Below are 50,920 nucleotides of genomic sequence, written 5' to 3'. Positions count from 1 at the left end.
ACACCCACCACCGGGACCCGCACCGCCGACCCACCCCCAACCCCCCCGGGCCCCCCGGGGCCCCGCCCCCCCCCCCCCCACGGCCGACATCGGTCCGCGCCGGACGAGCCGGGCGGGGATTCTCCGTGGCACTCACACGCACCCGGACGGGTGCGGTCCGCCGTACGTGCTCAGGCGGACGCGAGGACGGGCAGGAGACGCAGGGCGTTCCCGCGGTTGATCTCACCGCGCTCCCGGTCGCCGAGGGCGGGATCCGCGTCCAGGGCGGGAGTTGTCACATCGGCGACCACCTGGGCGGCGGTCGGCGGCCAGTCGGTGCCGTAGAGGATGCGGGAGGAGCCCGCGGCGGCCAGCAGCGTGGGGGTGGCCGACGGGGACATGGGCGCGGCGGTGTCGTAGTAGAAGCGGTGGAGGTAGTCGCGGACGCGGCCGGGATCGACGGCGGGCACGAGCTGGCGCCCGAAGACCTCGATCCGGCTCGCGATGTAGGGGAGGTACCCGCCGCCGTGCGGGAGGATGAACGTGAGCCGGGGGAAACGGTCCAGAGTGCCGTTCATGATCAGGCTCAGTGCGGCGTAGGTCGTGTCCATCAGGAAGTCGCACACGAACGGCGGTACACCCTCGGGGGCGCCGGACGTGTTCACCTGCATGGGGTGCGTGCTGATCACAGCGGCGCGTTCGTCGAGCTCCGCCATGATCGGGTCGAGCTTGGGATCGCCCAGGAACGTGCCGCCCGTGCTGGTGCGCGCGCTGACGCCCACCGCGCCGAGCTGGTCCATCCCATGGGAGACGGACCAGCGGGAGAGTTCGGCGTCGTCGAGGAAGACGGGCGTGAAGAAGGCGAAGCGGCCGGAGTGCCGGACCGTCAGGTCGCCCACGGCATCGAGGGCGACACGCGTGCTCTCCTTGCGCGTCGCCGCGTCCTGGAAGCGTCCCAGCATGGCGACGGTGAGGATGCTGGTGCGCGTGCCGGTCAGGTCCATCAGGTCCAGGGCGGCGGCCTCGTCCCAACGGCTCCACGGCGGCAGGCTGGCGCGGTCCGCGAACCCGTTCTTCTCGGCCCACCGCACCCATTCGGGGGCGGTGTAGTGGTGGTGGACGTCCACCCGTTCGTGCCGGGCGTCGTCGGCGCTCAGCGCGGTGCGCAGGCCTATGTCGCCCGGAGCCTGCGGGTCGGTGGTGTCGGCGGATTGAGGCATGGAAGGGCTCCCTGTGGTGGAACGGTGCGAGGGCCTCGCGGAGCGGGATCAGTGGCTGAGGAGGTCTTGCAGAACGTGCGTCAGCTCGTCCTCGGGGTTCGCGGGAAGGCCGCCGGAGCGCCAGGCGACCATGCCGTCGGGGCGCACGAGCACCGCGCCCTGCGGGGTGACGCCGTGCGTGGCGGCCCAGTCCTCGACACCGGCGGCCAGGGCGGGCGAGGTGTCGAGGTCGAAGTCCGGGCCGGCGCCGGCCCGGTAGGACACCAGGGGCACGCCGATCCTGGCCGCCGCGGCGTGGGCGGCCGACGGCCACGGGCCGTCCGTGACGCCGCAGAGCAGGACGAAGGACTGCTCGTACAGGTCGACGGTCGACTTGGTCTGACCGTTGTGGACGACGGCCATGTGCGGGGCCCGGGTGCCGGGGTCCGCCTGCAGGCGAAGCTCCTGCGGAATGGTCGGCGCGTCGGTGTCGGCGCCGGACACCGCCGTGGAGACGTAGCGGTAGCCGAGGGACACGGTCATCAGGTCCGTGCTCTGGCCCCCGCCCTGCGCGGCGGCGTAGCCGGGGTGCTGCTCGCGTGCCGCCTGCTCGATGGCCCGGGCACTGGTGGCCAGGGCGACCGGGCGCCGTTCCTTCTCGTAGGTGTCCAGCAGCCCCTCACCCGCCCAGCCGCGCAGTACGGCCGTGATCTTCCAGGCGAGGTTGTGCGCGTCCTGGATGCCCGTGTTGGATCCGAAGGCGCCGGTGGGGGGCATCTCGTGGGCCGAGTCCCCGATGAGGAAGACGCGTCCCTGCCGGTAGCGGTCGGCGACCCGGTCCGCCGCGTGCCACGGAGCGCGTCCGGTGACCTCGACGTCCAGGTCCCGTACGCCGGCGGCGGCCCGGATGTGGTCGGCGATGCGCGTGTCGGTGAAGGACTCGAGCGTCTGGCCGCGCTCGGGGAACCACGGGACGTGGAAGACCCACTTCTCCTCGTTGTCGACGGGCAGCAGGACCCCTTCGCCCTCGGTTCCGTTCAGATAGCACACGAGGAACCGCTGGTCCCCCACCACCTGACGCAGGAGCTTGCTGCGGAAGGTGACGCTCACGTTGTGGAACAGGTCGCCGCCACCGCTCTGCCCGATACCCAGCCGCTCGCGCACGGGGCTGCGCGGCCCGTCGGCCGCCAGGAGGTAGGCGGTACGCATCGAGTAGGTCCGGCCGCTCTCCCGCTCGCGCAGTTCGCACGTCACGCCGTCCTGGTCCTCGGTGAAGGAGATCAGCTCCGTACCGAAGCGAACGTCCCCGCCCAGTGCGCGGGCGTGGGTCAGCAGGACCGGCTCCAGGTCGTTCTGGCTGCACGCGCACCGCCGGGTGGAGCACACGTTCGTCTCGGGGGCCTGGCCGGTCAGACGGGCCGAGAGCCATCTGCTGTCACCGCCCGACAGCTTGTCCGTCTGCATGATGCCGTGGTTGCCGGACAGGACGGCCGCGGCCTTCCTGATGTCCGGTTCCAGCCCGGCGGTGCGGAACACCTCCATCGTCCGCATGTTGTTCCCCCGGCCCCGGGGATGTTCGGAAGTGGCGGCCCGGCGCTCGGCGACCATGTGGCTGACGCCCAGCCTCCCCAGGAACACCGACGCGGACAGTCCGACCAGCGAACCGCCCACGATCAATACCGGCACCATTTCGTTGTCGCGCGTTTCCACAGCCCGTTCTCCTCCAGTGGCCCAGCGGTAGTTCGGGCAGCGATACGCATTCATGGCGGCCCTGGATCCGAACCTGACACAGGTGCCCGGGGTCGGCAATCGAGCATTCCCCCGGACGGCACACTCCGCTTTTCCGATTCCCTGCCGTTCCGACGTCACAGGTCCGCGTCAGGGTGAATCGAGTTTTCTCTGTCCGGTAGGCGTCAATGGATTCCACGCTTGAGCCGACCTGTGCCACCGTGGGAAGAGAAGAGGGCCGTCGATGACTCAGATGCAGGAACAGGAGACCGCGGACGAGACAGCCCGGGCGGTGGACGCGGCCTCCCGTGGCTGCCCGGAGTACCGGGCCAACCCGCACCCCCTCTACCGGCACCTGCGGGAGAACGCGCCGGTCTGCCGCATCACCCCGCCCCACGGTGTGCACTCGTACCTGATCACCCGGTTCGAGGACGCGAAGGCCGCCCTTGCCGATCCCCGGATCAGCAAGGACATGTACGCCGCGATCGACGCCTACCGGTCCATCTTCGGCGACTCCTCCATCGCCCTCGACGACAACATGCTGTTCGCCGACCCGCCGAAGCACACGCGGCTGCGCCGGATCGTCAGCCGCGCCTTCGTGCCCCGCCGAATCGAGGCGCTGCGCCCACGGGTCCAGGAGATCACCGACACGCTGCTCGACAACTGCTCCACCCTGCAGCCCGTCGATCTGCTGTCGGCCTTCGCCTTCCCGCTGCCCCTGCAGGTGATCTGCGAGCTCATCGGCGTTCCCGAGGAGGAGCGGCCGGAGGTCCAGCAGTGGTGCAGTGTCGTGGCGCGGACCGGTTTCAGCAAGAAGGACAAGGATCGCCTCGCCGAGGCGGAGAACACCCTCCGGGAGTACTTCGAGGTCCTGATCGCCCGTAAGCGCAAGGACCCCGAGGACGACCTGCTCAGCGTCCTCATCCAGACGAAGGACGAGCAGGAGTCGCTGACCGACGGCGAGTTGCTGTCCACGCTGTGGGTGCTGCTGTTCGCGGGCCACAAGACGACCGCCTACCTCATCGGCAACGCCGTCTACACGCTGCTCACCCACCCCGAGCAGCTCAGGCAGGTGATCGCCTCACCCGACCTCCTCCCGAACGCGATCGAGGAGATCATCCGCTTCGAAGGCTCGGTCGAGAACGCGACCTTCCGCCACGCCCTCGAGGACATCACCATCGCGGGGACGCTCATTCCCAAGGGTTCGCTGGTACAGATCGCGGTCACCTCGGCCAACCGGGACCCCGCCGTGTTCGAGAACCCCGACACCTTCGACATCACCCGGCCGGGCGTACAGAGCAAACACCTGGCCTTCGGTACGGGACCGCACTTCTGCCTCGGTGCACCGCTGGCGAGGATGGAGATGCAGATCGCCCTGACCTCGCTCTTCCGCCGCTTCCCGGATCTCTCCCTGGCGCTGCCGGCGGAGGAGGCCAAGTGGCTCACCGTGCCCTTCCCCGCCTTCCGCGGCCTGACCGAACTCTCCGTCGTCCTGGACCCCTCCAAGATCCTGGACGACTGGGCCTCCGGGATGGTCGACATCGCGTGACCTCACGGGCGCAGCCCGCGGCCCCGGCGAAGTGCGCTGCCGTACGACCGGTGCGCCTCACCGGGGTCCAGACCACCCCCAGCCGGAGCATCCGGGCACCGCGCCCACGGCCGTCCTGCACTCCGCCCCATGGGGATCGTGACCGCGAACGTCGCTGAGGACGTGGCTTCGCAGGGCACTTCAGCGGAGCCTGCGGGCGTCACGGTGGACATCGCCCGCGAGATCTGCCGCCGTCCGGGAGCACCGGTGGAGCTCGTCTGCTTCGATGCCGCGCGAAAGCCGTCCGCCCCATGGCATCGAACCGGGCGGATCTGTGTTTCCTCCCGGTCGAACCGGCACGGGAGGCGGAGGTCGCCTTCACCGCGCCCCACGTGGTGATCTCTGTCTGAGCCGAACTCTTCGGCACGCGGCCGTGGTACGTGGTGAGGAGGGCGTGGATGTCTTCCGGGCGCGGGGCCTGGAGGCCGCGGCAGGGATCCGCCAGCCGATGACGGCGTTCGTCGCGGAACATGCGGACCGGGTCCGGCTGATCGTGGACCGGTTCAAGGAGACCAGGCAGGCCGTCGGGGCTCCGCGGAAGTGCGCACCCGAGACCGTACGTTTCCTGCGCGCAGTGCTCGAGGAACTGAAGCCGGAGGGCTTTGTGGCCGACGCCCTTCGGCGTTCACACCAGTCTTCGACGCGCGTCGCGCCGCCCGCGTAGCGCCGTCGGACAGGTCCGGCCCGGTCGGAGGCGGCGGCCGGCCGCTGGCGGACACGCCTGTGGAACGAGGCGGAACGGAATGGAACGCCCAGGAGGAGACGGGGTCGGACCTCTCCTGGGAGACATGGCGTGGGTATCTCGCGAAGAACGCTACTGACGACGACCGGAGTGGCCGTGGTGGCGGCGGCCATCGACGCGGGCGGTTTTGGTGCGGCCGCCGAGGCCGCGAGTGCGGTCGGCACCGGCAAGGCGGCGGCCGCCTCCGCGGCGGACGTACGGGTGGTGACCACGTGGGACCAGACGGTGCAGCGGGCGAGTTACGCCCAGGGCGCCGGCTACCAGCGGATCGTCGCGGGGCCGGGGGAGCCGCACACCATCCGCACCGACCTCTGGAACCGTTTCGGCCCGCCGACGCTGGCGCTGGCGGCGTTTGCGCAGATGACCGACCTGCACATCGTGGACGACCAGTCGCCGGCCCGCCTGGAGTTCATGGACCGCTACGCCGACGCCGGTGCCCCGCACTACGGCTCGTACCCCACCGATTCGGCCTACCGCGGCCATGAGTTCCTCTCGACCCAGGTCGTCGACGCGATGTGCCAGGCCATCGCCGGGATCGGCAAGGGCCCGCGGAGCAGGAAGCCCCTGCAGTTCACCATCGTCACCGGCGACGCGATCGACAACTGCCAGCACAACGAGAACCGCTGGTACATCGACCTGCTGGACGGCGGCCAGACCATCGTCCCGGACTCCGGACAGATCGGCCTGGACCAGAGCTTCGCCGGCGGCGCCCTGACCGGCGGCGGCACCGCGGACAACCACTACTACTACCCGTCGGTGCCCCCGCAGCAGGTGCCGGGCAACCAGTACACCGGCACGTCAGGGCTCGGATTCCCTTACGTTCCGGGCCTGCTGGACGCGAGCGGAGTGGTGGGCGCGGCCCGTCGTCCGTTCGTCTCCCACGGCCTGGGCATGCCCTGGTACGCGGCGTACGGCAACCACGACGGCCTGTGGCAGGGCAACGAACCCATCGACAACAACCTCGTCGACGTGCGGGGCATGACGGTCGGATCGTCCAAGACCACGGGCACCTCCGCCGACCTGCCCGACAACTACAGCGACCTCGGCACCTTCGGCAAGCTGATGGTCGCCTGGGACCTGGAGGGGACCCGGGTCGCCGCGGACCCCAACCGGCGGCTGCTCACCCGCAAGGCGTTCATCCAGGACCACTTCAACACCGCCGGACTGCCGGTCGGCCACGGCTTCCAGGGCGTCGGGGTCGACAAGGCCTACTACGCCATTCCGTCCGGCTCCGGCGACCTCGTCCGCTACATCACCCTGGACTCCACCAACACCAACACCGACGGGTTCGGCTCCGGTGCCGCGGGCGGGTCGATCGACACCGATCAGCTCAACTGGCTGGAACAGCAGCTCAGGGCCAACAGCTCCCGGTACGTGGACACCGACAACCACATCGTCACGCAGAGCGGTGTGCAGGACAAGATGTACGTCCTGTTCTGCCACCACACGCTCAACACCATGGACAACCTCGACGACGGCATCTTCGGGGGCATCTTCGGGGACCGGCACACCGGCGACGAACTCAAGTCGCTGCTGCTGCGCTACCCGAACGTGATCGCCATGGTCAACGGTCACACCCACGCCAACAAGATCGTCCCCCATCCGGCACCCGCCTCCAGCCCGATATCCGGCGGCTTCTGGGAGATCTCCACCGCATCCCACATCGACTGGCCGATCCAGAGCCGCATCATCGAGATCATGGCGAGCCCGGACGCGCAGAACGCGGGTGAGTTCGGCTCCTCCGCCGGTCCCGCCACCCTCTCGATCTTCACCACCATGGTCGATCCCGCCGCACCCCTCTCCTTCGGCGGCGACACCAGCACCCCCGCGCAACTCGCCTCCCTGGCACGGGAGCTGGCCACCAACGACCCCCAGGAGGTGAGCCACGGCATCACCAACCGCATGGGCGTCGACCAGGACCGCAACACCCAACTCCTGCTGCCGGCCCCCTTCCCGCTGCACGCGCCGCTCCCGTTCGGCTCCCCGATCGCCACGGCCCGCAACAAGGACGGGCGGCTGGAGCTGTTCGGCACGGACGCACAGGGCGATCTGTGGACCACCAGCCAGCAGACCGTCGGCGGCACCCTCCAGCCCTGGACGAAGCTCGCGACCGGTCCGGGGTGGCGCTGCGTCACTGCCGGCACCCACCAGGACGGCCGGGTCGAGGTGTTCGCCATCGACCAGAACGGCTTCGTGAACCGTCGCGCGCAGACCGGCGTGGGCAGCGCCACCTACACGGCGGCCCAGTCGTTCGACTCCGCCTTCACCTCGGTGAGCGCCGCCCAGGACCAGTGGGGCGGCATGCAGGTCTACGCGACCCGCAACGACAACACCATCCGCCACCGCTGGCAGGACTTCCTCAACGACGACACCCCCTCCAACGGCTGGTTCACGCCCTGGACCCAGCTCGGCGGCACCGCGATCCAGCTCGCCGTCGAGACCGGCTCCGACGGACGCGCCGTGCTGGTCGCGATCAAGGAGGACGGCCTCCTCATCCAGCGCAGGATGAACGTCGCCAACGCGCAGACGGAGAGCGAATGGGGCGGGGTGTTCCCGGTCGACGGCATCCTCGACTCCATCGACATGGCCCGCAACCTCGACGGTCGCCTGGCGATCTTCGGCACCAATCCCGACGGGATGCTCTGGCGCCGCTTCGAGACCGCCCCCGCCGCCGGCACCTGGCAGTCCTGGGCCCGGATCTCCACCCAGTACGGCGGCACCACGCTGCGGATGCGTCACGTCGCCGCCGAGCGCAACGGGGCCGGGAAGATCGAGCTGTTCGCCGTCGACGACACGGGCACGCTCTACCACTGCGCGCAGACCGACCCCAGCAGCACCGGCTGGTCGGCCTGGGAGTCCTGCCAGTTCCAGCTGCGTGCCACGCACAGCATCATCGGCCTGTGACCGGCCCGGCGACACCTGAACCGTCCCGCTCGTCCGCCTGAACGCGGGTGGCGGCGCCGCCCAGCGGCAGGGCCGCCACCCGCGCGGGTTACCGCGAAGGAATCGACATGGCAATCTCCCGACGCAGGATCCTGACCGCCGCCGGTGTGGCCGTGGTGGCCGCGGCCATCGACGTCGGCGGTCTGCGCGCCGTCGCCCGTGCCGTATCGCCGCCCCTGGGCACCGGCACCGCGTTCGGCCTCACCACCCTGGACCAGACCGTGCAGGTCGGCCCCGATCTGGGCCTGGGATACCACGGCGTGGTCAGCGGGCCCGGCGAACCGCACATCGTCCGGAACGACTTCACCCTCACCACCTCGCCGCAGGTCACCCGGTCCCTGATCGCCTTCGCCCAGATGTCCGACCTGCACATCGTCGACGACCAGTCGCCGCTGCGGGTCGAGTGCCTGGACCGGCTCGCGGACTACGGACCTCCGCACTACAACTCGTACCCGACCGAATCGGCCTACCGAGCACATGAGTTCCTCTCGACGCAGACGACCGACGCGATGTGCCGCGCCGTCCGGCAGGTCCTGCGCGGCCCGCGAACGAGCGCGCCGCTGGCCTTCACCGTGGTCACGGGCGACGCAGTCGACAACTGCCAGTACAACGAGTCGCGTTGGTACATCGATCTGCTCGACGGCAATACGGTGCGCCCGGACTCCGGTGACCTCACCAAGGACGAGAGCATGTCCGGCGGCCAGTTCGGGACGGAGACCCACTACTGGCATCCCGAAGCACGGCAGACTCCGCCCGACAACAACGCCCAGCACGGCTTTCCCGTCGTGAGCGGCCTGCTGAACGCCGCCCGCAGACCGTTCACGGCGACCGGGCTGGGCATGCCCTGGTACGCCGCCTACGGCAACCACGACGCGCTCGTCCAGGGCAACGTCCCGATCGACTTCCTCCCCTTCGACCCGCTCAAGAGCGTCGCCACCGGCTCCACCAAACTCACGGAGGTCGAAGGCGTCCCGGACGTGTTCGACAACACCGCGACGTACTATCTGGACCTGCTGGAGGATGTACTGACGGGCGAGTTCACCCTCCGGACCGCGCACGTGACGCCGGACCCGTCCCGGCGGCTGCTCGCCCGGAGCGATTTCATCGCGGAGCACTTCAACACCACCGGTGTCCCGCGCGGTCACGGCTTCACCTCCGGCAGCGACAGGGGCTACTACGCGATTCCCTCGGGGACCGGCGACGTACTCCAGTTCCTGGTGCTGGACACGACCAACACCAGCGGCGGTGCCGACGGCGCCATCGACACGGACCAGTGGAACTGGCTGAACGCCCAGCTCAAGGCGAACAGTTCACGCTACGAACTCGACGACTCCGACGGCACCAGGGCCAGGACGGTGGTCACCCAGCCCGGCGTGACCGACAAACTCATCGTCATCTGCTGCCATCACACGCTCGACTCCATGGACAACACGGACAGCGGTTCTCCCTACGGCGGCACGGAACTCCGCGAGCTGCTGCTGCGCTTCCCGAACGTGATCCTCATGGTCGACGGCCACACCCACACCAACAACATCTCGGCCCACAAGACCTCCTGGCCGTCCGCCCTCGGCAACGGCTTCTGGGAGGTGAACACGGCGTCGCACATCGACTGGCCCATCCAGAGCCGGATCTTCGAGATCGCCGAGGGCGGCGGCCTCCTGTCGATCTTCACGACCATGGTGGACTCCGACGCACCGCTGTCGTGCAACGGGGACACCAGCACCCCCGCCGCGCTGGCCTCGCTGGGACGCGAGCTGGCGGCCAACGACCTCCAGGCGGTGGCGGCCGGCATCGGCAAGCGCCGTGGAACGGCCGACGCCCGCAACACACAGCTGCTCCTTCCCGCTCCCTTCTCCCTGCCCGCCGGCCGCGGTACCCCGCTTCCGAGCGCGGGCTGGCCGGTGGTTCAGCAGGGGGCGGGCGGTGAGCGGGTCAGGACCGCGCAGCACCTGCTCAACGCCCGGGGAGCCGCGCTGAGCGTGGACGGCGCATTCGGACCCTCCACCGGCAGCGCGGTGCGGTCCTTCCAGTCCAGCCGCGGTCTGCCCGCCGACGGGATCATCGGCGCCGCGACCTGGCGGGCCCTGGCCGTCGCCGTGCAGCAGGGCGGCAGCGGGCCCGCGGTGACCGCGTTGCAGCGCCAGCTCAACGCCCACGGGGCCGCGCTGAGCGTGGACGGCGCCTTCGGTCCGTCCACGGGGAGCGCGGTGCAGGCCTTCCAGTCCGCCCACGGCCTGCCGGCGGACGGGGTCGTCGCGTCCACGACCTGGCAGACGCTGACCGCACTGTGACGCGGACCGCCCGCGGACTGCCGGCCGGCCGGGTACGTGCGCCACCACCGTCGGGCCCGAGGGATTCTCCATCCGGTCCTGGACGTACGTCACGTCGGCCAGTAGGAGCACCGTGAGCCGGTGTGCACGGTATGGCCGAGGTGCTCGCCGATCAACGGATCAGCATCCGTGATCCGTTGCAGCGCGCGGCGGATCGCCTTGCCCACGGCGATCCGCGCACGTTCGTCGCTCCGCGGCTGCAGGCCGGCCACCTCGGAACGCGGCCCTGTCAGGCGACGCCGGTACTCGTCCACCGCCACCCGGTCCGGCGCCGGCTGCTGCGCCAGGGCACTTCTCCCGGCGGCACCGTCGAGCAGGGACAGCCCCGCCACCAGGTCGACGGCCCGGATCTCCTGACGCGGGTTGGCGACGAGCACCGCGAGATGGAACATGCCGATGCTGTGCTCGACGAGCAGACTCCTCCGGCCCAGACCGATGCGCCACTTCCGGCCCTGGCGGACACATGTCGCCTCCGCCTGCGGCGGCTCTTTGTCCGGATCGCCGGGCCGCCCGGCGTCCCGCAGCGCCGCGTCCTCCTCCGCGGCGGCGGCCAGCTCGCGCCGGGCGGCGGTGTCGTCGTCCGGCAGGGCCCGGCGGGTGAGGGCCTGCGCGAGCATCTGCCGGGAGGCCGTGACCGCGGGCCAGTGCGCCAGCGCGAGGTTGTGCCGCACGGCCGCCCGGAAGTGCTCGACGGCCCTGTCCGGATCTCCCGTGGTCAACGAAGCGACCCCGAGAGCGTGCTGCACCGAGCCGAGACAGGTGACGGCGAGGCTGCCCATCATGGGCAGGTGACCGAACGGGCTCAGCAGGTCGTACGCGCGCGCCGCCGCCTCCCCGTCGTCGAGCAGGTACGCGGCCTGCACGATGCCGTTCATGGTGACCAGCCAGGTGCTCGAACGCGGCAGACCGGCAAGGTCGCGGCCGCACAGCGTGGCCAGCGCGCCGACCGCCGTGCGCCGGTCCCCGGCCACCGCCGCCACCACCGCGAGTGCGGCCAGGGCATGGTTGTCCACCGGGCTGAGCTCGGGGGAGTGCACCAGACCCCCGAGGAGCGGCAGCAGTTCGTGGACGCGCCCCTGATACCACCGGATGGTGAGCAGTTGCCCCTCCAGCCAGACCGTGGCGTCGACGTCACCTGCGGCCGCCCCGCGCTCGGCACACGCACGTGCCAGTGTCTCGGCCTGGTCGAGGCGGCCCGCCCGGATGGCGAGCATCACCTCGATCGCGCTCACCACGAAACCGACCGCGAGGTGATCCCGCTCGGCCAGCAGGTCCCGCAATTCGGCCAGGCGGCGCTCGGCGTGCGGATCGCCGTCGAGGAACAGGTCCACCGTCTGCCAGAGGAGGCCCATCAGCAGGTCGCTGCGGCGTGCGGTGCGGAAGCTCTCCGCGACGAGATCGACCGACAGCCTTCGGCGTAAGACCCCGTGGTCCGGGCCCAGCACGCAGTGATGAGCGAGGCTGAGGGCCTCGGCCCGCGCCACCGGGTCGGCCGACAGTCTGACCTCGTCGAGCAGGGCGAGTACCGCTGCGTGCTCACCGGCCCGGTAGTCGGTCTCCCCGGCGAGCCTGACCCGCAGCCGCAGGGCGAGCGGGGAGTCCGGGGCGAGGAGCGACAACGCGTGACGCAGCCGTGACCGCAGCAGCGCGGAACCCGCGACAGTGCGGTGTTCGTGGACCCAGAGACCGCCGAAGCCGACCGCCGCGACGGCCATCGCCTCGGCGTCACCGGTGGATTCGGCGATCCGGTAGGCCGTGTCGAACCGCTGCCGGCCGGTCCGCAGGTCACCCTCGACGACGAGGGCGCGGGTGGCTGCCGCGAGCAGCCTCTCAGGGCTGCTCGCCGGTTCGGGGCCGAGTCCCGTCGCGCCCGGACCGTCCTTGGCCGGTGCGTCCATCCCCGTCATGGCTCCACTTCGCTCCCCGCCCGGCCGCGCCGCGCCGCGCCGCGCCAGATTCTGCCTCATCAGCCACCGCACGTTCCTGAGCGGGAGGGTAAATCGTCGGGACGGAGGTGGGGGCGACGGGAACCGGCCCCATCACCCGCACCCGCAGCAGCTCAATACACTCCCACGATGGACAACATACGGTGCACCCAGTGCGGTGCGGTGGGGCTGGAGCCGGGCTTCGTCGAGGACTCCGGACAGGGGTCTCCCGGATTCGCGCGGTGGATCGCGGGCCCCCTTCGGCGAGGCCCGCTCGGCGGCGCCAGAAGGATGGGCCGACCACGCCGGCAGATCGATGCCTGTCGTTGCCCCACCTGCGCACACCTGGAGCTGTTCGCCGCCCAGCGGGACTGACGGCCCCTGCGGAGAGCGTGGGTCGCAACTCCTCGTCCAGCGACCGCTGTTGACGGGCCACCCCGTCCGACACCCGCACCGGTGGGGTGTGCCGCCGGGCAACCGGCACCTCTGGGCTCTTCGCCACGCCCGCATCCACCACTGAGAAACACCGGCGTTGCCCCGTCAGAAGCACGTGGCCCTCGGAGCGGATCCGCTCCGAGCACGCCCATGCCGAGCAAGCGCGGTGGCGGCCCCTCCAGCGATGCATCGGACGGTCGGGGACCGGGCCGGCGATCGCTCGGTCGTGCACCACGCCGTGGTCGTCATTCGGGCCAGTACGAGCACCGCACCCCGGTGTGCACCGCGTGCCGCAGGTGTTCACCGATGACCGGATCGGCCGCCGAGATCCGGTCCAGCGCCCGGCGGACGGCCTTGCTCACCGCGACCCGGGAGCGCTCCTCGCCCTCGGTGAAGCGGCGGGCGCGTCCCCCCAGGCCCGTGGCACCCGCCAACTGGTTCATCAGCCAGTCGTGTTCGGCCTGGGCCGCGGCGGCGCGCTCCTGGTCGTCGGCCGCCTTGAGTTCATCCAGTTCGGTACGCAGCCGAGCCAGACGGTTGCGGTACTCCTGCGTCGCCACCCGGTCCAGTACCGGCTGCCCGGACAGGGCCGTGTGCTCGGCGGTCCCGTTGAGCGCGGCCGGCCCCGCCACGAGGTCGACGGCCCGGATCTCCTGGCGCGGGTTGGCCATCAGGACCACCAGATGGAGCATCCCCACGCTGTGCTGCACCAGGACGCTGCGCCCGCCGAAGTCGATCCGCCATTTGCGGCCCACCCGGGTACAGAACGCCTCGGGCCGCCGGCGCCCGTCCTCGCCTCGCGGACCCGCGCCCTCACGCCCGTCGATCCCCGACGGTGCCGGCGCGGCCTCCTCGGCGGTCACCGCGAACTCCTCGCGGACGGCGTCGGCCTCGGCCTGCCGGCCGGCCCGGTCGAGCGTCTTTGCGAGCCGGTCCCGGGAGGCCGTCGCCGCGGGCCAGTGCGCGAGGGCGAGATTCTGCCGTACGGCGTCCCGCAGATGGGTCACGGCCCGGTCGACGTCTCCCATGGTCAACGCGGCGACGCCGAGCGCGTGGTGGGCCGATCCGAAGCAGGCGATGGCGAGACTGCCCACCATCGGCAGGTGCCCGTACGGACTCAGCAACTCGTAGACCCGCGCCGCCGTGTGGGCGTCGTCGAGGAGGTAGGCGGCCTCCGCGACACCGTGCATCGTCACCATCCAACTGCTCGACCTCGGCAGGTCGCCGAGGTCACGGCCGCACAGCGTGGCCAGCGCGCTGACCGCCTTCCGCCGGTCCCCGGCCGTCACCGCGGCCACCGCCAGTGCCGCCTGGGCGTGATCGTCCACGGCGCTCAACGTGGGGGAGTTGACCACCTCGCTGAGCAGCGGCACCAGTTCGACCACCCGGCCCTGGTACCAGCGGATGGTCACCAGCTGCGCGGCATGCCACACCGTGGTGTTGACATCTCCGGAGGCCGCCCCGCGCTCGGCACACGCACGTGCCAGTGTCTCGGCGTGGTCGAGGCGGCCGGCGCGGACCGCGAGCATGACCTCCATCGCGCTCACGACGAAGCCCACCGCGAGATGGTCCCGCTCGGCGAGCAGGCCGCGCAGTTCCGCGAGGCAGCGTTCCGCGTGCGGGTCACCCTCCAGGAACATGTCGACGGTCTGCCACAGCAGGCCCATCAGCAGATCGCTGCGGCGGGAGGTACGGAAGCTCTCCGCGACCAGTTCGGCGGCCAGTTCCCGGCGAAGCGCGCCGTGCTCCGGCCCGAGCAGACAGTGATGGGTCAGGCTCAGGGCCTCCGCACGCGCCATCGGGTTCGGCCGCGACCTCGCCTGCTTGAGCAGTGTCAGTACCGCCGTGTTGTCGCTGCTGCGGTAGTCGCCCTCCCCGGCCAGCCGGATCCGCAGCCGCAGCGCCAGGGAGGACCGCGGATCCAGCAGCTCCAGGGCCCGGCGTAGCTGCGATTCCAGGAGTACCGAGCCGGCGACCGTGCGGTGCTCGTGCACCCACAGGCCGCCGAAGCCGAGTGCGGCCACCGCCATGGCCCGTTCATCGCCCATCGACTCGGCGATCCGGTAGGCGCGTTCGAAGCGGTCACGGCCGGTGCGCAGATCACCGTCGTCGACGACGGCGACGGTGCCCTCGGCGAGCAGGGTCTGAAGTTCACTGGAGCGCGGGACGTCCGGCCCGGCCGGACCGCGCGCGTCCCGCACGGGCGCATCCACGTTGTTCACGGCTGTGCTTCTCTCCCGGGTGCACTCGACAACGCCAGGTGGAAGCCGGCCGGACCGCCGTGTCGGTCGTGATCGGTGGCCTTGCCACAGGCGGAGGACGACGGCGAGTGAGCCTAGCGCAGGGAGCCTGGTGGGGAACAGTCACAAGTTGTACGGGATGTGGACATCATGTGGGACCTGGGCTGGGGCGTTCAGGATCCCGGTGAGGCAGCCACTTCACTCCCTCCTGCTCCGTACTCCCTGCTCCTGCGCACACGCCCCGCCGCATCCCGTCCCACCGCCTGACGTCCAGTGGTCAGAGCGGCCCCCACGTGGTGGCGTGTTCGAGGAGCCGACGTCGGACGAGTCCGACGGCGGGCTCGGCGGGCTCGGAGCGGGTCACGAGGTAGAGGGTGTTGAGCGGCGGCACCTCGGTGCGGTGCAGCTGCTCCAAGGAGCCCGAGTTGAGCGCCGGTTCGGCCAGATAACGGGGAAGGACCGAGATCCCCGCGTCGGCGATCACGGCCGTGAGGACGGCCCGCAGATCGGGCACCAGGACGGACACGGGGTTGGGCGGCCGGCGGCGGAACTCGCTTCGCCAGTACCGGCGGATGATGGGCAGTTCCGCCGCGTAGGCCACCAGCGGCAGATGCGCGAGGGCTGCGACGGGATCCCCGGCGAGCCGCCGCGGGTCGACGGAGCGGGCCGCGGTCGGCGTGCCCACGAGGAGGAACTCCTCGTCCACATAGGGCGCCGCGGTCAGACCGCGCAGCTTCGCCGACGGCCGGACGGAGGACATCACCAGGTCAAGGCCGCCCTCGGCGAGGGAGACGAGCAGCGGCTCGGAGAGGCCGAGGGTGAAGTGCAGGACCAGGCCGTGGCGGCTGAGCGGGGCGAGCGCGGGCAGCAGGCGGGCCTGCGTGAACTCGCCCGGCGCGCCGAGTCGTACGGTGCCTTGGAAGGCCTGTTCGCCGGCGTCCTCGGCCAGTGCCTGGCGCAGGCCGTCCAGGTGGGGTCCGATCCGGCGGGCGAGCTCGTGCGCCCGGGTGGTGGGACGGGCGCCGTGACGTGACCGGGTGAACAGGCTGTCGTCCAGTTGCTCTTCGAGCCGGGCGAGTTGTCCGCTGACGGCGGGCTGCGAGACGCCCAGTGCACCGGCGGCGGCGGTCAGCGAGCCGCGGCGGTAGATCTCCAGGAAGGTCGTCAGCAGATCGAGGTCGGTCACGCAACCCACGATACATAAGCAATCTTATGGGCAGGGCGTGATCGCAGAGCGGATCTGATGGAGGCTGGACGGCGTCACCGACCGAGGGGCGTACAGCGAGCCACGTCCCCCTTTGAGAAGAGGTCTGTTTCCCATGGCGAAGATCCTGATGGTCATCTCGGCTTCCGACACCCTGATCCTGGCCGACGGCACCGCCCACTCCACGGGCTACTGGGCCGAGGAGGTCGCCGCCTCGCACCGCGTACTGGTCGAGGCCGGTCACCAGGTCGACATCGCCACGCCCGGCGGTGTCCGGCCGACGGTCGACCCGATCTCCCTGGACGAGCGCGGTGGCGTGGATCCGGCCGCCGGCGAAGCCTTCCGGGCGTATCTGGAGTCCATCGACGCTGAACTGGCAGCTCCGCTCGACCTGGCGGCCGTCCACGGCATCGACTACGACGCCCTCTTCCTGCCCGGCGGTCACGCCCCGATGGCCGACCTCGCCGCCAGCGCCGAGCTCGGCGCCCTGCTCACCGAGGCCGACGGCCGTGGCGGAACCATTGCCGCCCTGTGCCACGGTGTGGCCGCCCTGCTCAGCGCGGAGCGCGCGGACGGCACCTTCGTCTTCGCGGGCCGCACCCTCACCGGTTTCACCGACCAGGAGGAGCGCCAGGGCGGCCTCGGCGACGCGGTGCCGTGGCTGGTGGAGAGCCGGCTCGCGGAGCGTGGCGCGCTCGTGGAGACCGGCTCCCCCTGGTCGGACACCGTGGTCGTCGACGGCAACCTGATCACGGGCCAGAACCCGCAGTCCAGCGTCAGCGCGGCCAGGCAGGTCCTCACCGCCCTCAAGGACGCCCGACGGACGACGGCCTGACGGCCCGTCGGGCGGCGGGCCGCCGGTCCGGGGACGGTGCGGGCCTCGGCCGGCAAGGTTCAGTGCCTGGGGGCCGAGCGGGGCAGGCGGATCGCCGAGACGAGGAAGAAGATCCCGCCGAGCGTGGCGTAACCGGCGAGGGCGGTCAGCGAGGGGTCGTCCTGGCCGGCGCTTCGGATGAAGCTCGCGCCGGCGAGGACGGAGATGCCGCCGCTGAGGATCATGGCCCACTGGCCGCCCATGGGGCGGCGTGCGACGCCCACGAGCAGCTGGATGAGGCCGGAGACGACCGCCCACGCGCCCCAGACGCGGAGCACGTCGGCGACGCCCGAGGTGCCGGCGACCGTCACGCCGATGGCGGCGAGCACGCTGACGGCCATGTTCGCGTACAGACCCTTGACCGGTGCGGAGGCGCGAGCCGACCTGGCATCGACGACGGCCGCGGCCACGTCGAAGGCGGGGTAGAGGAACAGCAGCACCTTGGCCCCGGTGGTGAGCTCGGAGCCGGCCACCAGCAGGAGCGCGGCCCAGGCGGCGGCGAAGGCGAAGCGGACGACGTACAGCCGACGCAGGGCGGGTGCGGCACCGATGCGCTCGGCGGGGGTGGTGGATGCCATGGGGTACTCCAATGACCGTGAGGTAGAGAGAACGTTCTCTCTTAGTCGCAGCCTGGCACGCCTCGCCCAGGAAAGCAAGAGAGAGCGTTCTACCCCGTACACTGGTGACATGACACAGACGGAAGCCGGGACAGGTACCGGCCGGCGGGTTTCCGAGGCCCGGGAACGGCTCTTGAAGACCGCCGGGCAGCTCTTCTACGCGGAGGGCATCCACACCGTGGGCGTCGACCGCCTGGTCGCCGAGTCGAAGGTCACCAACGCCACCTTCTACCGCCACTTCCGCAGCAAGGAAGACCTGGCCGTCGCCTACATCGAAGGCGTCGACCAGGCGATCCGCTCCCAGATCGACTCCCTGATGGCGGCGGACGTGCCCACCGAAGGCATCCTCCGGGGCATCGGCGCGTCCCTGGTCGAGCAGATCCGCTCGCCCGGTTACCGCGGCTGCGCCTTCCTCAACGCGGCAGCGGAATTCCCCGATCCCGGCCACCCGGTCCACCGTGCCGTCGTGCAGCACCGCGCCTGGTTCCTGCGGACGATCACCGGACTGTTCGCCGAGATCGCCACTGCGGAGGCCGAGCACGCCGGCCGGCACTTCGTCATGCTCCGGGACGGTGCGATGAGCGCGGGTTACCTCGGCGACCCCGTCCTTGCCGGCGAGACCTTGCTGCGTGGCATCGAGGGACTGCTGCGGATCCACGCCGCCCGTGGCCTCGACGAGCGCACCGGCTCCGCACCCGGCCCGGCCTCCTCGGCGGCCACGACGGTCTCCGACATCGACTGCTCGCCGCCCGGCGCGTAACCGCGACCGGGGCGACGCCAGGCGGTCACCGCGCGTCGCAGGTCAACCTGCGGTGGGCCGCGGGCTGTTGGTGAGGGCGCGGAGGGTGAACTCGAAGCGGTCGTGTCCGGTGCCGGAGATCGGCTCGACCGCGTGACGTCGAGTCTGCGGGAACTTCTCGGCAGGCGGTGCCGTGAAGCGTTCCAGTAGTTCCTCGTGGCTGAGCACCCCTTCCTGATCCTGGCTCGGGCGCCGTTGCTGCGAGCAGGATCGCCAGGATCCGGGGGTACTTCAGGTACAGGTCGCGGATCTGTGTGTACACCCCGAACAGTGATCCGCTCGACGGTGACCGGCTTCTTGCGCGGTGCCGGCGCGGTGACCCCGCTCCGGGTTGGCCTGCGGCACCGTTCCGGCGCGCCCGCATGATCGGCTTCGCCCTGTCCTGATCAGTGGCCTCTGGGGAGGGGCCGGGGGAAAAGGGGGAGCGTGCACATGCGCACCGCTTCACAGCAGCCGGCTCAAGCATGCCCGCAGTGCGGGGCCGGGACGCGCGGGAAGGGTCCGGCGCGCCCTGGCCCGACGGCATGGTGGGAGGCTGCTCGCCGAGGTGAAGGACGGGCGGATCCTGCAGGGCGTCGAGGAGCGGTGACGTGTTCTGGCGCCGCGGTACGGGCCTGATGGGGATCACGTCACGATATGCGGTGGTCCGGGCATACCACGCGGCCGCCACGGGGGACCGTTGACCTCGTCCGTCGGCCGTCTCAGTGGGCGAGACGGGTGTTTGACATTAGGCGATCTTATGGCGGATAAAGTACTTGCTTTGGCCACGTGATGACGTTCCGTGGTGATCCAGCCCTGCTAGCCGAATGAGTACCGCCGTGTCCGACTCCTCCGCCTCCCCGGCTCCCGTCGATCCGCAGGAGGACTGGGACGCCTGGTGTGCCGGGCGCCGGCGCGCGCTCACCTCGCCGACCGGCAATCTCGCCCTCGTCGAGACCCGCTGGCTCCCGGCCGGCGAACAGGCCGACGCCGACGCGGCCCGTGCCGGACAGGCCGCCACTGTGACGGTCACCACGCTGAGCCGCAGCGATCTCGTCACCGGCGAGCCCGAGCACGGCCTGCGCTTCTGGGACGCGGAGGCACCCGCGATCCGCCACTTCGAGGGCGTCGACACCTTCCCGTACGACCCCGCCTGGGTCCTGGAGGCCGCCTACACGCCCGTCGCGGGCGCCCGCCGGATCGCCTTCGAGCACATCCGCGACAACGGTGGCAGCCGCGACCTCGTCGTCCCCGGCGACATCACGCTCACCGTGGACGGCCGCGCGTACACCCTCAGCGCCTTCGACGACGACGGCACCCTGCTGCTCGTCTTCGGCGACCCGACCAACGGGGACACCACCTACGGCGCCGGCCGCTTCCTGTTCGTCGAGCGCACCGCCGACGACGGCCGGGTCGTCCTCGACTTCAACCGGGCCTTCGTGCCGCCCTGCGGCTTCTCCGATCAGTACAACTGTCCGATGCCGCCGCGGCAGAACCGTTTCCACCTGCCCGTAGAGGCCGGTGAGAAGCGCCCCGTCTTCCGCGAGGGCTTCCCCGCACAGCACTGATCGCCCGACGCCCCCCTCCCCGTACCGCAGCACGAAAGCGCACGCACGCCATGAGACTGAACAAGCCCGCCCTGTACGCCGCCGCGACCACCGCCGGCCTCGCCCTCGTCCTCACCGCCTGCGGCGGTTCCGCGACCAGCGCCTCCGGTGGCACCTGGGACAAGAACGCCACCGTCAACATCGGCTCCCTGTACGAGCCGCAGAACCTCGACAACACCGCGGGCGGCGGCCAGGGCGTCACCGAGGCGCTCAACGGCAACGTGTACGAAGGACTCTTCCGCCTCACCGACGACGGCAAGGTCGACAAGCTCCTCGCGAAGGACTACAAGGCCAGCGCCGACGGCCTCACCTACACCTTCACCCTGCGCAGCGGCGTGAAGTTCCACAGCGGGAAGGAACTCACCAGCGCCGACGTCAAGTACAGCCTGGAGAAGGTCCTCGCGGACGACTCGCAGTCCGCCCGCAAGAGCAACCTCGAGGTCGTCAAGGACATCGCCACCCCCGACGCGCACACCGTCAAGGTCACGCTGTCCCAGCGGTCGATCTCCTTCGTCTACAACCTCTCCTACGTCTGGATCATCAACTCCCAGGCGAAGGACCTGAAGACCACCGAGGACGGCACCGGCCCGTACAAGCTGGGCAAGTGGACGCGCGGCTCGGCGCTGAGCCTGAACCGGTTCGCCGGCTACTGGGGCGGCGCGGCGGCCAACAAGCAGGTCGTCTTCCACTACTTCAAGGACGCCACCGCCCTCAACAACGCCCTGCTGACCAACGCCGTCGACGTGGTCACCAGTGAGCAGTCGCCGGACGCCCTGGACCAGTTCAAGAGCAACCAGAACTACAAGGTCAACGACGGCAACTCCACCACCAAGCTGCTGCTGGCCTTCAACGACAAGGCCAAGCCGTTCACCGACGTCAAGGTGCGCCAGGCCGTCTCCGCCGCCATCGACGACAAGAAGCTCCTGGAGTCGGTCTGGGGCGGCTACGGCAAGCTCATCGGCTCGATGGTGCCGCCCACCGACCCCTGGTACGAGGACCTCACCAAGGTCAACGCCTACGACGTCACCAAGGCCAGGAAGCTGCTCGCCGAGGCCGGTTACGCCAAGGGCTTCTCCTTCACCCTCGACACCCCCAACTACGACCCGCACCCCACGGCCGCGACCTTCATCAAGGCGCAGCTGGCCAAGGTCGGCGTCACCGTCAAGATCAACACGATCACGCCCGACGAGTGGTACACCAAGGTCTACAAGAACCACGACTTCACGGCGACACTCCAGGAGCACGTCAACGACCGTGACCTGGTCTGGTACGGCAACCCCGACTTCTACTGGGGCTACGACAACAAGCAGGTCACCCAGTGGGTCGCGCAGGCCGAGGAGGCCACCACGACCGCGCAGCAGACCGAACTGCTGAAGAAGGTCAACCGGCAGACCGCCGAGGACGCGGCCAGTGACTGGCTCTACCTCTACCCGCAGATCGTGGTCGCGAACACGAGTCTGTCGGGCTACCCGCTCAACGGCCTGAACTCGCAGTTCTACGCCTTCGACATCAAGAAGAAGGACTGATGGGGCGCTACCTCCTCAGACGCCTCGCCTTCCTGGCGGTGTCGCTGGTGCTGGCGAGCGTGGTCCTGTTCGTACTGCTGCGCCTGCTGCCCGGCGACCCCGCCAACGCGCTCACCTCGGTGGGCGCCAGCCCGGAGCAGATCGCCGCGGCCCGCCACTCCATCGGCTCCGACCGGCCGCTGCCCGCGCAGTTCACCCACTGGCTCGGGCAGCTGGCGAGCGGCGACCTCGGCACCTCCTTCGTCAGCTCGCTGCCGGTCGGTCCCGAGGTGACCGCCCGCCTGAACGTCACCGTCCCGCTCACCCTGGCCGCGTTCGCGCTGGCCGTCCTCGTCGCCGTACCCGTCGGCTTCGTCGCCGCCCACAAGCGGCACACCTGGTACGGCGCCCTGCTCAGCGGGATCTCCCAGCTGGGCATGGCGGTCCCGGTGTTCTGGCTCGGCATGATCCTCATCGCGGTGTTCGCACTGAACGCGGGCTGGCTGCCGTCGGGAGGCTTCCCGCAGGACGGCTGGGCGGCGCCCGCCGACGCCGTCCGCTCACTCGTCCTGCCGGTGGTCACCATCGCCCTGGTGATGAGCGCCTCGCTGATCCGCTACGTCCGCTCGGCCACCCTCGACGTCCTCGGCAGCGACCACCTGCGCACGGCCCGTGCCCTCGGCGCGTCCTTCCCGGCCGCCATGTGGCGGCACGGGCTGCGCAACGCCTCCGTGCCGGTGATCTCCGTTCTCGGCATCGAACTCGCCTCGACCCTGCTCGGCGCCGTCGTCGTGGAGTCCGTCTACGCTCTGCCCGGACTCGGCTCCCTGCTCGCCACCGGCATCGCCCAGCACGACTACCCGGTGATCCAGGGCGTCCTGTTCGTCTCCACCCTCGCCGTCCTGCTCATCGGGTTCGTCGCCGACCTCGTCCAGCGGATCATCGACCCGCGACTGCGCGGCCGGCTGTCGGGAGGAGCCCGATGACCACGACCGACGTCCTGGACAAGGCCCCGGTCACCGCACCCGCCCGCGGGCGCCGCCGCTCGGCGACCCTGCTCGCCGGGTGCACCCTCACCGCACTGATCGCGCTGCTCGCCCTGGTCTCGCTGGTCTGGCTGCCGTACGCCACCGACGACACCTCCGGCGGGCGGCTCGCCGGTCCCGGCGGCGGGCACCTGCTCGGCACCGACAAGCTGGGCCGGGACCTGTTCACCCAGCTGATGACGGGCTCCCGGATCGCCGTCGAGGCCGGACTCGGGTCCGTGCTGATCGCCGCGCTGATCGGCGTCACCCTCGGGGTGCTCGCCGCGTTCGCCCAGGGGTGGCTCGACGACACCCTCGCCGCGTTCCTCGACATCCTGATCGCCTTCCCGACGCTGCTCCTCGCGATGCTCGTGGTCGCCGCCCGCTCGGCGACCCTCGGCTCCGCCGTCCTCGCCATCGGCCTGGCCCAGAGCGCGGTCGTCGCCCGCCTGGTACGGATCCTGGTCAAACGGGTCCTCACGCAGGACTACATCACGGCCGCCCGCACCTCGGGCACCTCCTGGCCGCGCACCGTCACCGGGCACGTCCTGCCCAACATCTGGCCCACCCTCGTGGTCAACCTCGCCCTCCAGTTCGGCCTCGCCGTGCTGGCCGAGGCCGGGCTGTCCTACCTCGGCCTCGGCGCGCCGCCGCCCAACGCCTCCTGGGGCCGCATGCTCCAGGAAGCCCAGGCCACCTTCACGACCGCCCCGGCCGGAGCGCTCGCCCCCGGCATCCTGCTGGTCCTGCTCGTCGTCGGCGTCAACCTGATCGCCGACGGGCTGCGCGACACCCTCGACCCGGCGACCCGACGGAGGCGGTCATGACCCTCCTCGACGTAGACGGTCTGACCGTACGCACCGCCGACGGACGCACCCTGGTCGACGACCTGTCCTTCCGGCTGGCCGCGGGCGAACGCCTCGGCCTGATCGGCGAGTCCGGCTCCGGCAAGTCCCTGACCACCCTCGCGCTGCTGGGCCTGCTGCCCGACGGGATGCGCGCGGACGGCAGCGTGAGGCTGGCCGGCACCCAGGTCGTCGCCGCCACCGAGAGGCAGCTCACGGCCGTACGCGGACGCCGGGCGGCCGTCGTCTTCCAGGAACCGCTCACCGCCCTCGATCCGCTGATGCGGGTGGGCCGCCAGATCGCCGGACCCCTCGGCCGCCGTACCGGCCTCAGGGGCAGGCAGTTGCGGGCCGCCGTGGGGGAGGCCCTGGACCGGGTCCGGCTGCCCGAACCCGAGCGGATCGCCCGCGCCTTCCCGCACGAGATCTCCGGCGGCCAGCGCCAGCGCGTCGCCCTCGCCATGGCCCTCGCGTGCGAGCCGGAGCTGCTCATCGCCGACGAGCCCACCACCGCTCTCGACGTGTCGGTGCAGGCCGAGATGCTCGACCTGCTGGACACCCTCGTGCGTGAGCGGGGGATGGCCCTGCTGTTCGTCAGCCACGACCTCGCCGTCGTCGCCAAGATCGCCGACCGCGCCCTCGTCCTCAAGGACGGCCGGGCCGTCGAGGAGGGCCCCGTCCTGGACGTCATCGGCGCGCCCGCCGCCGAGTACACCCGGACACTCGTGGCCGGTGCCCGCAAGCTGGAGGCCGCCCTGGACCTGAGGAGCGCCCGATGAGGCCCGTACTCGAACTCGACGACGTCGCCGTCCGCTACCGGGGCGCCGCCGCCGACACCGTGCAGGGCGTGTCCCTGGCCGTCGAACCGGGACAGTCGCTCGCGCTGGTCGGCGAGTCCGGCGCCGGAAAGACCACCCTGCTGCGCCTCCTGCTGGGCCTCGCCCGCCCCACGAGCGGTACGGTCCGCTTCGACGGCGAGCCTCTCGCGCCGCGCGACCGGCGACAGCTGCGCCGGTTCCGGCGGGGTGTCCAGTGCGTCTTCCAGGACCCGTACTCCTCACTGGACCCGCGCCGCCGGGTGGCCGCCGTCGTCGCCGAACCGCTGCGCTCCCTCGGCCTGGACAGCCGTACGACCGCCGCGCCCAAGGTGGCCGCCGCGCTGGAACGGGTCGGCCTGCCCGCCGACGCGGCCGACCGTTACCCGCACGAGTTCTCCGGCGGACAGCGTCAGCGCATCGCCATCGCCCGCGCCATCGTCTGCGACCCGCGGGTGCTGCTCGCCGACGAACCGGTGAGCGCGCTCGACCTCACGACCCGGGTGAAGGTCGTGGACCTGCTCGCCGAGCTGAAGCAGGAAAGCGATCTCACCCTCGTCATGGTCAGCCACGACCTGTCGGTCGTCGCCTCACTGTGCGAGCGCACGGCGGTGCTGGAGCGTGGCCGGCTGGTCGAACAAGGAACCACCGGGCGGGTGCTGGGCGCACCGGAGCACCCTTACACCCGGCGGCTGATCGACAGCGTGCCCCGGCTGCCCGTCTGAGCCGGACGGACGGCGGCCGGAGACCATCGGGCTCGTACGGTCGAGGGTGAGGGCTGGCCCTGATCCGACCCGTCGGATCGAGGAGTTCCCCAAGCCGGTGATCGTCGCGGTCAACGGCCTCGCCCACGGTGGTGGTTGCGAGATCGCCGAGACGGCCCCGCCGGCGATCGGCGCCGAGCAGGCGACTTCGCCGAGCCCGAGATCTCCCTCGGCTGTCCGCCCCCGTGCGGCGGCTCGCGGCATCTGCCGTCACACGCCGGCCGCAAGCGTGGGCTGGAGATGATCCCGACCGGTGACCCGATCCCGGCCGCCCGAGCCGCCGAACCGGCCCTGGGCAACGCCGTCGTACCGGCGCACGAACCACTGGACGCCGTACGTGCGCCGGCCGCACGGATGGGCCGGCGCACGTCGACAGCCGTAGCGGCCTGCCCGGCGCGCGGTCACCCGCGGCGACAACCTGCCCATCGGTGAGGGCCTGGCACGCCTGCGGGCCCGCCGGGGCGGTGTCGTCGGCGGCTCGCGCGGCGGCCGCCCGTTCCAGCAGGGACCAGCCGTCGGCCTCCACCGGTCGTCTTTCCTCCGGCTGCCACCCGTCGGCCAGCGCCACGTCGAGCAGTACCCGGACGGCGCCCGGCTCGTGGAGGTTGAGATCCGCACCCCGGGCGAAGCCCACGTCCCCGGAGCCGAAGGGGGCGCCGCCGGGGACGTATCGGCCGGGACCGGAGGCAAAGGCAGTGCGGAGCGGGCCTCCGGTGCCGGCCGGCTGCGGGGACAGGGTCGGGGTCTGGCTGCGGTCCACGGACCGGCCGGCGGCGTCCGCTTGGTGGCTGTGGCGCATCGTCCACATGTGGACGCGCCCGTCGGCGACCAGACGGCGGGGCGACTTGGAACGTCGAGGCAGGTGCTCGAGCCTACGCGCTTCCGGACGCCCTGGCGGCGTTCAGATTCGACGCCGATGAGGCAGGACCCTCGCCGTACGCCCTCGGGTCGCTCAACGGCCGTGCGTCGAGGTGCTGCGGTAGTCGGTGTACGTGTAGGGGTTGTCGAGGACCTTGGTCTCGGGGATGTCGGGGTTCATGCCGGTCACCCAGGCCTCCTCGCCTATGGCCGACCGCAGGTGGTCCACCGTCTGCTCGACCGTGCGCCGTACCGCGCTCAGGTCGACGCCGAGCAGCCGGTGCTCGTACTTGACCACCCGGCCGTCGACGACCACGGTGTGCACGTCGCCGCGCTGGGCCTGGAACGCCACATGACCGTAGGGATTGAGCATCGGGAACGAGACCGGTGAGTGGTCGTTCTTCAGCAGGACCAGGTCGGCCTTCTTGCCCACCGCGATGCTGCCCAGGTCGTGCTCGCGGCCAAGTGCCCGGGCACCGCCGAGAGTTGCCCACTCCACCACGTGGTCGGCGCGCAGGGCGCAGTGGGTGACGGTCTCCTCCCTGGCGTGGGCGGCGAGGTGCTCGCGGGCGCGGTCGGCGCCCAGTGTGGTGCGCATGGCGGAGAACAGGTCCCCGCTCCACCAGACGCTGGTGTCCATCGACAGGGAGACCGGGATGTCGTGGGAGCGGACCGCCCAGGTGGTCGGATAGCCCTGGCCGGCGCTCTGCTCGCTCTCCGTGGAGACCGAGATCGAGCCGCCGGTCGCCGCGATGCGGTGGTAGGAGTCGGCCGACAGGGTGGAGGCATGCACGTAGACCGTCTCGGGGCCCATGAAACCGTGCGCGTGCATCAGCCGGATGCCGTCGTCGTTGGTGGCGCCCCACACGCCGGCATGGGTGGTGACGGCGACGCCCAGGTCGCGCGCGACTTCGAAGGCGGGCTTCTCGGGGAACGCGGGATCGCCGGTGACGTCGAAGGCGAGCTGGAAGCCCAGCATGTCGTCGCCGGTGATGCGACGGCGGACGAAGTCCCGGAACTCCGGTGCCGCGGTCCATTCCGCCGGCGCCTGCTGGATGTTCCCGTAGGCGAGGACGAACCGGCCGGGCACCGCCTCCAGCGCGTCCACCGCGGCGTCCGCGTGGTCGACCGTCTGCAGCCCGTGCGACCAGTCGACGACCGTGGTCACCCCGGCGTCCAGGGCTTCGACGGCGGCGAGGAGGTTGCCGGCGTGCACGTCCTCGGGGCGGAAGGCCCTGCCGTGTTCGAGGTAGTACCAGACGAAGTACTGGGTCAGGGTCCAGTCGGCGCCGTAACCGCGCATCGCCGTCTGCCACATGTGCCGGTGCGTGTCGATCATGCCGGGCATCACGATGCCGCCGGACGCGTCGATCTCCACCGTGCCCTCCGGGACGGCGAGGCGCGGACCGACCGCGGTGATCCGGTCGCCGGCCACGAGCACGTCGGTGTCGGTGAGCACCTGCCGCGCGGGAGCCATGGGCAGTACCGTGCCGCCGCGGAAGACGACGGGGCGTCCCGCCTGGAATGGGGTGGACTCGCTCATCACTGGATCTCCCGCTCTGTTTCGGACGAGTGTCCGTATCGCGGCCGATGGGTTGCTGATTGATGGTCATCAGGCTGCTGGTGACTGTCAATACTGAACGCATTCCGAAATTCACCCAGATCCTCCACCAGGTGTCCGCTCTGCGGTCGTGTGGCGGCAGGAGGCTCCGCAGTGACGGCACCGAGGTCCGTTCTGCTGCGTAGAGTGGCTTCGGTGAGCTGTCCGCGAGGCGGACACCAGCAGTGCGATGTCGACGACATGCAGAGGAGCCGTCATGCCGCGTGAAGGAACCGGGCCCGATTTCATCGAGGCGCTGGCCCGGGGGCTGGAGGTCATCACCGCGTTCCAGCCCCGGCAGCCGGTGATGTCGCTGACCGACATGGCGACCGCGACAGGACTGGCCAGGCCCACCGCGCGCCGGATCCTGCTCACCCTGGTGGAACTGGGATACGTGCGCCCGCAGGGCGGCGGGTTCGCCCTGACCCCGCGCGTTCTGGACCTCGGGGTCGCCTACGTCCGTTCGATGGGCCTGTGGGACGTGGCCCGCCCGCACCTGGAGTGGCTGGTCGAGCGGACGAACGAGTCCTGCTCGATCGCCCAGCTCGACGGCTCCGACATCGTCTACGTCGCCAGGGTCTCCGTTCCCAAGATCGTCACCCTCGCCGTACAGATCGGCACCCGCTTCCCCGCCCTGCCCACCTCGCTGGGAAAGGTCCTGCTGGCCGCGGTGCCGCCCGACGACGTGGCCCGCATCCTCGCCGAGCCCAGCCGCTCAGGCCTGACCTCGGTATGGCACCCGGACCGGGCCGAATGGGAGGCGGAGCTGCGTGAGGTGCGCGCGCGCGGGTGGGCGATGACCGACGAACAACTGGCCCGGGGCATCCGTTCGGTGGCCGCGCCGCTGCGGGACGGCTCGGGCCGGGTCGTCGCGAGCGTCAACGTCAACGCGCACGCCGCCGAGACCTCCGTGGAGGTGCTCCTCCACGACTACCTGCCGCTTCTCCTGCAGGCCGCCGGCGAGATCAGTGTGGACTTCGCCCGGCTGGAGTCCGCACCGCATGCCGTCCGCCCGGCGGGCGTGAGCTGACGTCTTGACGCGTCGGCGGCACCGGACACAGAATCACTCTCCGGACGATCGTCCGCTGTGCGGACGAGGAGGCGAGAGTGATGTCGCACAACGCCAAAGCCGCTTCGCAGGGCACCCAGGCACCGCTGGCCGGGGTGCTGGTCGCGGACTTCTCGCGGATCCTTGCCGGGCCCTACGCCACGATGCTGCTCGCCGACCTGGGAGCGGACGTGGTCAAGGTCGAGGGACCCCAGGGCGACGACACCCGGACCTGGATGCCCCCCACCCGCGGCGAGGTCTCGACCTACTATCTCGGCGTCAACCGGGGGAAGCGGTCGATCGCCCTCGACCTGCGTGACGAGGACGACGCCGAGGTCGCCCGGAAACTGGCCCGCCGGGCGGACGTCCTGATCGAGAACCTCAAGCCCGGCGGCATGGCCAAGTACGGACTGGACTTCGAGTCGCTACGGCGGGACAACCCCGGGCTGATCTACGCGTCGATCACCGGCTTCGGTACCGGGCCCGGCCGCCACGTCCCCGGCTACGACCTCATGGTGCAGGCCATCTCGGGCCTCATGAGCCTCACGGGTGACCCGGACGGACCGCCCTACCGGGCCGGGATATCCGTGTTCGACGTGATGGCCGGCAATCACGCCGCGATCGGCATCCTCGCCGCACTGCGGCACCGGGACGCCACGGGGACGGGCCAGCTCGTCGAGGTGAACCTGCTGTCCTCGGCTCTGACCGGACTGGTCAACCACAGCTCGGCCTACGCCGCCGGCGGCACCGTGCCGTACCGGATGGGCAACGCCCACCCCAGCGTCTTCCCCTACGAGCCGTTGCCCACCGCCGACAACGACCTCATCGTGACCGCCGCCAACGACGGCCAGTTCCGCAAGCTGTGCGAGGTGCTCGGCATACCGGAGGTGGCCGACGACCCGCGGTTCGCGCGCAACGCCGACCGCACCGCCCACCGCGAGGAACTCCGCCCGGTGCTGGTGGAGCGGCTGGTGACGCGCGGCGCCACCGAATGGTTCGAGGCGCTGGTCGAGGCCGGCGTACCGAGCGGACCGATCAACACCATCGACGGCGGGTTCGCCATGGCCGAGCGTTTCGGACTCGACCCGGTCGTCACCGTGGGGGAGGGCGACCGTGCGGTGCCCACCACCCGGCATCCCATCCGGTTCTCCGACACCCCCGCCACCTACCGGCTGCCGCCGCCCGAACTCGACGAACACGGGCAGGAGCTGCGCAAGTGGCTGAGCGCATCCGAGGAGGCCGACCGTGGCTGAGCCGACACCCCGCCCCGCCTATCCCACCGCACTGGGCGCCTCCGACCTGAAGACCATCACCCTGCTCGGGCACGACCTGGCCGAGGACATCATGGGCACGGTCGGTTTCGGAGAACTCGCCTTCTGGCTCGCCACCCAGCGCAGGCCCACCTCCGGCGAGACGCGCGTCTTCGAGGCCGTGCTCGCCGCACTGGCCGACCACGGCTTCACCCCCACGGCCATCGTCACCCGCCTGACCTACCTCTCCGCGCCGGACTCCGTGCAGGGCGCCCTGGCCGCCGGCCTGCTCGGAGGCGGCTCCCGGTTCCTCGGTGTCACCGAGGACACGGGCCGCTTCCTGCACGACGTACTGGATTGTCTGGACGGTGCGCTGCCCACCGACGAGGCGGCCTGGGACGAGCTCGCCCTGCGCACGGTCCGGGAGCGGCGCGCGGCCGGGAAGTTCGTCCCCGGGCTCGGGCATCACGTACACAAGGAGGGCGACCCCCGTACGCCTCGGCTGATGAGCATCGCACGGGAAGAGGACGTCTTCGGGCCGCATCTGCACCTGTTCGAAGCCATCGGCCGGGTCCACCCGGCCGTGCTGAACAGAACGCTTCCCCTCAACGGAGCGGGAGTCTGCGGCGCCGCCCTCGCGGACCTCGGCCTCCCGCTGCCGCTGCTGCGCGGCTTCGCGCTGCTGGCCCGCACCGCCGGACTGATCGGCCAGCTCGCCGAAGAACTGCGCCGCCCGGTCGCCCAGGACGTCTTCCTGTCCGTCGACCTCAACAACACCCCCGTGCCACCGGCCCCCTACACCGCGGAACCCCTCGCGAAGGGGCGACGCGAGGACTGACCCGCGACAGCCGCACCCCGTTCACCCCACCGCAGACCAAGGAGCCGCAACCGTGTTCGTCGACGAGGACAACATCACCGAGCTGGCCGTCCAGCGCTGGGCCACCGCGCACTCCCCGCGGCTGGGCGAGCTCATGACCGCGTTGGTCCGTCACCTCCACGCCTTCTCGCGTGAGGTGCGGCTCACCGAGGACGAGTGGATGGCCGCCGTCGAGTGGCTGACCTCGGCCGGCCAGGCCTGCGACGACAAGCGCCAGGAGTTGATCCTCACCTCCGACGTGCTCGGACTGAGCACCCTTGTCGTGCAGTTGAACAACAGGTTCGCGCCGCAGGCGACCCCGGCCACCGTGCTCGGGCCCTTCCACGTCGACGGCTCGCCGGCCGCGCCCTACGGCTTCGACATGTCGGACGGCATCGAGGGCACCCCGCTGTTCTTCACCGGCAAGGTGACCGACACCGAGGGCAAGCCCCTCCCGGGTGTGGTGCTGGACGTCTGGCAGGCCGACGCCGACGGCGCCTACGAGTCGCAACTCCCCGACATCGACGAGGCCCGTCTGCGGGCCAAGTACCGGACCAGGCAGGACGGCACGTACTGCATCCGCACCATCGCGCCGCGCGGCTACGCCATCCCCATGGACGGCCCCGTCGGCGACCTGATGCGCAGGACGGACATCAGCCACTTCCGGCCCGCACACGTCCACTTCCTCATCGACGAACCGGGCTACCGGAAGCTGACCACGCATCTGTTCCAGGAGGGCAGCGAGTATCTGGACTCCGACGTCGTCTTCGGCACCAAGGACGCGTTGATCACCCCCTTCGGCCGACGGACGGCAGGCACCGCCCCCGACGGAAGCACCCTCGACGTCCCCTACCTGCAGGCCGAGTACGACTTCGTCCTGCAGCCCGCCTGACCGGAGCCGGCCGAGCCGGCGTACCAGCCCGGTCAGCGCGATCTGGGTTCCCCGCCGGGCCGGCGGGCCGCCGGAGCACAGGTGGATGCCGCTGCCGAACGCGGTGCTGGTTGTTCCGCCGGTCCGGGCCGAAGCGGTCCGGATCATGGAAGCGCTCCGGCCCGCGGCTGCCCGAGGCCAGCATGAGCATGATCCGCGAGCCCTGGGGGATGACGGTGCCGGCGACGGTGAGGCCGCTGTACGCGGCCCGCCGGGGAACGATCCGCACGGCGAGGCAGCGTGGTGCTCCCGGACGGCACCCCCGGCCGGTACCTGCTTGGACAGGGGAGGCCCGTCGTAGGGCTCGCCCGACTCGTCACCGATCACGGTCGGCGATCCGGTGAGACCCTCCTCCCGCAGAGCCTCCGCGGCCCGCGCCCCGGCGGCGAAGCCCCGACGATGAGGGAGGAACCGGACACCGCGGACCGATGGGGCCGCTGAAAAATCAGCCTGGCAGCGGTCCTGATACCGGCGAGTCCTGTGATGGCCGACGAGATGTCCACAGGCCGGAGACCCGGCCCTGCGATTCCTGGAGGGCCGGAGCCAGCCGCGCCGACTCCAGCCCGCTGTCGGTGTGCCTCCGGGCCTCGCGCGCGCGGCAGGGTTATCACATAGGGTATGGCATCGTCCTGGACCGGTAATCGGGTACGTCTGCGTGCTGTCGAGCCCGACGACTGGACGGCGTTCATGCGCTTCGCCGAGGAGGACGGGCGTCCCGGGCGCAGGTTGGATCTGCCGCGGTCCGCCGAGAGCCACCGTGCCTGGGCGAAGGAACAAGCGGTTGCCGAGTGCGATGACGACCGCTTCCGGTTGGCAGTCGAGGCGACGGCCACGGGAGAGCTGGTCGGCATGGTCGGCTCGCATCGCACCGGCCCCCGATCGGGCTGGTTCGAGTGTGACGTCATGATCGGCGGCGAGCACCGGCGCAGGGGTTACGCGGCGGAAGCTTTGGTGCTGTTGCTGCGCTTCATGTTCACCGAGCGCCGCTATCACAAGTGCCTGGCGGCGATCTTCGCCCACAACGAGGCGTCGCTGACGCTCTTCGGTCGGCTCGGCTTCACCGAGGAGGGGTGTCTTCGCGAGCACGTCTTCTTCGCCGGCCGGCACCACGACCTGGTCATGATGGGCATGCTCGCCCCCGAGTTCGACCAGCGGCACACGGGGAGCGAACCATGAGCCCCCGTGGCCCGGGCGGGGTGCGGAACGGCCCTCAGCCGCGCAAGGTGGCGCGCAGACGCAGGCCGACCGGTGCGAGACCTTCGAGGGTGGTGACCTGGTGGCTGGGTCCCGGCCCGGGAGGCTCGCTCAGGTGGTAGCGGCGGGCGGTCTGGGCCGTCAGGAGCGTCAGCATCGCCATCGCCAGAGCGGTTCCCTCGCAGCCGTGCGGCCCGGTACCGAAGGAGAGGAAGCCCCCGGATCTTGTCGGCGCCCCCGAGTCGTCGAGCCAGCGCTCGGGCCGGAACTGGTCGGGCTCGGAATACTCCCGCACGTCGCGGTGGGCGGTGTAGGGGCAGACGAGAACGGTGGATCCGGCGCCGATGGTGTAGCCGGCGAGCTGAGTCTGTCGGGGCGCGCACCGGGTCAGCAGCCAGCTCGGCGGGTACAGCCGGAGCACCTCGCTCACCAGCGCCTGGGTGTACCGCAGGCCACCGAGGTGGACGTTGGTCGTCGCGGCCGGGTCCGGCGGCAGCGAGGCGGCTTCGGCCGCGACGCGGCCCGCTGCCTGGGGGTGCCGGGCCAGGTGGAGCAGGATCCATCCGGCTGCCCGGGAGGGGGTCTCGAACGTGGCGACGGTGATTCCGGGGAGCGTGTCGAGTACGGCTTCTTCCGGCAGCAGACCGTAGTGGGGCGATGGCCGGAGCATCTGTCCCAGCATGTCCTCACCGAGTCGGCCCGATGACCGACGCCGCCGGACGACAGGCCGCAGGGCGTCGGTGAAGGCGACCTGCTGCCGGGTGCGGAACCGCCGTGCCGGCGAGGGGATCCAGCGCGGCCATGTCCAACGGGACGGGCGTACGAGTACCTCCCGGGCCAGGAAGAGGCGCGAAGCATAGGGGAGCAGTGTGGGGGCGTCTTCGGAGAAGAGGTAGCTCACGCCGGTCTCGGCCAGTGCGTGCCGGACGAGAGGCAGCACCTCGACGTCCTGGCCCGGGGGCCACTGGTCGGCGAATCGAGCGGTCCGGGGCGCAATCTGGCCGATCCGCGCCGCGACCGCCTGCGCACGCATTCCGCGCATGCGGGCGGCGTGGGCGTACCCGCGCTCCTCGGCGGTCGGCGCTCCGCTCGACCACTTCAGCGGCGGGAAGAGAGGCGACGCCGCCTTGGGGAAGTCCTGCGCGCGGCGCAGAACCGCCTCACACGGGCCGGCCGCGGCGGCCACGTAGACACCCGGCTCCAGCTGCCAGACATCACCGCACTCCTCGGCGCCAAGGCGTGCCATGGCCAGCCGGTCACGGCTCCAGGCCGCGAAGCTGCCTCCGGGCAACCGCGGCGGCTCGTTCGTTCGCCCCATGAGATAGTCCCTGGCTGTCCGGCTGTCGTGCCTGTTCAGGCCGGTGTCGTAGGCAGCGTGTCCGGGAGCCGGTGAGCGCCCGGGGGGCACTCACCAGCGGTGCGGTCAGTCCTGGTCGTCGCCGGCGTACGCATCCCATTCGTGGGCCCCGTACGCACCGTAGTGACGGCTGAAGGACAGCCTTCTCAGCAGCTTGGCGATCATGATGTTCTCCTCTCGCCAATCTTCAGCGCCCAAAGGCACATTCGATATACTGCCACATGCGCCATATGTGCGATATGGGAAGAATGTCGGTGACTGGTGGGATACATTCACTACCGATCACCGGTACCCGGGAACGGAACCAGTTGTTGCCGGGACAACAACCAGAAGGACATCGTGTCGAGGTCGTCGTATGCGCCTTCGCGTGTCTATCGCAGTCCGCTGCTCGACAGCACGCGCTGGGATGCGTTCAGGCCCCGACGCGGGGACATCGTCATCTCCACCGCCACCAAAGCGGGCACCACGTGGGCGCAACGCATGGTGGCGTCGCTGATTTTCCGGAGCGCCCGTCTGCCGCGTCCCCTCATGGAACTGAGCCCTTGGCTCGACATGGCGATGGTCCCGCTCGCCGATGTCACGGCGCTGCTTTCCGGGCAGGAGCATCGCCGTTTCATCAAGACGCACCTGCCCCTGGACGCGCTTCCGTTCCATCCGGACGTGAGGTACGTGGTGGTCGGACGTGACCTGCGTGACCTCGCTCTGTCCACGCATCATCACGCCCGCAGCATGAGTTCTGCCGGACCGCGGGCCGCCCTCGCGGCCGCCGTCCAGGCGCATCGCGGCGACAGCGGCGAGAACCTCGGATCGTTCCGGCCTCCGGAAGTTCCCGAAGACGTGCACGACTTCTGGCGGGAGTTCTTCACCCGCAGTGCCTATCCCTGGGAATCGGACGGCTGGCCCTACAACTCGCCCACCCACCACCTGAGTTCCTGGTGGGAACGCCGGTCCGAACCCAACGTCTGTCTCCTCCACTACCAGGACATGCTGGACGACCTGGAGGGTCAGATGCGACGGCTGGCCGACTTCCTCCAGATCACCGTCGAGGACCGCGCCTGGCCGGACCTGGTGAAGGCCTGCACCTTCGCCGAGATGAAGACGAACGAGGCCGAGATCTGGGACTCGGGTCTCTCCGGCGCCGCCCTCGGCACGTGGAACTTCTTCCACAGGGGCACGAGCGGACAGTGGCGCACCCTGTGCTCCGAGGACGAACTCGCCCTGCACGAGCAGGCGCTGCGGCGAATGCCCGAGGAGCTCCGCTCCTGGCTCGTCCGTGACCCCACGGTCGCCGCGTGAGGAACACGCGCCCGGCGACGGGACCGGGCGGGTGACAGGCCCCGTCCCAGGCGCGGCGTCAGTCCTGCGGTCGGGTGGGCACCACGAGTTCCCGGCGCAGCGTCATCACCAGCGTACGGTGCTGGTTGTAGCCGCGGGTCTCCACGCCCACCTGACCGCGGCCCTCACGGTCGGGGATGTCGTGCTTCGCGTAGACCTCGCTCTCCGCGTAGAGGGTGTCGCCGTGCAGCAGTGGTGCGTGGTGCTCGATCTTCTCGAAGCCGCGGTGGGTGATGGCGCGCCCGGCCACGTCCGCTTCGGACAGGCCCAGGAGCAGGGAGAAGACGTAACTCCCGATGACCAGTGGTTGCTGGTACCGGGTCGCGGTCTTGGCGTAGTGGGCGTCGAGGTGCAGGGGGTGTCGCACCATGGTCAGGAGGGAGAACAGGTGATGGTCGTACTCGGTGACGGTCTTGCCCGGCCAGTGGCTGAAGACCTGGCCGACCTCGAAGTCCTCGAAATATCTGCCGAAGGTCAATGAGCACCTCTTCAGGAGCGGACACGGGGGCGTCGTCCGGGCACGGGCAATCTCGGTCACGGAGATCACTTCCACGCCCGTGCCGTCTCGAAGCCCGCGTCACCTGGTGACCGGGCGCGGCAGCGCGGCGCGGACGCGAGAAGGCCGCACACCTGCGGTCAGCTGCGTCCTCCCTGTCCTCGGGCAAGGTTTCCTGGGCGTGCCGCCACCCGCCTGGCAGCAGTACGAGCACCAGCGCGGCCGTGGCCGCACACAGGCCCGCGGAGCCCAGACCGGCCACGTGCAGCCCGGTCATGAACCGGTCGTGTGCACGGGGCTGCCCCGCAATCGCCCCGGCCACCGCGATCCCGATCGCGCCGCCGGTTGGTCGCGCAGGCCGGAACCGGCCGTGGTCCGGGAGAGCAGCGCGAGCCCGGCCCCGGTGAGAAGGAGACCCGCGACGGGGGCCCCGGGGGCCGATCCGGCTGGTGATCCGGCCGCCGAGGCCACGGGCGGGGTAGGGCACGCCGGACGCCCAGGCCGGCCAGGGCCTCGGCGGCCCATTGCCGGACGGCCGCGCTCTCGGTGCCCGGCATGCCGGGCAGGGTGCCGGCGGGGCGCGGGTCGTCCAAGGCGGTGAACACCTCGACAGCGCGGCTGCCCGAACGTGCTGAGTGCCGGAGCCGCCGCCGTCAGGGGCTCCGGCACCTGCGGCCCCAGCGCGATGAGCGTGTGCTGCGCCTCCTCGGCCACCTCGGCCGACTCCGCGTCCGGCTGAGCCACCGCGCGGGCGATCTCGTCCTCCAAGGGTGCCAGTCCGGCCGGTACGGCACGCCCGGCGCCGCCGGAATTCGTTGCGTGCCTCCGTCAGCCGTGCTTGGCTCGCCCGATGAACCTACTGCTGACGGCGAGCGGCCTGCGCAACGAGACACTGCGGGATGGACTGCGGGAGATGCTGGGAAAGCCGTTCGGATCGGCGAACGTCGTGTTCGTACCGACGGCATCGGTCGCCGAACCCGGGGACCACGGATGGGTCGTCGCGGACATGAACCGACTGCACGGTCTCGGCTGGCGGGAGTTCGACGTCCTGGAGCTGAACGGCCTGCCCCGGCAGATGGTGATCGACCGGCTGCTCCACGCCGACGTCATCTATGTCGAGGGCGGCAACCAGTACCACCTCGCGCGCAGCATCACCGGGAACGGCCTGGCCGACGGCTTCCTGGAGGCGCTGGAGAGCCGCATCTACGTGGGGGTCAGCGCCGGGTCGATGATCTTCAGCCGTCATCTCACCGGAGACTCCGCCGACGTCATCGGGGACACCAGGGACCTCCACGTGCTCGGGGCGACGACCGTGGAGCCGCCGTTCGGCCTCTTCGACTGGTACCTCAAGCCTCACCTGTACTCGCCGGACTTCCCCGAGCGTGACGACGCCTGGGCCGATCGCATCACCGCGCGGGCGGACTTCCCGATCTACTTCATCGACGACGACACGGCCGTTCGCGTCCGGGACGGCAAGGTGGACGTCATTTCTGAAGGCCGGTGGCGGTTCCAGCCGTGACTCGAGGTGCGGGGCGCGAGTCGGGGTGTCCGGCATGATGAGGCTGAGGACCTCGAGCCGTACCGGGGTGAGTTGGTGGCGTTCTGCCACCGGATGCTGGGGTCGTTCCACGAGGCCGAGGACCTGGTGCAGGAGACGCTGCTGCGTGCGTGGAAGGTCCGCCACCGGTACGACCCGGCGCGCGCGTCGGTGCGGACCCGGCTGTACCGGATCGCCACCACTGCGTGTCCGACCGCACGGGAGGGGAACAGGCGGAGTCCCCTGCCGTCCGGGGTGGGGAGGATGCCGAGCGACGCCCTCCGGGGCGGCGCTGATGCCGCTACGCCGAGGACGCCGACGCCGTGCACCGCCAGGCCGTTGCGGCCGGCGGCACCTCGGTCACCGAGGTGCCCCACCTGTTCTTCGCAGACCGGGTCGGGCGGTGCGCGATCCCCTGGGCAACGTGTACTGGATCCAGACCCGTGCGGAGGACCTGAGCCCTCAGGAGATCGAACACCGCCTCGGCGAGCCGGAGTTCACCAAGGCCATGGAGTAGGTCCAGGGCGCCGGCTTCTTCCCCGCCCGGGGAGCCGGTCAAGGCTGACGTCCAGGAGCGGGAAGTGGGCCTCCCGCGCCGACGGCGGGAGCCTCTCGGCGTAACGGATCGGGCACCCGCGCTGCCCGGCGATCTCAGGTGCCCGGAGCGTCGACAGCATGGCGGAGCCAGACGTAGTGGACCGGTTGAGCCGCGTTCCAGCGATCGGCAAGGCTGGTGTCGACCGGTGCGAACCCGGCCGCCCGATAACAGCGCAGTGCTGTCCCGTTGTGTGGATGGACACGCATGAAGACGTCGGAATACCCGGCGGCGAGGGCCCGTGCGAGCAACTCCCGCACCAGGACCCGACCGAGCCCGTTGCCCCGGCTGTCGGGAGCGACGATGATCCGGGCGAGCTCGACCTCGTCCTCGTCGGCGTCGAGCCACAACTCCCCGTAGCCCACCACCCTCTCGTCTTCCATGAGGACGTGGGCCCGCACGTCCTCGTCGCGCTGCCAATCAGTGATCACTCGTGCGGGCAGGGGGAATTCCTTCTGCCCGCACCACATGACGACTTCGCCGGCGGAAGTCGGCCAGGCCGCCACCGTGACGGCGTGAGCGGCGGCAAAAGGTAGGAGATCCATGCGTATCGATCCATCCAACATCGTGTTCGTGACGGTCTTGGGCCGCGCCTGAGCGTGTGTCGTCCCGGTCGACGACGGTCGCACTCGGCAAGCAGGCCGTCCAGGGGAGTACTTGTGCCGTATCACTCGTCAGCCTGACGCGCGGTGCCGACGGCCCCGACTGCTCGTGGCGCACCTGTGTCATGGCACAAGTGCGACGTGTGCGACCCCTTGAGCGACGGCGGGGGAGGCCGGAGGATCCAGTGATCTTTCGCTCCATGCCCGCTCTTCGCCGCGTCTCAGGAGTCATCCTTGCCCAAGGTTCCCATTCCCCGGCCCGGGCCGATCGCCCTCGCCGTGGCGGCCACGCTCATACTCGGCGTCGTACCGGCGACCGCCGCTGTGTCCGCGTACTCCACAGGTGAGGTGTCGCACAACGACGCCGGACACCGAACCCCCGGCGCCACCGGCACGCACACGGTCACCCTGATCACGGGTGACAAGGTCACCATCGGGACGGCCTCCGACGGCACCGTCGTGCGCTCCTTCCAGGCCGCGAGCGGAGTCACCACCGGCTTCCACCGTGCTGTCCTGGACGGCGCCACCTACGTCTACCCCGACTCCGCGCTGCCGTACGTGAGCGCCGGCAAGCTCGACAGGCAACTGTTCAACGTGACACGGCTGATCGCCGAGGGGTACGATGACGCGCACAGCTCCCGGCTGCCGCTGATCGTGCGCTACACCGATGCCGCCGCCAAGTCCCGCACCCGCGCGAAGGTGGCTGGCTCGGCCGACGTCCGCCGGCTGGACAGCATCCAGGGCGCGGCCCTCGCGCAGAACCACCGGCAGGCACCGGAGTTCTGGTCCTCGCTGACCGGTGGCGCCGGCGCGACGGCCCGGTCCGCGAAGCCGTCCTTCGCGGGCGGCGTCGCCAAGGTGTGGCTCGACGGGAAGGTGAAGGCCGACCTCGCCGACTCCACCGCGCAGATCGGCGCGGACAAGGTCTGGGCGGAGGGCGACACCGGCCAGGGCGTGAAGGTCGCGATGCTCGACAGCGGCGCGGACACCGAACACCCGGACCTGGCGGGGCAGGTGTCCGACAGCGCCAGCTTCGTGCCCGGCGAGGACGACATCGCCGACTACAACGGCCACGGTACGCACGTCGCCTCGACCATCGTCGGCACGGGCAGTGCCTCCGACGGCAAGGAGCGGGGTGTCGCCTCCGGTGCCCGGCTGGCGGTCGGCAAGGTGCTCAACTCCGAGGGCAGCGGCCAGGAGTCCTGGATCATCGCGGGCATGGAGTGGGCCGCCCGCGACCAGAAGGCCCGGATCATCAGCATGAGCCTGGGCGGCGCCGGTGACAAGACCGACCCGATGAGCCAGGCCGTCGACGAACTCAGTGACGAGACCGGTGCGTTGTTCGTGATCGCGGCGGGCAACGGCGGCCCGCACTCCATCGGCAGCCCCGGAGCCGCGGACTCCGCGCTGACGGTGGGCGCCGTCGACTCCACCGACACGCTCGCCGACTTCTCCAGCCAGGGCCCGCGCGACGGCGACGGCGGCCTGAAGCCGGAGATCACCGCACCCGGCGTCGACATCGTCGCGGCACGCTCGCACTACAAGCGCGGCTCCGGCTACTACACCACCATGAGCGGTACGTCGATGGCGACACCGCACGTCGCCGGTGCCGCCGCGCTCCTCGCCTCCGAGCACCCCGACTGGACCGGCGTACAGCTCAAGGAGGCGCTGGTCAGCAGCGCCAAGGCGACGCCGGCGTACACCCCATACCAGGCGGGTGCCGGACGGCTCGACGCGTCGGCGGCCGTGCACTCCACGGTCTTCGCCACCACGAGCGCCTACTCCGGCTTCTACACGTGGCCGCCGAAGCCAGGGCAGACCGACGCCCGGACGGTGACGTACACCAACGTCGGCGACGCTCCGGCCACCCTTGGTCTCGCCGTCAACGGGACTGTCCCGGCTGGGCTGTTCAGCCTCTCCGCCGACCATGTCACGGTGCCCGCCCACGGCACCGCCACGGTCACCCTGACGGCGGATCTGGACAAGCTGGGTGGCGACCAGTCGGTCAGCGCCATGATCACCGGTACGGACGGCAGCGGAACGGTCCGCGCCCGAACCCTGATCGGCGCGGCCCGCGAGGGCCGGCGGCAGAACCTGACCGTCGTCGCCAAGGACCGATCGGGCAGGCCGTTGGAGGGCCGGGTCGTCCTGACCGCCGAACACCTCTTCACGGTGATGGACCTCGACGCGTCCGGCACCGGCACCGCGCGACTGCCCGTGGGCAGTTACAGCGGCTGGCTCACCGGTGACGTGCAGGGCGCCGACGGCCCGCACTCGCGCGGCATGGCGCTGCTCGCCTTCAACGACGCGAAGCTGGACCAGGACCGCACCGTCACCCTGGACGGCCGCCAGGCACGCCGGATCCTGGCACGGGTGCCACAGCAGACCACCGCCGTCGCGCCGCGCCTGGACGCCCACCGGTCCTTCACCGACAGCCTGGTGGAGACGTCGATGCTGCCGGACCCGTCGTACGACAGCATCTGGGCGCTCCCGACCGGCAAGAAGGTCACCGACGGCGAGTTCGAGACCGGCGCCCGCTTCCGCCTCGAACAGCCCGCACTGACCGTGAGCACCAAGTCGACGACGTTCAACGACCCGCTGGTCAAGCGCGCGGCGACGCCGCTGCCCGCCGGTACCCGCAACCTGACGGCGGTCTTCGCCGGTGACGGCACGGCCGCGGAGCTCGCGCGGCAGAACGTGCGCGGCAAGGCCGTCGTGGTGCGCGGCGCCGGCACGGAAGGGATCAAGGCGCAGGCGGAGGCCGCCGCGGCCGCCGGCGCCCGGCTGCTGCTGGTCGTCAACGACGGCGTCGGCCGTCTGCAGCCCTGGGACGAGAACCCCTGGAGCCCGCAGAGCCCTGCCCCGGTGACCGTGGCGACGCTCAACGCCGACCAGGGCGCCGACCTGCTCGCCCAACTCCGGCACGGCGAGGTCCCGTTGAAGGTCACCTCGCACCCCACGACCGACTACGTCTACGACGTCGTGCACCACTGGACGGGCGCCGTTCCGACGGATCCGACCTGGCGTGAGGAGGCCAAGGACCTCGGTCGCGTGAACGTCTCCTTCCGCAACTACCGGCAGGGCAAGGCGATGGAGTTCCGTCCGGACGTCTGGCGCGGCTGGGCCGTCGGCAACCAGCTCACCGCGCCCGCGCAGGGCGAGCGCACCGACTGGGTCACCGCCGGCACCACGTGGCTGGACGACGCCTTCATCCAGGGCGAGACCGGGCAGCACTCGATCGACCCGCTGACCTACCCGGCGCGCAGGACCGGCAAGGTCAGCTGGTTCGGCCCGATCCAGCGGCCCCGCATGGGCCCGCTCAACTACCAACCCGTGCGATACCTCGACACGATGTACATCACCGCGCCCGGCTGGGGCGACTCGGGATCCGGTCACGTAGGCGAGGCCGGCGCGAACTTCGACGTCAAGGACTGGATGTCGCTCTACCAGGGCGACCAGCAGCTCGACTGGGGCAACGCCGAGTACCTGCAGGTTCCCGGCCTCGGCGCGGAACGCCTGCCCTACCGGCTGGTCCTCGACAACGACCGCGGTACCTGGACCAGTCCGTACTCGACGCACACGCTGACCGAGTGGGACTTCACCTCCGCGGTCACCGGCAGCGACGCGGCGGTGTCCCTGCCGCTCATCCAGCTCGACTACGGCGTGGACACCGACAGGTCCGGCCGTGCCGACCGGCACGCCGGCCTCACGGTGACCGCCTCGCACCTGCCGGGCACCACCGCCGCCATCGGGAAGCCGACCGTCGAGGTGTCGTACGACGACGGCGCGACCTGGCAGCGGACCGACCCGAGCCGGTGCGACGGCGGATGGCGCACGAACCTGCGTGCGCCACGGTCCGCGCACTTCGTCACCCTCCGGGTCGGCGCCCGCGACGGCGCGGGCAACACCGTCTCGCAGACGATCACCCGGGCCTTCGGCCTGCGCTGACGTCACACCCGGGAGATCACCCCGGACAGCACCGCGTGGGCGGGACCGCAGCCGGCGGCCCCGCCCACGCCTCCTGGCAGGGCAACATCACCGGTCCGCGCCGACCAGCCCTCCTTCCGCTCAGGCCGAGGGCTGCGGAGTCCGCTCGCCGGCCGCGGGAGCGGCCGCCCCGGTGGCGGTGTAGAAGACGGATGTGCCCTGCTTGGTGCGCTGGGCCTGGTTCTTGGCCACGAGCCCCTCCAGCGTCGTGCGCACCACGGTCGTCTTCACCGCGCGGTCGGGATGCTGCTGCCCCAGCGCTGTGGTGATCTCGGCCGCCGACCGGGGTTCGTTCTGGCCGGTGAGGTGCTCGCGCACCAGGTCGACCAGCTTGGGCCCGGCCGGCCGCGGCTTCGCCGTGGTGGGCTGCTTGCCGGAGCCCTGCTTCGCCGTGGCCGTCTTCCCGCCCGCCGTCCTCTTGGCGACACCGGTTGACGCGGCCCTCTTGCGGGGAGCGGGCACCGCGGTGGCCGGGTCGGCCGCCGGCGTATCGGGCACCGCCGGCACACCAAGTGCCTCCTGGAGGTTCAACAGGACGCTGTGGTCGTGCCGTACGGCGGTCAGCTGCTCCTGCAGTGCTTCGATCTCGGCGGTGAGGCGCTCCTGCTCCTTGCGGTTGCGTTCCAGGTCGGCGGCCACCTGGGCGCTGTAGTGAGAGGTCAACTCGGTTGTCTGGGTGGCGGCTTCTGACATGGGGCTCACACTCTTCTCAGGTGTCGCAGCCGATGAGCGGCGGGCCCATGGCGTACGCGAAGTCGAAGGTTCGTGCTGTTCTGCCTGCTGCCGGGGGAGCGGCGGCAGTTACTGACGCACATCTTGGCTGTAGTGATAGTACGTAGGACGGCCGCGTTGGTCTCTGTCCATGGCCGTGAATCGACGAATGACCGGCACCGGTGGCGACGCTGTGACCGTCACCGTCCACCACTGGTCGGGTCCGGTGGGCTCCGGTGCGGGGCTGCGAGTCAGGGCGGCAACGCGACCGCTCAGGCGTGGTGTGGTCCGATTCCCCATGACGCAAAGGGCCTCCAGGCCGTTCGTCGTCACCTGCCGCGCGTGGTCACCGACCGCTGGACGAGCGTTCCGCCGTGTGCTGCGGGTCGACTGCCGCAAGCACGGTGTCAGCGAGTTACGCGGCGGACCGTCCGCCACCCGCGTCGGTGGCTGCTCCATAGCGGCCCGCTGGGTGAACGCGGGCACGTACCAGGGCGTCGGCATGGCCGAGAACGGACGTGATCAGTTCGTCCACCGTGAGTGATCCGCAGTGTGCGGCGACGTGCGCCGGCACCTTCCGGTCCGGGGTCTTCCAGGGGCCCCGGGTGCCGGGCCGGCCCGTCCGTGCTCAGGCACTCGAACCCGCCGCTACGCCCTCGGCGCCCAGAGCGCGTGACACGATCACGCGCCCCGGTCCCAGCAGTCGTGCCGTGGTGGAGCGTGCGACCTGATGCACGACTTCACGCGGACGCGGCGTCGGGAAATCGACCGTTGCCCAAGTGGTGGCCGACAACGGTGCGGCGGGTTCTGCGCGTGAACGTGGTCGGGAGCGGTCTGGTGACGTACATGCTGTTCCCGGGATGCGCTACGGGGCGTACGCCCACGACGCTCATGCCCGATCCGGCCTCGCGCGTCCGGCCAGGGCGGCCGCTTCCCGTGTGGCCGAGCCCGCCGACACCCGGGCGACCGTCGTCGTACGGCGCGTGAGTGCCGCCGCCTCGCTGCCGACGGGCATTCTCGGCGCGTACGACCTCAACGGGAGCAGGTGGGCAGGAAGGCTGCTGCCGCGGATCGCGCAGCGCCTCGACCCGGACACGCAGGTGTACTGCCACGAGCGTGGCTTCTGGGAGGGGACCGCCAACCGCACCTGGGACGCCTCGACCGGCACACTCGCTCTCGTCCGGCCGCTGTCCGGCGGGGTGACCCAGACGTACGTCCTCTACATCGGGACGCAGGCCTCCGCGCGAGCGTCGGCACCCGCGTTCCAGAAAGCCGGGCCAGCTCCGCTCGCCGTACGCAACGCCGCAGGCCACCGACGGACAGGTTCGGTTGGACGGTGGCCAGTAACCGACATGCTGTCCTGTTCGGCCTGCTGATGCGGTGGGATGACCTGATTCATCGCCATCGGTGGGAGGGGGCGGACATGAACACGTTTGCCGAGTCGGGTCTGGCTTGTGCGGCGACCGAGGCGGAGCGGGGGGTCTGCCGGTGTGGCGCGGGCGTCGGCGCCGATGGCCCGAAGGCTGCCGAAGAAAGGTTCCGCGGGCTGCTGGAGGCGGCACCGGACGCCATGGTGATCGTGGACGACACCGGAACCATCAGACTGGTCAACGCCCAGACCGAGGCCCTGTTCGGCTACAAACGTGAGGAACTTCTGGATCGTCCGGTCGAGTTGCTGATGCCGCACCGTTTCCGTGGTCATCACACGGTCCACCGCGACGGGTACGCCGCCAACCGGCAGGTCCGTCCGATGGGCGCGGGGCTCGACCTGCACGGGCTGCGCAAGGACGGCACCGAGTTCCCCGTCGAGATCAGTCTCAGTCCGCTGGAGACCGTGGACGGACTGCTGGTCTCCGCCGCCGTCCGCGACGTCAGCGACCGCAAGGCGGCCGAGGCCCGCATCAACGAGCTGGCCGCACTGGTCGAGTCGTCCCAGGACGCGATCCTGGCGAAGACCCTCGACGGCTACATCACCTACTGGAACGCGGCTGCCCAGCGGCTGTACGGCTACACGGCCGAGGAGGTCATCGGCCGGCACGTGTCGCTGCTCTCCCCGCCCGAACTGCGCGGTGAGATCAGCGCGCTCCTGGAGCGGCTGCTGCACGGCGAGAAGGTCGAGCACTTCGAGACGCTCCGGGTGACCAAGGACGGCCGCCTGCTGGACGTGGACGTCACGATCTGGCCGACCCGGGACACCGACGGCATGGTCGTCGGGGCGTGCGCCATCGTGCGGGACATCAGCGACCGCAAGCGCGCGGAGGCCGAACTGACCGCGCTGTACGAGCAGCAGCGGCACATCGCGCTCACCCTGCAGCGCAGTCTCATGGGCACCCCGCCCGCGATTCCGGGCCTTGCCACCGCGAGCCGGTACCGGCCCGCCACACAGGGTGCGGGAGTGGGCGGTGACTGGTTCGACCTGATCCCCCTGGGCGCCGGCCGGGTCGGCGTCCTCATCGGTGACGTGATGGGCCGCGGCCTCGACGCCGCCGCGGTGATGGGCCAGTTGCGCTCGGCCGCGCACGCGCTCGCCAAGACCGGCATGCAGCCCCGGCAGCTGATGCAGGCCCTCGACACCTGCGTCGAGGACCTCGACGTGCCGGACCAGTTGGTGACCTGCTGCTACCTCACCATCGCGCCGGACACGGGTACGGTCACCGTCTGCTCCGCCGGTCATCTGCCGATCCTGGTGGCCACCCCCGGCGGTACCGTCAACAGGCTCCCGGCACAGGTCAACGCCCCGCTCGGGGTCGGTGATGTGCTCTACGAGCAGTCGTCGACGACCGTGGCACCGGGCGCCACCCTCATTCTCTACACCGATGGCCTGGTGGAGACGCCCGGCAGCGACATCGAGGTCCGGATCGCCGAACTCACCTCGGTGCTGCGCGGGTTCTTCGCCGCTCCACCGAGTCTGGAGACCGCCGCGGACCACGTCCTGAGCCGGCTGCTGCCGGAGACCGACAGCCACGACGACGACGTCACCCTCCTGTTCGCCCAGTTGCCGGCCGCACCCCCGGCCGCCGTCACGACCGATCTCCTGGCCGTCCCCTCGTCAGTGCCCGAGGGCCGCGCGTTCCTCAGCAAGGCGCTGCTCTCCTGGGACTGCACGGGCCCGTCGGACGAGGCGCTCCTCCTGCTCTCCGAGATTCTCACCAACGCCGTTCAACACGCGGAGGGCCCCATCGGTCTGCACCTGTGCCGAACGTCCAGCGAACTCACCATCGAGGTCAGCGACCGCAGCCCGCACCTGCCTCAGCCCCGTATCGCGGCCGGGGACGAGGAGTCGGGCCGGGGCCTGTTCCTGGTCCGCACCCTGGCCGACACGTGGGGCGTACGCCCCACCGACGAGGGCAAGACCACCTGGTTCACGCTGAGGCTCTGACGCGGGTGTCACGGACTTCGGCGCAGCCCCCCGTCGTCCTGCGCCCGGTGGAGGGCGAGCGGGAGGGTCTCCTACGTGAACCAAGACCCCTGAAGGTGAGGTGGTCTTTGGTTTCCTGGTACCGAATGACGTCACTGCTGACGTCACTGCTGACGTCGGCCGCGGCCGCCGAGCAGCCTAGCGAGCATCCCCCGGCCCCGCGCCGTGGTCGCGGCGGCCCGGGACAAGAGCCTCGCGCTGCCGGCCGCAGAGGACTTCACCTCCGCTCCCGGGATCGGGGCAGCGCGACGGCCGACGGCCACGAGATCTCCGCCGGAGCCACCGGGGCGGTTGCTCACCAAGCCGGGGACCGGGGCCTGCGACGCTCGGTCGCCACGGGCCGCGGAGCTTGCCGCCGAACTGGAGGACGACGGCCGGACCGCCGCCCCGCACGGCGAGCCCGTGCACGGCCACCGGTGTCGGGACTGCTGCTGCGGCACCGGCAGGATCCGCGGCGTCGACCACGCCACCCAGCTCACCACGCTCAAGGCGGAGTTGAGCGGGTCGCCCAGGTCCGGGCCGCAGGCGGACGATCCGTCCGGCTGGGGCAGGTCAACGATCCCGACGCGACCTCCGGCATCGCCCACTGGGTCACGGCCGGAGGTCCCCGACTCGCCGGTCCGCTCGAGATCCTCGGCCTGTACGCGTTCACTCCGTCCCGGCGGGCTCGTCGGTCTGCGGCCGAGGAACCGGCTCGGTTCGCCCGCCCGCCCGCCCGCCCGCGCGAGGCGGCGGGCGGGCAGGGCGGCGGCGAGGCGGTCGTGGATGTGCCGCCACCGACCCGGCGGCCAGGGCGATCCCACCGCCGGCCCTCCACCACAACCCGCCGGTCATGTCGGCCCCCAACTTCTTGCCGGCCGTGGCCCTCCCCCACGGCTGGTCCCGGAGCAGGCCAACTTCCGGGGCCACTTCAGGACGTACGGACCTCGGTGGCTCAGTACACGTGGTCATCGAGCGGATTCCGCGCAGGGGGCGGGAGAACGGGCGGTTCACCGTCGACACTTGCCTGACAGACGCCCGCTGCAGCCGGCGCGACCTGTGGTCCCACTGAAGTGAGCGGATCGTCCTGACCCTGTTCGGCAGGGGCGAAGCACTGCCGGAGGGAGTCGCCCCCATCGTCCGCCGTCCGGCCCCGGACGGCTGCACTGCTTCTCCTCGGTCACCGATGAGTTGCGGTGTGCCGGACGGTCCAAGTCGGCACATCCGACAGAGGAGAACCCGATGGGCAAGACGCGCTCGCATCCGCTGACTCACACCGCCCGTCGCATGTTCGAACTCCTGGAGCCGATCTGCCTGGTCACCTTCGTCGCCGACGAAAGCAACGAGGAACTGGCCGCACTCGGCCACCGCACCTACTGGGACGGCTACTTCGCCGGCCGCGCCGCACCACTGGGACGGGTGCCGGCCCACGTCGTGCACGCGGCCTTCTACAACTTCGCCGACGGGGAAGCCGCCCGGCACATCCCCAGTGCCTGGGAGACGATCCCGCCCGAGGCTTCTGTCGCCGCGCGGGAGCGGGGCAGCGCGGCCTCCCTACGGCGCATCCTCGGCGAGGAGCCGGCCGACTCCCCGGGCCTGGTACGTGCCGCAGACCTGACCACCAAGGCCGCGACGAGCGCCCCCACCGAAGGCCGGGTGATGTACGCCGGCATGCGCAGCCTCGAGGTACCCAGCGACCCCGTCGCCCGGCTGTGGCATTCCGCGACCATGCTGCGCGAGCACCGCGGCGACGGTCACATCGCCGCTCTCGTCGGCGCGCGCATCGGCGGCACGGAGGCGCACGTGCTCTCCGCTCTGGAACGGGGCATCCACCCACCGGAGTCGTTCGGACGCATTCATCACCTGCCGAAGGAGCGCCTGGCGGCGGTCATGGACGGCCTGCGCGAACGCGGACTCGTCGACACCGACGGCCACTTCACCGACGCCGGCCGCGCGGCCAGACAACGTATCGAAACCCTCACCGACGAACTCGCCACCCCGCCCTATGAAGCCCTGTCCCTCCCCGAACTCGACGAACTGATCACCCAGCTCGAACCCATCACCGCGACCCTGGTGGCCACCGGCTCGCAGTGACACGCGGAAAGCGCTGAATAATCGTGGGATCCAGGCGGAACACCCAGACGGAACGTCCCGCCCAGGTTCGGCTGCTGCCTCCCGTACCCCGACGGTGTGCCCGTCCTTGTCGAGAAGGCGGGCCGTCACCATTCCGCTCCGGTCGCCGTCCGATCTCCCAGGCCGCCGCAAACCGCCACCCCGGCAGCGAAGGAGGAGATCGCTCACTACGCCTGCCGCTGCGGGACCTCCGGTGCAGTGACCAGGGTCACTGGCTTGTCTTCGGTGCGGCTTGTTGACCTGTGGATCGAGGGGTAAATGGTTGTCGTCCTGCAAGCATTTGCCCCGGCGGTGACGGCTGCCGGGCAGGGAAGACTCTCGGAGTTGAGATCACGATGGAGTACTCGGGAAACGGGCGTCCCACGCCCAGCGACATGCCGGGTCTGGTTCGGCAGGCGGACGTCGCCAGACAGTTGGCTCAGCTGAGGCAGGAGATCGACCAACTGCAAGAGGCGATCGCCTCGCACGCCGTCATCGACCAGGCCATCGGCGTGGTCATCTCCCTGGGTAAACTCCCCCCGGAGCAGGGGTTCGAGGTACTGCGGACGGTTTCCCAGCACACCAACACCAAGCTCCGGGAGGTCGCCGCACTGATCGTGAACTGGCCGGCCGGCGGGCCGCTTTCCGACGAGATCCGCCGGGTCCTGGAACAGGCCCTGACGGCTCTCCGCTTCCCCTGACCAGGTCACGGGGCGGGCGTTGCGGCGGCTGAGGGATCGGTGTGTTCGCCGGTGACGAGGTAGACCATGCGGCGGGCGATGGAGACGGCGTGGTCGGCGAAGCGTTCGTAGTAGCGGCCGAGGAGCGTGACGTCGACCGCGGTCTCCACCCCGTGGTGCCAGCGGTCGTCCATGAGGTGCTGGAAGATGCCACGGTGCAGCTCGTCCATGCGGTCGTCGTCCCGTTCCATCTGCGCCGCTGTTTCCACGTCGCGGGTGACCAGGACGTCGGCGGCCTGTGCCATCAGGCGCTGGGCGAGCTGGCTCATCTCCAAGACGGTGCGGCGCAGATCCTGTGGCACGGCCTGGAGGGGATACCGCCGCCTGGCCACCTGGGCTACGTGCTGGGCCAGGACCGAACAACGCTCCAGGTCCGCGCTCATGCGCAGCGAGGTGACCACCACCCGCAGATCGGTCGCGACCGGCTGCTGGCGGGCCAGGACGGCGACGGCCCGGTCCTCCAGGTCTCGTTGCAGGCCCTCGACACGGCCGTGAGCCCCGATCACACTCTCCGCGAGCTCAAGGTCCGCGTCCAGCAGCGCACTGGTAGCCCGCGCCATGGCGGAACCGACCAGATTCGCGATGCCGACCAGGCCCTCGCCGATGGAGTCCAGTTCCGCGTGATAAGCGTCCCGCATGCCAACCCACTCTCCGGTTGCCCGCCGTCCTGCACCCGCCACATTCCCACAACGCCGCACACCTCTGGCCCGGCATTCCCGGCATCACGCGAAGGCTTCAGTCCAACGGCGCGCCGATCCCCCGTTCGCCCGCCGGATACGTGGCGCGGTGTATCAGGGTCGGTAGACCATCCCGGGCCGGGGCTTGGCGGGGGCGAGCAGCTGCGACACCGTGACGATGGTGTAGCCCTGCTGCTTGAGCGCCTTGAGGATCCCCGGGACGGCGGGCACGGTCCCCTTGTGCAGGTCGTGCAGCAGGATGATGCCGTCCCGGTGGGTCTGGTCGAGCACCCGCTTCGTGATCAGGGCGGAGTCGGTCGTCTCGTAGTCCTTGGCGGTGACGCTCCACAGCACCTGCGCCAGGCCCAGCTCCCGGCAGACCTTGGCCACCTTGCGGCTGGTACGGCCCTCCGGCGGGCGCATCAGAACCGGCTTGGTGCCGGTGATCCTCTCGATGGCGTTCTGGGTCCGGCCCAGCTCCTGTCGGATGCCGT

The 50,920-nt window shown here is 70.8% G+C and carries 41 protein-coding genes and 1 pseudogene (1 of these 42 running past the window's edge); 28 read left to right on the top strand and 14 right to left on the bottom strand.

Translation table 11 applies throughout. The features are described 5' to 3' along the window. Window positions 1–170: 170 nt before the first annotated feature. Window positions 171–1,199 carry an amidohydrolase family protein gene (locus ACFXI4_RS06490; protein ID WP_384988637.1) on the bottom strand — a complete coding sequence of 343 codons (1,029 nt, stop codon included), beginning with the start codon at window positions 1,197–1,199 and terminating at the stop codon, window positions 171–173. 48 nt (window positions 1,200–1,247) lie between these two features. Further along, on the bottom strand, window positions 1,248–2,867 hold the full coding sequence (locus ACFXI4_RS06485; RefSeq protein WP_384988645.1) for an FAD-dependent oxidoreductase: 1,620 nt from the start codon (window positions 2,865–2,867) through the stop codon (window positions 1,248–1,250). 283 nt (window positions 2,868–3,150) lie between these two features. Between ACFXI4_RS06485 and ACFXI4_RS06480 the strand changes: the two genes are divergently transcribed. The 4 genes from ACFXI4_RS06480 to ACFXI4_RS06465 all read left to right on the top strand — a co-directional run bounded on the left by ACFXI4_RS06480 (window position 3,151) and on the right by ACFXI4_RS06465 (window position 10,470). Beyond that, window positions 3,151–4,455, top strand: a complete 1,305-nt coding sequence (locus ACFXI4_RS06480; RefSeq protein ID WP_384988635.1) for a cytochrome P450 — start codon at window positions 3,151–3,153, stop codon at window positions 4,453–4,455. 433 nt (window positions 4,456–4,888) lie between these two features. Next, the gene (locus ACFXI4_RS06475; protein WP_384988633.1) at window positions 4,889–5,158 is read left to right on the top strand and encodes a hypothetical protein; all 270 of its coding nucleotides are present in this window, start codon (window positions 4,889–4,891) and stop codon (window positions 5,156–5,158) included. A gap of 129 nt (window positions 5,159–5,287) precedes the next feature. Next, complete coding sequence (locus tag ACFXI4_RS06470) at window positions 5,288–8,140, top strand: TIGR03767 family metallophosphoesterase (RefSeq protein WP_384988632.1); 2,853 nt, start codon at window positions 5,288–5,290, stop codon at window positions 8,138–8,140. 107 nt (window positions 8,141–8,247) lie between these two features. Continuing rightward, window positions 8,248–10,470, top strand: coding sequence for a TIGR03767 family metallophosphoesterase (locus ACFXI4_RS06465; RefSeq protein ID WP_384988630.1), 2,223 nt, complete (start codon window positions 8,248–8,250; stop codon window positions 10,468–10,470). An 89-nt stretch (window positions 10,471–10,559) separates the two neighbouring features. Here ACFXI4_RS06465 and ACFXI4_RS06460 read toward each other — a convergent pair whose 3' ends face one another. After that, window positions 10,560–12,416, bottom strand: a complete 1,857-nt coding sequence (locus tag ACFXI4_RS06460; RefSeq protein ID WP_384988628.1) for a hypothetical protein — start codon at window positions 12,414–12,416, stop codon at window positions 10,560–10,562. Window positions 12,417–12,584: 168 nt separating this feature from the next. On the opposite strand from ACFXI4_RS06460, the gene ACFXI4_RS06455 reads away from it, so the two are divergent. Beyond that, window positions 12,585–12,809, top strand: a complete 225-nt coding sequence (locus tag ACFXI4_RS06455) for a hypothetical protein (RefSeq protein ID WP_384988626.1) — start codon at window positions 12,585–12,587, stop codon at window positions 12,807–12,809. A gap of 305 nt (window positions 12,810–13,114) precedes the next feature. Here the strand turns inward: ACFXI4_RS06455 and ACFXI4_RS06450 are convergent, their stop codons facing one another. Both ACFXI4_RS06450 and ACFXI4_RS06445 read right to left on the bottom strand, forming a co-directional pair. Next, window positions 13,115–15,091 (bottom strand): hypothetical protein, encoded by a 1,977-nt coding sequence (locus tag ACFXI4_RS06450; RefSeq protein ID WP_384988624.1) that lies wholly within the window; start codon window positions 15,089–15,091, stop codon window positions 13,115–13,117. 295 nt (window positions 15,092–15,386) lie between these two features. Then, entirely contained in the window at window positions 15,387–16,295 is a 909-nt protein-coding gene (locus ACFXI4_RS06445) for a LysR family transcriptional regulator (protein ID WP_384988622.1), read from the bottom strand. Between the two features lie 133 nt (window positions 16,296–16,428). On the opposite strand from ACFXI4_RS06445, the gene ACFXI4_RS06440 reads away from it, so the two are divergent. Beyond that, complete coding sequence (locus ACFXI4_RS06440) at window positions 16,429–17,148, top strand: type 1 glutamine amidotransferase domain-containing protein (RefSeq protein ID WP_384988620.1); 720 nt, start codon at window positions 16,429–16,431, stop codon at window positions 17,146–17,148. Between the two features lie 59 nt (window positions 17,149–17,207). Here the strand turns inward: ACFXI4_RS06440 and ACFXI4_RS06435 are convergent, their stop codons facing one another. Next, window positions 17,208–17,765 carry a hypothetical protein gene (locus tag ACFXI4_RS06435; RefSeq protein ID WP_384988618.1) on the bottom strand — a complete coding sequence of 186 codons (558 nt, stop codon included), beginning with the start codon at window positions 17,763–17,765 and terminating at the stop codon, window positions 17,208–17,210. 109 nt (window positions 17,766–17,874) lie between these two features. Between ACFXI4_RS06435 and ACFXI4_RS06430 the strand changes: the two genes are divergently transcribed. After that, window positions 17,875–18,564 (top strand): TetR/AcrR family transcriptional regulator, encoded by a 690-nt coding sequence (locus tag ACFXI4_RS06430; RefSeq protein ID WP_384988616.1) that lies wholly within the window; start codon window positions 17,875–17,877, stop codon window positions 18,562–18,564. 42 nt (window positions 18,565–18,606) lie between these two features. On the opposite strand, the gene ACFXI4_RS06425 is transcribed toward ACFXI4_RS06430, so the two are convergent. After that, the gene (locus ACFXI4_RS06425; RefSeq protein WP_384988614.1) at window positions 18,607–18,771 is read right to left on the bottom strand and encodes a hypothetical protein; all 165 of its coding nucleotides are present in this window, start codon (window positions 18,769–18,771) and stop codon (window positions 18,607–18,609) included. 638 nt (window positions 18,772–19,409) lie between these two features. Here ACFXI4_RS06425 and ACFXI4_RS06420 point away from each other — a divergent pair. The 7 genes from ACFXI4_RS06420 to ACFXI4_RS06390 all read left to right on the top strand — a co-directional run bounded on the left by ACFXI4_RS06420 (window position 19,410) and on the right by ACFXI4_RS06390 (window position 25,575). Further along, window positions 19,410–20,150: a DUF1684 domain-containing protein gene (locus ACFXI4_RS06420; RefSeq protein WP_384988613.1), complete on the top strand. Its 741-nt coding sequence runs from the start codon at window positions 19,410–19,412 to the stop codon at window positions 20,148–20,150. 50 nt (window positions 20,151–20,200) lie between these two features. Next, on the top strand, window positions 20,201–21,715 hold the full coding sequence (locus tag ACFXI4_RS06415) for an ABC transporter substrate-binding protein (protein ID WP_384988611.1): 1,515 nt from the start codon (window positions 20,201–20,203) through the stop codon (window positions 21,713–21,715). Continuing rightward, a complete protein-coding gene (locus ACFXI4_RS06410) occupies window positions 21,715–22,680 on the top strand; it encodes an ABC transporter permease (protein ID WP_384988609.1) in 966 nt (321 codons plus the stop codon). The genes ACFXI4_RS06415 and ACFXI4_RS06410 overlap by 1 nt, the downstream gene beginning before the upstream one ends. After that, window positions 22,677–23,546 carry an ABC transporter permease gene (locus tag ACFXI4_RS06405; RefSeq protein ID WP_384988607.1) on the top strand — a complete coding sequence of 290 codons (870 nt, stop codon included), beginning with the start codon at window positions 22,677–22,679 and terminating at the stop codon, window positions 23,544–23,546. The genes ACFXI4_RS06410 and ACFXI4_RS06405 overlap by 4 nt, the downstream gene beginning before the upstream one ends. Further along, window positions 23,543–24,343, top strand: a complete 801-nt coding sequence (locus tag ACFXI4_RS06400; protein ID WP_384988605.1) for an ATP-binding cassette domain-containing protein — start codon at window positions 23,543–23,545, stop codon at window positions 24,341–24,343. Before ACFXI4_RS06405 ends, ACFXI4_RS06400 begins: the two co-directional genes overlap by 4 nt. Further along, window positions 24,340–25,104: an ABC transporter ATP-binding protein gene (locus tag ACFXI4_RS06395; RefSeq protein WP_384988603.1), complete on the top strand. Its 765-nt coding sequence runs from the start codon at window positions 24,340–24,342 to the stop codon at window positions 25,102–25,104. Before ACFXI4_RS06400 ends, ACFXI4_RS06395 begins: the two co-directional genes overlap by 4 nt. Window positions 25,105–25,239: 135 nt before the next feature. Next, window positions 25,240–25,575, top strand: coding sequence for an enoyl-CoA hydratase-related protein (locus tag ACFXI4_RS06390; protein WP_384988601.1), 336 nt, complete (start codon window positions 25,240–25,242; stop codon window positions 25,573–25,575). A 520-nt stretch (window positions 25,576–26,095) separates the two neighbouring features. Here the strand turns inward: ACFXI4_RS06390 and ACFXI4_RS06385 are convergent. Then, window positions 26,096–27,544 (bottom strand): amidohydrolase family protein, encoded by a 1,449-nt coding sequence (locus ACFXI4_RS06385; RefSeq protein ID WP_384988599.1) that lies wholly within the window; start codon window positions 27,542–27,544, stop codon window positions 26,096–26,098. A 274-nt stretch (window positions 27,545–27,818) separates the two neighbouring features. On the opposite strand from ACFXI4_RS06385, the gene ACFXI4_RS06380 reads away from it, so the two are divergent. From ACFXI4_RS06380 to ACFXI4_RS06360, 5 genes are all read left to right on the top strand, one after another. Next, complete coding sequence (locus ACFXI4_RS06380; protein ID WP_384988597.1) at window positions 27,819–28,631, top strand: IclR family transcriptional regulator C-terminal domain-containing protein; 813 nt, start codon at window positions 27,819–27,821, stop codon at window positions 28,629–28,631. Between the two features lie 80 nt (window positions 28,632–28,711). Next, a complete protein-coding gene (locus ACFXI4_RS06375; protein ID WP_384988595.1) occupies window positions 28,712–29,902 on the top strand; it encodes a CaiB/BaiF CoA transferase family protein in 1,191 nt (396 codons plus the stop codon). Continuing rightward, the gene (locus tag ACFXI4_RS06370) at window positions 29,895–30,737 is read left to right on the top strand and encodes a citryl-CoA lyase (protein WP_384988593.1); all 843 of its coding nucleotides are present in this window, start codon (window positions 29,895–29,897) and stop codon (window positions 30,735–30,737) included. The genes ACFXI4_RS06375 and ACFXI4_RS06370 overlap by 8 nt, the downstream gene beginning before the upstream one ends. Before the next feature lie 52 nt (window positions 30,738–30,789). Then, the gene (locus tag ACFXI4_RS06365; RefSeq protein WP_384988591.1) at window positions 30,790–31,647 is read left to right on the top strand and encodes a dioxygenase; all 858 of its coding nucleotides are present in this window, start codon (window positions 30,790–30,792) and stop codon (window positions 31,645–31,647) included. A 657-nt stretch (window positions 31,648–32,304) separates the two neighbouring features. Next, window positions 32,305–32,862 (top strand): GNAT family N-acetyltransferase, encoded by a 558-nt coding sequence (locus ACFXI4_RS06360; RefSeq protein WP_384988589.1) that lies wholly within the window; start codon window positions 32,305–32,307, stop codon window positions 32,860–32,862. 34 nt (window positions 32,863–32,896) lie between these two features. On the opposite strand, the gene ACFXI4_RS06355 is transcribed toward ACFXI4_RS06360, so the two are convergent. After that, window positions 32,897–34,198: a cytochrome P450 gene (locus ACFXI4_RS06355; RefSeq protein ID WP_384988587.1), complete on the bottom strand. Its 1,302-nt coding sequence runs from the start codon at window positions 34,196–34,198 to the stop codon at window positions 32,897–32,899. A 300-nt stretch (window positions 34,199–34,498) separates the two neighbouring features. Between ACFXI4_RS06355 and ACFXI4_RS06350 the strand changes: the two genes are divergently transcribed. Continuing rightward, a complete protein-coding gene (locus ACFXI4_RS06350) occupies window positions 34,499–35,533 on the top strand; it encodes a sulfotransferase domain-containing protein (RefSeq protein ID WP_384988585.1) in 1,035 nt (344 codons plus the stop codon). Between the two features lie 58 nt (window positions 35,534–35,591). On the opposite strand, the gene ACFXI4_RS06345 is transcribed toward ACFXI4_RS06350, so the two are convergent. Then, complete coding sequence (locus ACFXI4_RS06345) at window positions 35,592–36,050, bottom strand: MaoC family dehydratase (RefSeq protein WP_384988583.1); 459 nt, start codon at window positions 36,048–36,050, stop codon at window positions 35,592–35,594. An 868-nt stretch (window positions 36,051–36,918) separates the two neighbouring features. Here ACFXI4_RS06345 and ACFXI4_RS06340 point away from each other — a divergent pair. Both ACFXI4_RS06340 and ACFXI4_RS06335 read left to right on the top strand, forming a co-directional pair. Beyond that, on the top strand, window positions 36,919–37,587 hold the full coding sequence (locus tag ACFXI4_RS06340; protein ID WP_362725694.1) for a Type 1 glutamine amidotransferase-like domain-containing protein: 669 nt from the start codon (window positions 36,919–36,921) through the stop codon (window positions 37,585–37,587). A 6-nt stretch (window positions 37,588–37,593) separates the two neighbouring features. Further along, window positions 37,594–37,815, top strand: a pseudogene (locus ACFXI4_RS06335) (sigma factor); the annotation flags it as partial. Window positions 37,816–38,256: 441 nt separating this feature from the next. On the opposite strand, the gene ACFXI4_RS06330 reads toward ACFXI4_RS06335, so the two are convergent. Further along, window positions 38,257–38,745 carry a GNAT family N-acetyltransferase gene (locus tag ACFXI4_RS06330; RefSeq protein WP_384988581.1) on the bottom strand — a complete coding sequence of 163 codons (489 nt, stop codon included), beginning with the start codon at window positions 38,743–38,745 and terminating at the stop codon, window positions 38,257–38,259. Between the two features lie 291 nt (window positions 38,746–39,036). Between ACFXI4_RS06330 and ACFXI4_RS06325 the strand changes: the two genes are divergently transcribed. Further along, a complete protein-coding gene (locus ACFXI4_RS06325; protein ID WP_384988579.1) occupies window positions 39,037–42,750 on the top strand; it encodes a S8 family serine peptidase in 3,714 nt (1,237 codons plus the stop codon). Window positions 42,751–42,870: 120 nt separating this feature from the next. Here the strand turns inward: ACFXI4_RS06325 and ACFXI4_RS06320 are convergent, their stop codons facing one another. Continuing rightward, entirely contained in the window at window positions 42,871–43,482 is a 612-nt protein-coding gene (locus ACFXI4_RS06320; protein ID WP_384988578.1) for a hypothetical protein, read from the bottom strand. A gap of 394 nt (window positions 43,483–43,876) precedes the next feature. On the opposite strand from ACFXI4_RS06320, the gene ACFXI4_RS06315 reads away from it, so the two are divergent. From ACFXI4_RS06315 to ACFXI4_RS06295, 5 genes are all read left to right on the top strand, one after another. Continuing rightward, entirely contained in the window at window positions 43,877–44,044 is a 168-nt protein-coding gene (locus tag ACFXI4_RS06315; protein WP_384988576.1) for a hypothetical protein, read from the top strand. 394 nt (window positions 44,045–44,438) lie between these two features. After that, the gene (locus ACFXI4_RS06310; RefSeq protein WP_384988574.1) at window positions 44,439–44,876 is read left to right on the top strand and encodes a hypothetical protein; all 438 of its coding nucleotides are present in this window, start codon (window positions 44,439–44,441) and stop codon (window positions 44,874–44,876) included. Window positions 44,877–44,923: 47 nt separating this feature from the next. Further along, entirely contained in the window at window positions 44,924–46,879 is a 1,956-nt protein-coding gene (locus ACFXI4_RS06305) for a PAS domain S-box protein (RefSeq protein WP_384988573.1), read from the top strand. Between the two features lie 1,260 nt (window positions 46,880–48,139). Then, window positions 48,140–48,991 (top strand): MarR family transcriptional regulator, encoded by an 852-nt coding sequence (locus ACFXI4_RS06300; RefSeq protein ID WP_384988571.1) that lies wholly within the window; start codon window positions 48,140–48,142, stop codon window positions 48,989–48,991. Between the two features lie 413 nt (window positions 48,992–49,404). After that, the gene (locus ACFXI4_RS06295; protein WP_384988569.1) at window positions 49,405–49,710 is read left to right on the top strand and encodes an ANTAR domain-containing protein; all 306 of its coding nucleotides are present in this window, start codon (window positions 49,405–49,407) and stop codon (window positions 49,708–49,710) included. Window positions 49,711–49,715: 5 nt separating this feature from the next. Here ACFXI4_RS06295 and phoU read toward each other — a convergent pair whose 3' ends face one another. After that, window positions 49,716–50,387: a phosphate signaling complex protein PhoU gene (gene phoU / locus ACFXI4_RS06290; protein WP_384988568.1), complete on the bottom strand. Its 672-nt coding sequence runs from the start codon at window positions 50,385–50,387 to the stop codon at window positions 49,716–49,718. 153 nt (window positions 50,388–50,540) lie between these two features. After that, on the bottom strand, window positions 50,541–50,920 hold the end of the coding sequence (locus ACFXI4_RS06285; RefSeq protein WP_384988566.1) for a polysaccharide deacetylase family protein. Its footprint extends 400 nt past the window's final position; the window shows 380 of its 780 coding nt (coding positions 401–780); its start codon lies off the right edge, out of view — the gene reads right to left on this strand; its stop codon occupies window positions 50,541–50,543.

The sequence above is a fragment of the Streptomyces sp. NPDC059224 genome (genome assembly GCF_042754285.1).
In the GTDB taxonomy this organism is placed as follows: Bacteria; Actinomycetota; Actinomycetes; order Streptomycetales; family Streptomycetaceae; genus Streptomyces.
Note: the sequence above shows the minus strand (reverse complement) of the source record. Positions and strands in the feature narration are given on the sequence as shown.

Excerpts from the sequence above, each read along its gene's own strand:
- ACFXI4_RS06490 (WP_384988637.1), bottom strand. The coding sequence starts at position 1,199 with ATGCCTCAATCCGCCGACACCACCGACCCGCAGGCTCCGGGCGACATA.
- ACFXI4_RS06485 (WP_384988645.1), bottom strand. The coding sequence starts at position 2,867 with ATGGTGCCGGTATTGATCGTGGGCGGTTCGCTGGTCGGACTGTCCGCG.
- ACFXI4_RS06480 (WP_384988635.1), top strand. The coding sequence starts at position 3,151 with ATGACTCAGATGCAGGAACAGGAGACCGCGGACGAGACAGCCCGGGCG.
- ACFXI4_RS06465 (WP_384988630.1), top strand. The coding sequence starts at position 8,248 with ATGGCAATCTCCCGACGCAGGATCCTGACCGCCGCCGGTGTGGCCGTG.
- ACFXI4_RS06460 (WP_384988628.1), bottom strand. The coding sequence starts at position 12,416 with ATGACGGGGATGGACGCACCGGCCAAGGACGGTCCGGGCGCGACGGGA.
- ACFXI4_RS06455 (WP_384988626.1), top strand. The coding sequence starts at position 12,585 with ATGGACAACATACGGTGCACCCAGTGCGGTGCGGTGGGGCTGGAGCCG.
- ACFXI4_RS06440 (WP_384988620.1), top strand. The coding sequence starts at position 16,429 with ATGGCGAAGATCCTGATGGTCATCTCGGCTTCCGACACCCTGATCCTG.
- ACFXI4_RS06435 (WP_384988618.1), bottom strand. The coding sequence starts at position 17,765 with ATGGCATCCACCACCCCCGCCGAGCGCATCGGTGCCGCACCCGCCCTG.
- ACFXI4_RS06430 (WP_384988616.1), top strand. The coding sequence starts at position 17,875 with ATGACACAGACGGAAGCCGGGACAGGTACCGGCCGGCGGGTTTCCGAG.
- ACFXI4_RS06420 (WP_384988613.1), top strand. The coding sequence starts at position 19,410 with ATGAGTACCGCCGTGTCCGACTCCTCCGCCTCCCCGGCTCCCGTCGAT.
- ACFXI4_RS06415 (WP_384988611.1), top strand. The coding sequence starts at position 20,201 with ATGAGACTGAACAAGCCCGCCCTGTACGCCGCCGCGACCACCGCCGGC.
- ACFXI4_RS06410 (WP_384988609.1), top strand. The coding sequence starts at position 21,715 with ATGGGGCGCTACCTCCTCAGACGCCTCGCCTTCCTGGCGGTGTCGCTG.
- ACFXI4_RS06405 (WP_384988607.1), top strand. The coding sequence starts at position 22,677 with ATGACCACGACCGACGTCCTGGACAAGGCCCCGGTCACCGCACCCGCC.
- ACFXI4_RS06400 (WP_384988605.1), top strand. The coding sequence starts at position 23,543 with ATGACCCTCCTCGACGTAGACGGTCTGACCGTACGCACCGCCGACGGA.
- ACFXI4_RS06395 (WP_384988603.1), top strand. The coding sequence starts at position 24,340 with ATGAGGCCCGTACTCGAACTCGACGACGTCGCCGTCCGCTACCGGGGC.
- ACFXI4_RS06385 (WP_384988599.1), bottom strand. The coding sequence starts at position 27,544 with ATGAGCGAGTCCACCCCATTCCAGGCGGGACGCCCCGTCGTCTTCCGC.
- ACFXI4_RS06380 (WP_384988597.1), top strand. The coding sequence starts at position 27,819 with ATGCCGCGTGAAGGAACCGGGCCCGATTTCATCGAGGCGCTGGCCCGG.
- ACFXI4_RS06375 (WP_384988595.1), top strand. The coding sequence starts at position 28,712 with ATGTCGCACAACGCCAAAGCCGCTTCGCAGGGCACCCAGGCACCGCTG.
- ACFXI4_RS06360 (WP_384988589.1), top strand. The coding sequence starts at position 32,305 with ATGGCATCGTCCTGGACCGGTAATCGGGTACGTCTGCGTGCTGTCGAG.
- ACFXI4_RS06355 (WP_384988587.1), bottom strand. The coding sequence starts at position 34,198 with ATGGGGCGAACGAACGAGCCGCCGCGGTTGCCCGGAGGCAGCTTCGCG.
- ACFXI4_RS06340 (WP_362725694.1), top strand. The coding sequence starts at position 36,919 with ATGAACCTACTGCTGACGGCGAGCGGCCTGCGCAACGAGACACTGCGG.
- ACFXI4_RS06330 (WP_384988581.1), bottom strand. The coding sequence starts at position 38,745 with ATGGATCTCCTACCTTTTGCCGCCGCTCACGCCGTCACGGTGGCGGCC.
- ACFXI4_RS06320 (WP_384988578.1), bottom strand. The coding sequence starts at position 43,482 with ATGTCAGAAGCCGCCACCCAGACAACCGAGTTGACCTCTCACTACAGC.
- ACFXI4_RS06305 (WP_384988573.1), top strand. The coding sequence starts at position 44,924 with ATGAACACGTTTGCCGAGTCGGGTCTGGCTTGTGCGGCGACCGAGGCG.
- ACFXI4_RS06300 (WP_384988571.1), top strand. The coding sequence starts at position 48,140 with ATGGGCAAGACGCGCTCGCATCCGCTGACTCACACCGCCCGTCGCATG.
- ACFXI4_RS06295 (WP_384988569.1), top strand. The coding sequence starts at position 49,405 with ATGCCGGGTCTGGTTCGGCAGGCGGACGTCGCCAGACAGTTGGCTCAG.
- phoU (WP_384988568.1), bottom strand. The coding sequence starts at position 50,387 with ATGCGGGACGCTTATCACGCGGAACTGGACTCCATCGGCGAGGGCCTG.